This window comes from Methanobrevibacter ruminantium, assembly GCF_016294135.1.
GTDB classification, from domain to species: Archaea; Methanobacteriota; Methanobacteria; order Methanobacteriales; family Methanobacteriaceae; genus Methanobrevibacter; species Methanobrevibacter ruminantium_A.
The window spans coordinates 1-43,956 of the sequence record NZ_JAEDCO010000012.1 but is presented as its reverse complement, the minus strand read 5'-3'; the positions used below and the strand labels follow the sequence as shown (position 1 = coordinate 43,956).

36 protein-coding genes and 1 pseudogene are annotated in these 43,956 nt (G+C 31.6%); 9 read left to right on the top strand and 28 right to left on the bottom strand.

Translation table 11 applies throughout. From position 1 onward, the window contains the following. From VW161_RS04435 to VW161_RS04415, 5 genes are all read right to left on the bottom strand, one after another. Positions 1–4,292: chitobiase/beta-hexosaminidase C-terminal domain-containing protein (locus VW161_RS04435; protein ID WP_325192748.1), on the bottom strand; the 4,292-nt coding region annotated here is incomplete at its 3' end. A 52-nt stretch (positions 4,293–4,344) separates the two neighbouring features. Then, a complete protein-coding gene (locus VW161_RS04430) occupies positions 4,345–4,986 on the bottom strand; it encodes a MotA/TolQ/ExbB proton channel family protein (protein WP_304094681.1) in 642 nt (213 codons plus the stop codon). A 70-nt stretch (positions 4,987–5,056) separates the two neighbouring features. Next, a complete protein-coding gene (locus tag VW161_RS04425; RefSeq protein WP_304094674.1) occupies positions 5,057–5,788 on the bottom strand; it encodes a DUF2162 family putative transporter in 732 nt (243 codons plus the stop codon). Between the two features lie 82 nt (positions 5,789–5,870). After that, entirely contained in the window at positions 5,871–6,203 is a 333-nt protein-coding gene (locus tag VW161_RS04420) for a DUF2149 domain-containing protein (protein WP_296854958.1), read from the bottom strand. A gap of 182 nt (positions 6,204–6,385) precedes the next feature. Further along, positions 6,386–7,510, bottom strand: a complete 1,125-nt coding sequence (locus tag VW161_RS04415; RefSeq protein ID WP_304094673.1) for a CDP-glycerol glycerophosphotransferase family protein — start codon at positions 7,508–7,510, stop codon at positions 6,386–6,388. 198 nt (positions 7,511–7,708) lie between these two features. On the opposite strand from VW161_RS04415, the gene pyrF reads away from it, so the two are divergent. Beyond that, positions 7,709–8,356: an orotidine-5'-phosphate decarboxylase gene (gene pyrF / locus VW161_RS04410; protein ID WP_304094678.1), complete on the top strand. Its 648-nt coding sequence runs from the start codon at positions 7,709–7,711 to the stop codon at positions 8,354–8,356. Between the two features lie 75 nt (positions 8,357–8,431). After that, positions 8,432–8,971 carry a hypothetical protein gene (locus VW161_RS04405; RefSeq protein WP_304094671.1) on the top strand — a complete coding sequence of 180 codons (540 nt, stop codon included), beginning with the start codon at positions 8,432–8,434 and terminating at the stop codon, positions 8,969–8,971. A 6-nt stretch (positions 8,972–8,977) separates the two neighbouring features. Here the strand turns inward: VW161_RS04405 and VW161_RS04400 are convergent, their stop codons facing one another. The 8 genes from VW161_RS04400 to VW161_RS04365 form a co-directional block, all read right to left on the bottom strand. Further along, positions 8,978–9,370, bottom strand: a complete 393-nt coding sequence (locus VW161_RS04400) for a type II toxin-antitoxin system VapC family toxin (RefSeq protein WP_325192747.1) — start codon at positions 9,368–9,370, stop codon at positions 8,978–8,980. Between the two features lie 8 nt (positions 9,371–9,378). Next, a complete protein-coding gene (locus VW161_RS04395; RefSeq protein WP_304103112.1) occupies positions 9,379–9,786 on the bottom strand; it encodes a hypothetical protein in 408 nt (135 codons plus the stop codon). Positions 9,787–10,059: 273 nt separating this feature from the next. After that, complete coding sequence (locus VW161_RS04390) at positions 10,060–10,995, bottom strand: deoxyhypusine synthase (RefSeq protein ID WP_304086890.1); 936 nt, start codon at positions 10,993–10,995, stop codon at positions 10,060–10,062. 118 nt (positions 10,996–11,113) lie between these two features. After that, entirely contained in the window at positions 11,114–12,037 is a 924-nt protein-coding gene (locus VW161_RS04385; protein ID WP_304086887.1) for a CBS domain-containing protein, read from the bottom strand. A gap of 446 nt (positions 12,038–12,483) precedes the next feature. Continuing rightward, the gene (gene hisG / locus VW161_RS04380; protein ID WP_304086885.1) at positions 12,484–13,470 is read right to left on the bottom strand and encodes an ATP phosphoribosyltransferase; all 987 of its coding nucleotides are present in this window, start codon (positions 13,468–13,470) and stop codon (positions 12,484–12,486) included. A 113-nt stretch (positions 13,471–13,583) separates the two neighbouring features. Beyond that, positions 13,584–14,039, bottom strand: a complete 456-nt coding sequence (locus tag VW161_RS04375; protein WP_304103115.1) for a dCTP deaminase — start codon at positions 14,037–14,039, stop codon at positions 13,584–13,586. 81 nt (positions 14,040–14,120) lie between these two features. Then, a complete protein-coding gene (locus VW161_RS04370; RefSeq protein ID WP_304094146.1) occupies positions 14,121–15,131 on the bottom strand; it encodes a CapA family protein in 1,011 nt (336 codons plus the stop codon). 161 nt (positions 15,132–15,292) lie between these two features. Next, positions 15,293–16,111, bottom strand: coding sequence for a hypothetical protein (locus tag VW161_RS04365; RefSeq protein ID WP_304094142.1), 819 nt, complete (start codon positions 16,109–16,111; stop codon positions 15,293–15,295). Positions 16,112–16,368: 257 nt separating this feature from the next. Here VW161_RS04365 and dmpI point away from each other — a divergent pair, with 257 nt between their 5' ends. Then, positions 16,369–16,557, top strand: a complete 189-nt coding sequence (gene dmpI / locus VW161_RS04360; protein ID WP_304086872.1) for a 4-oxalocrotonate tautomerase DmpI — start codon at positions 16,369–16,371, stop codon at positions 16,555–16,557. Between the two features lie 38 nt (positions 16,558–16,595). Here dmpI and VW161_RS04355 read toward each other — a convergent pair whose 3' ends face one another. The 8 genes from VW161_RS04355 to nikR all read right to left on the bottom strand — a co-directional run bounded on the left by VW161_RS04355 (position 16,596) and on the right by nikR (position 25,721). Further along, positions 16,596–17,216: a zinc ribbon domain-containing protein gene (locus tag VW161_RS04355; protein WP_304086870.1), complete on the bottom strand. Its 621-nt coding sequence runs from the start codon at positions 17,214–17,216 to the stop codon at positions 16,596–16,598. A 7-nt stretch (positions 17,217–17,223) separates the two neighbouring features. Beyond that, on the bottom strand, positions 17,224–18,846 hold the full coding sequence (locus tag VW161_RS04350) for a hypothetical protein (protein WP_325192746.1): 1,623 nt from the start codon (positions 18,844–18,846) through the stop codon (positions 17,224–17,226). 76 nt (positions 18,847–18,922) lie between these two features. Then, the gene (locus VW161_RS04345) at positions 18,923–20,569 is read right to left on the bottom strand and encodes a Mur ligase family protein (protein WP_304103124.1); all 1,647 of its coding nucleotides are present in this window, start codon (positions 20,567–20,569) and stop codon (positions 18,923–18,925) included. A 115-nt stretch (positions 20,570–20,684) separates the two neighbouring features. After that, positions 20,685–21,758, bottom strand: coding sequence for a glycosyltransferase family 4 protein (locus VW161_RS04340; protein WP_304103127.1), 1,074 nt, complete (start codon positions 21,756–21,758; stop codon positions 20,685–20,687). A gap of 317 nt (positions 21,759–22,075) precedes the next feature. Beyond that, positions 22,076–23,215 carry an ATP-grasp domain-containing protein gene (locus VW161_RS04335; RefSeq protein ID WP_325192745.1) on the bottom strand — a complete coding sequence of 380 codons (1,140 nt, stop codon included), beginning with the start codon at positions 23,213–23,215 and terminating at the stop codon, positions 22,076–22,078. Positions 23,216–23,347: 132 nt separating this feature from the next. Continuing rightward, positions 23,348–24,043 (bottom strand): hydrogenase 3 maturation endopeptidase HyCI, encoded by a 696-nt coding sequence (locus VW161_RS04330; protein ID WP_304162741.1) that lies wholly within the window; start codon positions 24,041–24,043, stop codon positions 23,348–23,350. Positions 24,044–24,202: 159 nt separating this feature from the next. Next, on the bottom strand, positions 24,203–25,129 hold the full coding sequence (locus VW161_RS04325; protein ID WP_304162737.1) for a methyltransferase domain-containing protein: 927 nt from the start codon (positions 25,127–25,129) through the stop codon (positions 24,203–24,205). Between the two features lie 139 nt (positions 25,130–25,268). Beyond that, positions 25,269–25,721, bottom strand: a complete 453-nt coding sequence (gene nikR, locus VW161_RS04320) for a nickel-responsive transcriptional regulator NikR (RefSeq protein WP_304086852.1) — start codon at positions 25,719–25,721, stop codon at positions 25,269–25,271. A 244-nt stretch (positions 25,722–25,965) separates the two neighbouring features. Here nikR and VW161_RS04315 point away from each other — a divergent pair, with 244 nt between their 5' ends. Then, positions 25,966–26,757, top strand: a complete 792-nt coding sequence (locus VW161_RS04315; RefSeq protein WP_304086850.1) for an alpha/beta fold hydrolase — start codon at positions 25,966–25,968, stop codon at positions 26,755–26,757. 73 nt (positions 26,758–26,830) lie between these two features. Here VW161_RS04315 and VW161_RS04310 read toward each other — a convergent pair whose 3' ends face one another. Together VW161_RS04310 and VW161_RS04305 are read right to left on the bottom strand one after the other, a co-directional pair. Next, on the bottom strand, positions 26,831–27,286 hold the full coding sequence (locus tag VW161_RS04310) for a hypothetical protein (RefSeq protein WP_304086847.1): 456 nt from the start codon (positions 27,284–27,286) through the stop codon (positions 26,831–26,833). Between the two features lie 202 nt (positions 27,287–27,488). Beyond that, on the bottom strand, positions 27,489–27,956 hold the full coding sequence (locus VW161_RS04305) for a HEAT repeat domain-containing protein (protein WP_304086844.1): 468 nt from the start codon (positions 27,954–27,956) through the stop codon (positions 27,489–27,491). A gap of 338 nt (positions 27,957–28,294) precedes the next feature. Here VW161_RS04305 and aksF point away from each other — a divergent pair, with 338 nt between their 5' ends. The 3 genes and pseudogenes from aksF to VW161_RS04290 all read left to right on the top strand — a co-directional run bounded on the left by aksF (position 28,295) and on the right by VW161_RS04290 (position 31,924). After that, positions 28,295–29,299: a homoisocitrate dehydrogenase gene (gene aksF, locus VW161_RS04300; RefSeq protein WP_304094529.1), complete on the top strand. Its 1,005-nt coding sequence runs from the start codon at positions 28,295–28,297 to the stop codon at positions 29,297–29,299. A 55-nt stretch (positions 29,300–29,354) separates the two neighbouring features. Beyond that, entirely contained in the window at positions 29,355–30,851 is a 1,497-nt protein-coding gene (locus tag VW161_RS04295) for a class I adenylate-forming enzyme family protein (RefSeq protein ID WP_304104790.1), read from the top strand. A gap of 381 nt (positions 30,852–31,232) precedes the next feature. After that, positions 31,233–31,924: pseudogene (locus VW161_RS04290) on the top strand (SDR family NAD(P)-dependent oxidoreductase). A gap of 169 nt (positions 31,925–32,093) precedes the next feature. Here VW161_RS04290 and VW161_RS04285 read toward each other — a convergent pair. From VW161_RS04285 to argB, 5 genes are all read right to left on the bottom strand, one after another. Then, a complete protein-coding gene (locus VW161_RS04285; protein ID WP_325192744.1) occupies positions 32,094–36,026 on the bottom strand; it encodes a C1 family peptidase in 3,933 nt (1,310 codons plus the stop codon). Positions 36,027–36,057: 31 nt separating this feature from the next. After that, positions 36,058–38,406 (bottom strand): lectin like domain-containing protein, encoded by a 2,349-nt coding sequence (locus VW161_RS04280; protein WP_325192743.1) that lies wholly within the window; start codon positions 38,404–38,406, stop codon positions 36,058–36,060. Continuing rightward, positions 38,357–40,033, bottom strand: a complete 1,677-nt coding sequence (locus tag VW161_RS04275) for a C1 family peptidase (RefSeq protein ID WP_325192742.1) — start codon at positions 40,031–40,033, stop codon at positions 38,357–38,359. Before VW161_RS04275 ends, VW161_RS04280 begins: the two co-directional genes overlap by 50 nt. Positions 40,034–40,210: 177 nt before the next feature. Beyond that, positions 40,211–40,576 (bottom strand): hypothetical protein, encoded by a 366-nt coding sequence (locus VW161_RS04270; protein WP_304086908.1) that lies wholly within the window; start codon positions 40,574–40,576, stop codon positions 40,211–40,213. Between the two features lie 106 nt (positions 40,577–40,682). Then, positions 40,683–41,561 (bottom strand): acetylglutamate kinase, encoded by an 879-nt coding sequence (argB, locus tag VW161_RS04265; RefSeq protein WP_304086829.1) that lies wholly within the window; start codon positions 41,559–41,561, stop codon positions 40,683–40,685. A gap of 456 nt (positions 41,562–42,017) precedes the next feature. Between argB and VW161_RS04260 the strand changes: the two genes are divergently transcribed. Further along, positions 42,018–42,959 (top strand): cysteine peptidase family C39 domain-containing protein, encoded by a 942-nt coding sequence (locus tag VW161_RS04260; protein WP_304086826.1) that lies wholly within the window; start codon positions 42,018–42,020, stop codon positions 42,957–42,959. Between the two features lie 40 nt (positions 42,960–42,999). Beyond that, complete coding sequence (locus VW161_RS04255; RefSeq protein WP_304086823.1) at positions 43,000–43,383, top strand: hypothetical protein; 384 nt, start codon at positions 43,000–43,002, stop codon at positions 43,381–43,383. The last annotated feature ends 573 nt before the right edge of the window (positions 43,384–43,956 follow it).

The window sequence follows — 43,956 nt, the reverse complement described above, 5'->3', positions numbered from 1 at the left end:
GTACTGCTAATAGAAATATTAGCTAAAGACTGTGGGGGACAACCTATAAAATAAGATACAATTTCATTATCTAAAAACACAGACACATTATTATTTAATTTTAAATCAAAAATATGTGAAGACTTGCCTAATGCTAATTTAGAAACATAAGAATTATTTTCATTAACTAAGTTATCCTCAGAATCATAATAATTACAGGACATATCAAAGATAATATCACAATCAGGTACATATCCCCAAATAGAAACATCCTCTCCTAAATTATTATGAGTCAAATCCGCTAGAAAAGAACAATTCTCAGCAAAAAAGTTTTTAATTTTATACTCATCTGCATAAATACTTAAAACCAAATAAGACTCATAACTAACATTTGAATTATTGGTAAAATACAAATCACAATTATTTTCACCTAAAGATACATTATTATGGCCCCACCAATTATTAGAAGCATTAGCAGAACCATCAATTATAAAAACTCCAAAATTATAATTATTGGAAATTCTATTAAAATTCACACTAAGATTGAATGATGAAACATTAGAATAAATGCCCCAATCATTATCAACAATTACATTACTAATAATACTATTATTAATGCCATCAATAACAATAGCAAACTCATTTAAAGCAAAGGAATTATTAAAAAGCACATTATTTGCCCCTTCTAACCCTATAGCTTTTGAATTATTATAAATTCTATTATTTGCAAAATAATTATTAATTGAATTATTAATACATAAAGCGAAAGAACCATTAACAAAATTATTCTCATAAAATACAGAATTAACAGAAGAGTTTAAAAAAATACCATATCCATAACCCAAATTACAATGAGTCAATGAAGAGATAAATCCATCTTTAACTTTATTAAATTGATTAAAATAATTATCAATAAAAGAGTAATTTTCAATATTATTCAATAGAATAAAAGCACTAGAATTGCCTAAAAAACTATTAGATAAAATAGAATTATTATATGAAAAATAATAACTTTCACCAAAATCAAGAATTGAAATTCCATCACCCATTAAGAAAATATTATCAACAATTATGCAATTAGAAGAGCCATTAAGATTAATGACAACCCCCTCATCAAAGTAATTAAAAACAAACCCTTCAATAAATATATCATTAACCCCATTTAAAGATAATAAGAAATTAGGATAATTAGTAGTCCAATTAACATGATGATAATCACAAGATCTTAAGTTAACACTTTTATTTAAAACCGCTGACTCATTTAAGTTGCAACTAATCTCGATAACATCACCAACAGAGGTATCTGCATCATCAATAGCATCTTGAACAGTACTAAAAACTTTACCCGTGTTTAAATTAACTATCAAATTTCCAAAGAAATAATTAATAGAAATTACATCACTGATATGGCCATATTTATCGCTAGCAAAGAAACTTAAAGTAGTTAAAGTAGATTGGTTAGAAACAAATATGGGATGATTATATATTAAACTTTCAGTAGTGGGCAAACTGCCATCTAAAGTATAATATATTAACATATCATCATCTATACTGGAAAAAGAACTTAAATTAACATAAAATGATTCTTGATAAATGCCTGAACCATAATTTGACCAAACTAAAGGAGAAGAATTGCCAATGACAAAACTATAATTATAGATGGAACTATTAAAATCATATAGAGAACAATAAACTAAAAGGTCCCAGACTCCTTCTGTCAAATTATAACAAATACTATTGTTAAACTTATTCCAACTTGAACCATTATCAAAACTACAAAAAATAATTGCACCTTCAAATGAAGAGAAATTAACTAACAAATTAGAAGTATTATAAAAACCACTATCATAACTTGTAGAAATAGTAATATCCTCTTCATTATCCACAGCAAATAAATTAAAAGATCTATAAGTACTTAAATAATTCCGATCTCCTTTAAAATACAAAATTACCTCATGCAAACCTTCAGATAAACTAAGGGGCAAGTGAACCTCGCCATAATCATTGGTAAAAGAATCGTATCTAATGCCATCTATAATCATAATAATTTCTTTATTAATTAAATTAGTTAAATTACTCTTTAATCTAGCAATAGAATGGTTAACATTTAAATTATAAACACCATCAGATGCATTAAACTCAGAAAAACTTAAATAGCATTGACTAGTTACTACTAATATTTTATTACTTATAATACTACAATGATTTGTAGCACTAAGTATATTAGCAGTGACTTCCGAGTTATTTGCATAAAAAGTATTATTTATTACATTACAATAAGAACAATGAAAAATCTTGAAGCCATATCCCTTTTCAACGTAAACATAATTATTTAAAATTGAGCAATTATTAGCAAATTTTAAATTAAAAACATTGGATCCTGTAAAATTAAAACCGTCTATAATTACATTATCACAAACAATATTTACAATTGATTGGTCATTTATTCCATACCAATTTACAGGCTTATGACTGCAAGCTTTTAAAATAACTTCTTTATTTATATTTACAGGACCAAAAATATCAGTACTTACCCATATAACATCCCCATTAGAAGTACAATTATCATCAATTGCCTCTTGAACATTGTTAAAAATTTTTCCACTATTCAAATTAGCAATTACATCCCCAAAGAAATAATAAACATTAACAATATTACTTCTAGAACCATACTTATCTATAGCAAAGAACCTCAAGTTAGTAAAATTGGAGCTATTAGAAACATAAATAGGATAAGAATAAACACTACTATTTACATTAGGCAAACTGCCATCATAAGTATAATAAATCAAGGGGTATTCATCATTACTATCTTCAGCAAATAACTCCACAGAAAAGGAATCGTTATAAATGCCTGATTCATAACTGGCCCAAACATTAGGTGGAAGATTACCTACTAGAAAATTTTTTTGAACTGTTGAACTATTATAACCATTTAATGAAGTATAAGTCTTTAAAGTCCAATTACCATCCATTACTGTGCAAGAAACATTATTTAGGCTTTCATTCCAACTAATTCCATTATCCCAACTATAAAATATGGTTTCGCCGTGTAAAACTGAAATGGAAACAGTTAAATTGGAATCATTATAAATGCCACTATCATAATTAACAATAGGGCTGGCAACACCTATAGAATAAGTTACAGTGAGACCAGATGATTCATAATATTCATCTCCAAAGAATGAATAAAAGCAATTCCAAACACCTGGGGGATGTGCAATTACACTTATTCTTCCTTCTTCATCTGTTACTCCATGAGGGGCATGATTCAATATAAGATAAACACTTTTATTTTCCAAAATATTGTCTTTATTATCTTTAACTTTTACAAAAATCTTATTATCCTCACCATAGGTAAGATTCAAGCCATAAGCATAAAGACTAGTTGGGATTTTATTGACTATTACTGTTACAGTTTTATTGCAGGAGGCATTTACTTTATCTCCTGCAAACTTGATGAGGCAAGAATAGGAACCGGGATTCAAATTAGGCAAAGATAAAGTTGCCTTGCCGCTAGAATCAGTAGTTCGAGAATAAGTGACGCCATTGATTATAAAGCTCAAGGATTTGCCTTTAATGGCTTTGTTGCTGCTGTTTTGCAAAGTAGCAACTAGATTTATAGAATCGTTATAATAACAAGCCAGATTATTTGCAGTTATTTTAGTATTCCATTTTTTAACATTGATGGTCACTGTTTTATTTGATGCGGCATATGCAGAATTCCCTGCAAACTTGATAAGGCAAGAATAGGAACCTGGATATAAGGTAATTCCATTGGTAATGCCCAAAACTACTTTTCCATTGGAATCGGAAGTACGGTTATAAGTTTTTCCATTTACTTTGAAAGTAACCTTCACTCCTTTGATAGGGGTGTTGGAAGTGGTTTTTATATAAGCGATTAATTTGCTTCCATCATAATAATCCATATTCAAATTAGAAGCAACAATCTTGGTTTTAGTCTTTGTGCCTTTTGTGCTAACAGACCCTCCATCAACAACAGAAGATTTGTTCACAACTGGAACATCACTAACATATCTTCTTGGACTAGAACTATTTGTTAAAACATCTTCTTTATCTGATTTATTATTTGATGAAATATCTGATTTTAAATAAAGTTTATCTACATAATCATCATCAATTTCAACATTTCCATTACAATCAACATTTAAAGAACTGGAAATTGAACCAGCACCCATTTCATCAGGAACATAAACACTATCAGAATTATCAATAGCAAAAACAGAACCTAAACAACAGAAAAACAAAAACAACACAACAAATAAAAATAAAAACCTTCCATATAATTCCATAAAATCATAACCCTCAATAAATAAAAATTAAAAAATAAAGAAAAAAATTCACCTAATGCTTAGACATGAAGTCCAATACTGCATCAGACAATACATCCAAATTAGATAAATACTCCTCATACCATCTGTTTCTAAGCTTTGAAATAAGGTAAGCCACTGCACCTGATCCAATACCTACAACAGTTGTATCGAATGCTACAATCAAGGATTGTGATAATGTGTTTACGTCCCCGGAACCAAGTGCTGCAAGACCTGTTCCAAGTGGAATCAAGGTACCCATCAAACCTAAGGTAGGTCCAATACGGGTGATGATATCAGTCACTTCAAGAGACTTGTCTGTCAAGTTTTCCTCATTTTCAATCAATTTACGAGCAAATGCCTCTCTTGAAGCATCAGTCAAGTTTTCTGTGCTTGCTATCTTTACCAAAAGATTCTTTTGAGCTTGTGGAAGTGGAGAGCCATTGATTTTTGCCTTCAATGAATCAACAGAATCTGAAGCGGACATATCCAAAATCAGATTGGAGACCTCATCTACAGAAACCCTTGTTCTTGAGGTGTATTCGTAAATGAGTCCACCTAATGAAACCACTACAACCACTACAAAAATCAATAGTATGATAACTACCGGTATCAAAAGACTTTGTGAAATCAAGTTAAGTCCAGTGGTTAAGAAGTCACCACCGGGAATTGCCATTGCCATTAAATCACCTATAAATAAATATCAATAAATATAATTTTTTTTAAATAAATAAAACTATTTTAACTTATTTTAACCTATTGTTTCTCTTTTTGAATAATGCTCCAATGCCTAAGCAAATAGCTAATATTACTATAAGACCTATTCCTGCATCAACTGGCATTAAAGTCAGTTGTGTAGATGGATACTCAAGCACCTGGCTTATTGTAGGCACAAAGAATCCAAATACAATGAATACGAATGCAAAGATCACCATCATGCTTCCATAAATGATTGGATAGTGTGTAACACGATAATCTTCAATGAAATCTGAAAACCTATAAGCTATGACGCTTATTAACATCAATAAAACCGCTATGATGATAGCCAAATGAACTGTTGAGATAGTCATTGAGAAATTGGCTGTGTCAAATACAAAGCTTGGAGACAATGCTGCAGATGACATTAGAAGCAATCCATAGGATACTGGTATGAAATCAAAGTACAATAATCCCTTTAAAATATTGTCATATTGCTTTTCTTTTTGCCAATAATAGAAAGTGAATATTCCTAAAATCAAGGCAATGATTGCCATGAATATATAGAAGAAGAAATTATTCACTGTCAATCCTATTAAACTTTCATAAAATGGGCTTAATGCAATTATTATTAAAGCGATTGCTATGGAAATCAGCAATGAAATTATCAAATGTTTCCTTAAGTCATTCTTAAAGAAATTGGATAACAATCCAGTTCCAATTCCCAATAAAAGAACTGCTGCTAAAATAATTGCGCCAAATAGACTAACCAATAGATTCATCCTATCACAATTTTATTAATGTTTCTTAAGTTCAATTTTTTTATAAATTATTATTCAAAAACAATAGAAAATGATAAGAGAATTAGCCCTCTACCATAATCAGATTACCCGTTTTCGAATCCTTGTAAACTTTACCCTGTTCTACATAACCTTCTCCAGAGCTGTTTGAAGTGTCTGGAGTTTCGTTTAACTTTTCACCTTGTGTTACATTAGTGATGTCCTTGATTGACTCCATGGTAGCCTGTCGCTCCTCTGGAGACATGTCACTGAAAATAACACTTTGCAAGTTCCAGCCTATAACAGCAAAAATCAGGAATCCAAGTGCAAGAACAAGCATTGCATCAACAAGGTTTGTTGTTCCAGCCATAGGATCCTCTTCCTGTCGTTTTCGGCGTCTAGATTTCTTTCTAACCATTAGAAAACCTTCTTTAAAGTAATAAAAGAATAATTATGAAAAATTTTTTTAATAAACCTGAATTAAAAATTTTCACTATACTATAATATATAAAAAAAGATTTATAAGTTTATCTAACCAGTTTGAGAAAATATAAAGTAAAATTTAATGAAAAATAGTGTTTTGATTAGAAAAATGCTTTTCTAATCTTCTAAAATGTAGTCTAAAATAAGCTTAGATGAATTTGGCTTAAATTCACCGAATTGGAATTTCAAGAACTCATCCATCTTCTCCAATCTGAAGTCCTCTTCCTTGATTGCTTCTATCAATTCATCGATATTGTAAACTATCCTTCCCGGAACCATTTCCTCATAATCAAAGTAGAATCCACGTTCCTTGTAAAGATAATCCTCTAAGTCATAATCAAATAGTATTGCAGGCTTTTTCAAGATAGTGTAATCCACCATGATTGAAGAATAGTCCGCCACTAAAATGTCAGCCAAAATTAGAAGCTTTTGCTCATCCTTGAATCCAGTGAAGTTGATTATATCATACCTATTGGTCAAATCCTCCAAATCAATGTTGTGCTCCTCATCACAGAATCTCTTATAATTAGGATGAAGACGAATGGCTAAGGCATATTCATCACCTAATTCATTAAGGAACTTTTCTACATCAAAGTAAGCGAAAACAGCATTGTTTTTAGGATCTTCCCTAAATGTAGGTGCATAAAGAACCAGTTTCTTACCCTTAAGCTGTGGATAATCCTTTTCAAATGATTCCCTTAAGTTGGACAAATAATCATCAGACAAGTGTTCCTCATCATAGAAGTCATTTCTAGGAACTCCAAATGGCTTGACCTTTGACTTGTCAACATAGAAGTTGCGGGCATAGATATCCGCTACATTTTCACTGCTTACAGACACCAAATCAATCTTAGGAGCAAACATCTCCATTATTTTCTTATCCTCATCATTTAAAAGATCATAACCGAATTTCTTGAAGAGTCCTGTTCCATGCCATAATTGCACCCATTTCATGCCTTCCACATTCATGAATGCAAGAGGGAAGAAATTATCAACCAAAAATACGTATTTTGAACTTGCAAAGTCGCGGATATTACTAAATGACAAGGAATCCTTAGGAATGAACTTGTATTCATAATTCTTTCCTGCATTGTTCCTATTGTCCAGTTCCTTTGCAATATATTCCAAATTAGCTTCAAATGAGTGGTTCTTGTTTGTTAAAAGCGTTATCTTATTATTCTTTTGTGGAAATTTCCTAAGAATATTGAATATTTTTGCATATATCTTATGTTTTTCATACACTTTAATGACCTCTTTGAAGCTATTATTGATAAAAATAATTGATAAAAAAATTTTTTATATATTTAATTCTATTTAACTAATTTTATATACTTTTAGATATTTTAGAGGAATTTGGTTAAGTTCTAAAATAAATAATATTATAACAAATTAAATACAAACTAATAATAGTATAAAAAATATGAAATGGAATTTGATAACATGGATGTGAAAAACAATATCATACTTGCAATGGACTTAATGGATTTGAATGAAGCGGAAAGGGTATGCGAATCAATCAACGAGTACATTGATACAATAAAGATCGGATATCCATTGACCCTTGCTGAAGGATTGTCAACTATTGGATTCTTTAAGGATAACTTTGATTATAAGGTAATTTGTGATTACAAGGTAGCAGACATTCCAGCTACCAATGAAAAGATATCTAACCAAACCTTTGATGCCGGTGCAGATGCAATCATATGTCATGGATTTGTAGGTTCAGACAGTGTAGATGCATGCAAGACATCTGCAGAAGACCATGGCGGGGAAGTATTCCTCTTAACTGAAATGTCTCACCCCGGAGCAATCAAGTTCCTCCAGCCTAATGCAGATGAAATAGCAAGAATGGGTGTTGAAATGGGAATAACCAACTATGTAGCACCATCCACAAGACCTGAAAGATTATCTGAAATAAGGGATATAGTTGGAAAAGATGCATTCATGATTTCTCCAGGTGTAGGAACCCAAGGTGGAGACCCAAGGGAAACATTGAAATACTCCAATGCATTGATCATTGGAAGATCCATTTACAATGCAGAAGACCCTGAAAAGGCAACTAAAGACATTGTTGATTCAATACAATAAGTAATAAATTATAAATTAAATTAATTTTAATAAATTAATAATTCTATTTCATATTTCAGTTAAAAAGGTGTAAATTTGTTTAATATTAGTTTAGCTTTATCCTATTTCTTTTCTGGCTTCTTTATGAAGCTTTCAGATGATGAATATGATGAAAAGTCAAATAAGGCAATAGCTATTCTGCTTGGAATAGTCTGCGGACTCTTTACAGCTTATGCATGCTCAATCGATTTGGATGCAGCTTGCATCTTCATAGCAATTCTTATCGGAAACATCTTGGCTTTTAAGGTTGATGGAATTCATCATATCGCAACAATGGCTTCATTTATCATAGCATTCCTATTTCTTGGATTGCAATCTTTCACATATCTTTCCATTATCACAATTATAATCTGCATGATTGGAGCCATAATCGATGAGATAGGAAACGATAATGAGAAAATCTATTCAAAAAGCAAGTTTCTAGAGTATTTCTTCGATTATAGGTTTGCATTAAAAGTAGTGATTCTATTGCTTGTTTTAATTGGATTATTGAACATTTGGAGCTTTATCTATTTCCTATGCTTTGAAATAGCCTATGAAATAGCAAGATTATTGTTTGAAAATTATATCGCATAACTTTTTTTATTTCAAATAAATTCTTTTAACTCCTTTTATTTTATCAAAATCAGAATCAAATGAAGTTATTTGATTAATATTATAATTCTGCATAGTATTTAGGATAGTGCAGTCTGAAAAATTAACTGAAAAATTATAATACTCAAAAATATCAAATGAATCAAGGTAATCATCTGAAGTTAAAAAATCAATATTAAAAGAAAGCAATAATTTTTTTATATGATTTAAATCATAATGAGAATTATTTGAAGTTACACTGTTTAAAACCTCATTAAAAACAGTATTATTGATTATTTTATTTTCATCACCCAAATAAGGTTTCAAAAGGTGAGATTTATAATATAATGAATCATTTTTTAAAATTAAGCCTATTAAATAAGTGCTATCTAAAAAAATCATTGAACACCTCACTTATAGCTATCCTTTTTTAATTTAATAGCATTAGTAATATATTTGCTTTCAACTAATCCTGCTAGTTCATTTGAAACCCAATCTCCTTCAAGCAAATCATGATCTAAAATCTCAAAAATTTCTTCAGGAGTCATACCTCCTTCACATTCATATTTTCCATCTTCATTTAAGCCATGAAATATATAAGAATTTAGCAAATAATGTTCGCTAAACCCAGTTTTTTTAGATCTAGTCTCCAATCTCCTTTTAAGATCTTCATCAATATCCAATGTAGCCCTAGGGGAGTCTTCTACTGATTTTTTAGAATTATAATTGTTTTTAGAAGTATCAATATACCTTTTTATTAAAGGAATTCTTTGAACTACAGCAAGAATATTGAAAAGATTAATTCTACTTAAATCCATATTAACACAACATTGAATTGATAAAAAATTTTAAAATTACTGGTTATACTATTTAAAATAATATCTTAAATTAATTATATTTAAATATAATGATTAAATAATTCTTATTTTACAATATAAAGTAAATATTATCATTATTTTAGAAAAATAGTTAAATATAGTAAACTATACTTAAAATAAAAAATTATCATAGGTTTAAAAACTTAAAAAGAGAATGAAAAATGATAATGTAAATAAAAAAAAGAAAAAAAGAGATTAAGTCTTAACCATAACTTAATCGATTCTATTCAATGCATCAGCCACTATCAATGGGAAAATGATAGTCACATCACCAATGACAGTAACTAAATTGGATCCATGCTTTGCCTTGGACCATGATTTTGCCTCTTCTAAAGGAGCACCGCTTAAACTACCGGTTTCAGGCCTGTCCATAGTTATTTGAAGGCCTGCATCTATTCCTCCCTTCAAAAGGTTTGAAGCAAGGGTGTAATGCTTTGGAAGACCTCCACCTAACATAACTGCACCAATCTTTTCAGACTCAAATACAAGGTCTGACAAGTAATGCATGTCTCCAACAGCATCCACTACGAGAGTGTGGTCCTGTGTAAACATCCATAACTGAAGACCGAACATGCTGTCAATGAGCCCTGGAGCAAAGATTGAAACATCATTCAATGCAGCTTGCCTGAGGATTGAATTATCATCATCAATCAAAAGACCAACTTCCTTCAAAAGCCTTTGAATGGAAATTATTCCATTATCCTCATCATTATCCAACTTTTCGCTGATGATTTCAAATATCTTGGTTATCTCGCTTTCAAATAGTTCAAAGTCTTCCCCTTGAGTGTAAACATCAGCAATTCGGCCTATTCCAGCATCATTAAGCTCTTCATCATTGGTTCCAAGGTCCCTATAATGCCTGCCTCCAAAGGCTTCGAGAAGATCGTGAGTGATATTAGCTCCGCTTGTCATCAATACCTTGATTCTTTTTTCCCTGATTAAATCAGCAACGATATTGCGCATTCCCCCAGGAACCAATGGACCACCTAAACTCATGAAGATGTCCATATTCTCATCATTAATCATGTCAACAAGCAAATTAGAAGCTCTAGCAACTCTTCCAGCTCCTAAAACGCCTGATTTGTCAAACTGTTCAATCAGTTCACTAACAGTCATTTCCTTCTTTAATTTCAATTGATCAACTTTCATATAATCCACACTTAAAAACTAAAATAATAAAATAATATTAAAAAATTTAAAGAAATAAAAAATAAAAAATAATAGAAGAAATGAAAAAAAGACAATTTTTCTTCTAATTGATTTAAAATTAAATTTCATCTTCCAAATCGTTATCATTCAACAATGGGAAATTGTTTAGATTTGTAATCTTTTCAATCAAGTCAGTACGGGTAACAACACCGATAGGAGTGTAATCATCATCAACTACAATCAATCTGCTTATTCCAAACTTATACATCTTGTAAACAGCAGAGGCTATCTTTGTATCCTTATCAATGAAGAACAAGCGCTTGGACATTATATCCCTAACGTCTTCATTTTCCTTTCCTTCAGCCAATGCCTTTACAATATCCACCAATGAAACCATACCAATAGCTACACCTTCGGTAATTACTGGCGCTCCATCGATATTGTTTTTAGAAAGCAAGCATGCAGCATCCTTAATTGAATCTCCAGGCTTTAGATAAATCAAATCCAATGTAGCTATCTCATAAACGGAGTTTTTAGGAATGCTTCTTATAGTGCTGATATCCAAGAGGAGGATATTGTCCATATCGTCCCTTCCTACGATTTCACCAATAACACCAAGGTTATTGACAGGAGTAGGACCTACACGGATCACATCTCCTACATGCAAATCCTTAATGCTTCCTAAAACCTTAATGACAGCTTCACATTCACCAGGGTGCGGTACACTTGTAAACTCAATCTTAGCTACTGAAACATCCTCTAACTTTTTGTTTTCCTTATAGACAGGAACTTTAGCATTGCTGTATGAAACTGAAATGTTTAATGTATGGTATGCTTCAATAGTAGGCTTATAGCCACCACGAGGTCCTGGCACTCCCTTTACAAGACTTAAGCTTCTAAGGGATTGCATCTGATTTCTGATGGTACCTGGGTTTCTGTTCATCACTTCAGCAATGTCTTCACCCTTAATGGACTTGCCATCTGAATTTTGATACAAATTAATTAAAGTCTGTAAAATTTCCTTTTGTACAGAAGTCAACATTTTAGACACCTAAATGTAAAAATATAAGCATTTTGCAATTAAAACACTTAACCAATTTAAATTAACAGTCAGATTTTGAAAATATCATTATAAATAAGAACCATAATGATAAATTCAAATAAATTATAATGATTTATCATCATTTAACATTATTATTTACTGATTTATACATTATTATATAAAAAGATATTGTTTTTTTATTAAAAATCATTATAAATAAAATATGTAATTATCATGTTTTTAATGTATAATTCTTAATTTATCATGACTAATTAAATTAAATTAAATAAGAGAAAAAACAGTTATTTAAGAATAAAATGACTAAAAAGAGAAAAATAAGATAAATTAAATAAAAATAAAATAAAATAAAATAAAATAAGATAAAAATAGAATAAAATAAGATAAAAATAAAAAAGAAAAAGGATTTGGAAATCAATCCAAATAAATTAGATTACATATTGCTTTACATCACTTCTTATAATTGAAGAAGCGCCTAATGCCCTTATTCCATCCAACATTTCAGGGAAATGCTCTTTAGGAATCAAGACATTAATCTGTGAAAAGCTTGATCCTTGATTGACAGTTGGCTCTGCACTGCAGAACTTGTTTTCAACCAAATAATTTGAAACCTTTTCAATGGATTCGTTTGCAATATTGAATTTTACATCAAAGTATTTCCTTGCAGTTACAGCACCCAATAACTGTTCATAAATCATTTTAGCCTTTGCCATCTTCTCTTCATCACAGCTTATTCCAGCATACAATCCTGCTGAAGAATGCAAAATGGTTTCAAGCTCCTTAAGACCTGCTTTTCTTAAGCTGCTACCGGTTTGAGTGTTGTCTACAATCAAGTCAGCACCTTTAGCAATGTAAACTTCTGTAGCACCGTCAGAATTGATAACCTGAACCTTCTTATTGTCTCCATCCCTTAATCCTCTCACTTGCACATATGGGCTGGCATCACCATAGATTTCCTGATATGCCTCATTTTCCATAATGTGCTTTCTGGTTAGGTTAGGATACTCTGTAAAGCATAAGATTGGAGTGTCCCTATCCTTGTTAGCCCTAAAGAATTCAGATAAGTCATTATAAGGAGATTCCTTAGGAACAGCTACAATCAAACGGGTTTGGCCATAGTTCAAGTCCCCAATTTTAGTTATATCGTTTTCACTTAAAACAGACTCTTCCAAAACCCAGTCCTCTCCAACGATAGCTATATCCACCATGCCCCTGTTCAATTCTACAGGAGTACTTTGAGGACGAGTCAAAAATGCACTTATCTCTTCATCATTAAGAATATCAATTTCATAAGATTCATTTCCAGGGTCATACCCTCTTACTTCATAACCTGCATCTACAAATAATTGATGGGTATTTCCTCTGTTTACATTATTTAAACTGCCTTTAGGCAATCCAATTGTTATTTCCACCATAATATCAACTAAAATAATTAATAAGAATTTAAATTAACTTTATTTTAAAAAATAAATATAAATCATAAGATTTCAATTATACTCTATTATTAGGAATATATAAATCTATTTAATCATTCCTCTTCCTGATAGGAACCGTTATACTCACCTGAACCTTCAACTGGATAAACAACAGCTTGAGCTATCCTATCCCCAGATTTGATCTTATATTCAAAATCACCATGATTGTAAATCATGAACATCAAGGTTCCATAGAATCCTGGGTCTCCAACTGCTGTCTGAACAGAAACAAAAGACCTGAGCAAGGTAGACCTTGGCAAGTAGAGCATGGTGTATCCCTTAGGAATCTTCACCTTACGCTTTATTGAAGCCAAATAGGCAGTATGAGGTTTTAATGTATAAACAGGACCTTCTAAAGCCTCAATTTCTGGAAGGTTTTTCTCATTGTCAATCAATGAACCTCCAGATTTCTGAATGAATATCTCATCAAGTTCCAAGTCTATTCCAGATGGCTGAACCAAATCCTCAAAGTCTGGAAAGAGTTTTTTAAGTTCGATTTCACCAAGCATTTTATCACATCAAAAAATAAAAATAAAAATAAAAATTTTGTCATATCAAAAATATAAAAAATAAAGATTAATATTAAAATATTAATCTGTAGCATTTAAAGTATTGTTACCTAATTTAAATGTCAATTCACCAGTACCGTCATCATTGACTTTCAACTCATCACAATGTGGATTCAACACATTTACCAATGCCTTACCGGATTCTGCATCCATGAAGTGCGGCAAATAGTTGGATAAGTATGTTGGATAAAGGGTTACAGTACAATTATCCTCATGCAAAGCCAAATTCAAGAAATATGATGTGTGAGTAGCAGGATTTGACTGGTCAAACATGAAATTACCTAAATTGTAGAAAATAGGTTTTCCATTGTACATCTCCACACCTTGGGTTACATGAGTGTGTGAACCGATTACAATATCTGCACCGTCATTGATGAGCTCATGGGATATCTTTTTCTGGTTTTCATTAGGGCTTCTGCTATACTCGTTTCCATAGTGAAGATATGCGATAACAATGCTTGAGCCATTATCATGAGCTTCCTGAACTTGTTTTTGGGCAAGCTCTGAATCATATGCTGAGTATCCTGAACTGTTAGCTGTTGCAGGATCCATTACTCCCCTATATTCCTGAAAGTTATCTGCATCCATATAGTTCAAAATGGTTACCTTTCTATCGCCACAGTCAATGCTTACAGGTGCTGTCGCTTGAGAGACATCATTTCCTGCACCCATAACATAAATGCCCGCATCCTTCAGGTTCTTGATGCTTTCATTCATACCTGCTTCACCATAATCCAATGCATGGTTGTTTGCCTGTGATGCCACAACCTTATCGTTTGCATTTGCTAATAGGTAAGTGTACTTAGGGTTTGCCTTTAATGGAACATCCCCTTTCACTGCATGGGATGAAGTGGTAACAGGGTTTTCAAAGTTTACAAGCAAGACATCTGCATTCTTGGTTACATTCTCTACAAATCTGAATGGGCTTTCGCCAGAGTCTAAAACAGCAGGCATCTTACGGCCAAACATGACATCTCCAGTGACAGCAATTGAAACGTCATCATGACCTAAATCATATTGCCCCTCATCCATCCCCAATAATATTGTTCCACATATAGATAGGGCTAAAAGAATTAGAAAAATTACAATTAAAACTGAAAAAAACCTTTTTTTATTCATCATATCACTGAAAATAATTGTCTTTATTAAATTTTAATTTGTAATTATTCTTAAATAAATATTATTATAGATAATTATTTCAATAAATTCAATACATAATTCTTCTCTAAATTAACCATAGCACATATCTCATCTAAAGTAAAACCATTTTCCAATAAATTATTTATAATTTTAGCTTCACCTCTACTCATAATAGTGTCAACAGTTCTATGATACAAGTCCTTCTTCATTTCAATCAGCTCCATTAGCTTTTGTGCCTCATACTCATCATCAACAAATTTTCTTACATACATCTCTAAAAACATTTTTAAATCATATAGTTCATTTCCATCCATATTTTCTATACAGTTGACTAAAGTGGCTATTTCCCATAACAATTCAACCACTGATTTATCAGACTTCATAAAAATAATTGTTTCTAAATCAGCAATATCTTCATTATTCACTTCATTATTCTTTATTCTTTGTTTTATCCTATTTAAAGTTTTATTTCCATCAATAGACTTTAACGATTTAATATAAATAGTAAACTCGTTAAATAAATTCCATTTTCGCCTAATAACCCTATCCTGTTCTTCTACAGTGCTTATAACGTAAATATGCACATTTTTACCTTCTCGAAGATGAGTCAAAACTGCATATTTCATAAACCTGTCGACATCATCTTCAGTTACAACAGAACTTTGGAATTCAACTATCGCAATGAAGCCCTTTCTATCTACAAATGCAATATCCATATGGTAGGTAGTTTCACCATCATCCACCAGTTCTGAATTTATAAAGTGATCAAATTCGATAAATATGCCACAATTAAAGCATAAGCTCTCAAAATGCTTAATGCTTTGCAATTTAAATGCCTTGTCATAGAATTTATCTGAAATTTGAATCACCAAAAAATAATTTATAGTTGTATTTTTAACTATAAAGTATTTAAATCTTTTTATTTTTAATATAAATGATTTTACAGTCTTTAATAAATTTTTTAAGTTCATATAAATTTTATTAATTAAATATAATCTCTTAAAATAATTATAATTTCAGAACAAGTTTATAACAATATAAAAACCAGAATAAAAATAACCAAGAAAAGAAAAATAATATCTATAATAAAAAGAATAGAATTAATTAACTAAAAAAAGGATGTGAAATAATGCCTGTAGTAACAATCGTTGGAAACCCAAACATAAGTGTAGAAAATAAAAGAGAAATGGTAAAAAAAGTAAGTGAAACTGTAGCGGAAGCATACAATTTGCCAATTGAAGCAATCACTGTTTTAGTGGAAGCTTTACCTCCAGAAAGCATTGGAGTAGCTGGTGAATTGTTAAGTGATAGAAAATAATTAATTTCTATCATCAATTCCTTTTTTTAAAAAAAAAATTAAATTAAATTTTCTAAAAACTCTTTTTCAAAATCCAAATATTCATTCAATAGATTCTTGAACTTTTCATTCTCATCACTCTCAACCAGATCTAATGAAATTACATTTTTCAAACTATCAATGTTTGATTGAATTGGAACTTTATATTGATTCAATACCATACCTGGCAAGTGACCCCTATTTTCACCAATCCATTGAATGAAAATATTTTTTGAATCTACAAATTTTTCATCATGAATCAAATTTTCAAATTTTTCAAGATACTCTTTTTCAAAAATGTCATCAAATGAACTATCTGAACTATGGGATATGTATTGAGTTATACTAATATTGATATTTTCTTCATAAGTTTCATTATATTGATTAGTCAGTTCATAATTTAGATACTTGGCAATACAACAATTAATTTTATCCTTAGTTTGTCTTAACATTTCATTTGATTCAACAAACTCTTCCTGAGAGACTTTTTCAACTTCAATTTTTTCATCTTGAGAAGACTTTTCATCATCTAACTTTACATACTTTCCAACTAAAAATTCAAAATTGCAATTTTTACAAAATTGACTTCCATCTTCTCTTTGTGTTCCACACATTGGACAATACTTAAAATTGGACATCATGTTCTCATCACCAAAATTCAAGATTTTTTTTAATGTATTCTGCTCTTTTCTCATGAGCCTCTTCTTCAGTTGGGAATAAACCTAAATGCTTGCCATCAACTTCAGCACTCCACATGAATAATCCTCCCTCATAATAAACACCTTCATACTTAGAGGATTTTTTCTGACTTAATGTTGAGTCTGACTTTTTGGACTTGGATTTGGAAACTTTAGCTCCACCGCTAACCTTAACCTTCTTTTTAGCTTTTTCTTTTTGGACCTTATTTCCACTTTCAACCTTGACCTTATTTTTTTCAGTGCCTTTTTTAAATTCCTTAGCATAATCCAATTTAGATTTTTTATTGGAATCTTTGCTTTTAGCCATTTCCTTCTTAATGCTTGACTTTGAATCAATTGACTTGAGTGGCTTTGAACTTTTGGTCTTTTTAGCATTCTCTTTTGCTTTAGCCCTTAACTTATCCCTTTCCTCAAGGGTGATTGTCTTATAGCCGCCTTTGACCTTTACATCAACCAAACCGTTTTCCTTCAAGTAATCCTTTCTTGCCTTGATTGCCTCATTTTCACTTGAGTGATATGAGATTATCTGTCCCTTAACGCTTGCAGACCATAACTTCTGTATTTTGCTGAATGAGATTCCTCTTGCTTTGGAATATGCTCCACCTATCTTTCTAGGCATTGGAATTGAATGGATATAAATTTCCCTTGCTTCAAAAGCCTCTTTAGATGATTGGTATAATCCCAATTCCTTATCCCCATGCTCTGCTTTCCACATGAAAAGATTATCGTCATATGTAATTCCCAAGCATTGTGAATAGGGAACATCTGGTTGTCTAATCTTTATTTCCTGATTATTAATTCCATAAACAAGATTTTCATCCTTTTCCTCTTTTGCTTTAGGGATGTACAATTCATTCAATATCTGTATGATTTCATTGTTGGGACTGGATTGCCTAAGTCTTATGAAATCCTTGCCATCATTAATTGCTGATTTTAACCTAATCAGGAAGTCTGCATCCTGTGTTCTTCTGCTAAGCTTATATTTAGGCCTTATAAAGTCCTTATCCCCAGAATAATTTACATAAAACCAGACACATATATTGAAGATGATCTTATGTGCTTCACTTGCAGCCTGAAGCTCACCGCTTATATCATTTGAAGGGCTTTTAGATAAAAGGGGATTGGTTGATGGGTTGACAATTTCATTATCATCATTAAATGAAGAATCATCTTTCACTTCATTGAACCCTGTTTTATAATCCCTTAAACCACCATTCTGAACATAAGGCTTATTTGTTTGTTGTGATGGTCTGAATCCACCAGTTCCATCACTGTTTAATGTATTGTGATAAACATCATTTCTTAATCTTCTAAGCTTTGAAAAGTCATTTTTTATGTTATTCGGCAAGATATTTGCCTTATTTAACTTTTCAATCCTTTTATATTGGCTGTTTTCATCATCCTTGATTCCTTCATAAGCGAAAATTGCCTTAGCGATCTTTTCAGCTATTCTTCCAGCAATCAGAATAGCTTCCACTCCATCTCCTTCAATGAGATTCTTATCCATCCGGGCACAGTCTAAGTATATGTCTCTAAACTGATTTTCCAAGAAACTAAAACAAAATTCACTCATATAAACAACTCTTTAAGAAAAATAATAAATTAAATGATTTGTAAATAAAATTTGTAAAAATATAATTCTACACTATTTAATGTCCTAAAATATCTTTCAATACCTCTGATGCAGGATCCATTCCTTGTGCACCAATCAACAATACAACATCATCATTGTCTGCAGTTTCCATAATGTATCCTAAAGCATCATACAGCTTTTCAAAATGATTGTACTTGATATGCTTCTCATCCAATTTGGCAAAGAATATGTCCTTTTCAAAGTCTTCAACATAATTCAAATGGTCCACCAAATCAACGCTTGAGGATAATGTTAAGTAGATCTTTCTTTTCTTAGCGCTTGGGTCCTTTTCAATCAAGTCATCATTTCTGTGACGCAATTCCTTAATCACTTCTGCCAAAGCCTCTGAATTAAGGCCATTCAATGTTTCACCACGGGAACCTCTGATTGCACAGGCAACATACAAGTCATTCTTATCCAATTGCTCTGCCAAGTCATAGCTTGCCCTGACTGTGTTCTTTATTCCATCCGGATTATGTGCAAAGTCATCAATGACTATAGGCTCATCGTAAAGCCTTGTGAATCTTCTGCTTAAAGGCCTGTAAGTTTTAACTCCATCTACAATATCCTCAATTGGAATCTCCAATGAAATGCATGCAGAAATTGCAGAAAGGATATTTCGGATAAAATGCTCTCCGGTAAATGGAAGCTCTTCAAAGCTTAAAATTGATTCACCATCATACTTTATCTTCTTTTCATCTCTGTCAAAATAGACTTTCTTATCACTATTTGCATCATAATCTTCGATTAGACCTTTTTCCATTGAAGTGAAGTAAGCGTCAACGCCATCATTTAAAAACTGTTTCATGTTCAAGACATTCTCATCATCAAAATTGAGGACAACCCCTCCTTTGCTTGTAGCCTTAACTACACCGGATGTCTCTTCAAAAACGTCCTCTATTGAGTTTACAAGACCAATATGGTCCATTGCAACATTTGTTACAACTCCAACATCCGGATTGATTGCTGAAGACATGATCAATGCATGGTTTTCCATTAAATCTGTTCCCCAACCTTGCACTTCTGAAACTTCTATGACAAGATAATCAAATACTTCCTTGTTTGGAATGTCACATATGAAATTGAATAATCTTGGGTCAACTCCCTGATTTGCCAAAACCTCTTCTGAAATCAATTTTGCAACCATCGGGTCAATCAAGGTGTTGAATTCAGACTTTGCATCGGTATTTGTAAATACATTGTATCCTGCATGGGATAGGATATGATAAATCATATGGGAGCTTGTGGATTTACCGTTTGTTCCACTGATTACCACTCTTTTGCAGTCAGGAACCAAATTGTCAATTGTCCATTTGATTGCAAATGCATTTGCAAATTCAATTCTATCAACTACAATCACTGGAAACTGGAGTTTTTCTGCCATTTCCAAAGCATCTTCCTTAGGAGTCAATGTGATTAGGCAAGCGACATTCTTCTCATTTGCTATTTCAACACCCCTGCCGTTAATCCAATGCCTTATTACAATATCTCCCTCATGAGCTTCATTCAATGTTTCGAATATTCCTGTAAATCCATTTGAAGCCTTATAGCCATTGGATCCATAAATCTTTCCACCAATGGAATCTGCAAGCTGATCGATAGAAAAAGTGTTTAAAGAAGATACTGAATCTGCTAATTCATTTAAAAAATATGTTTTTGACATTTCAATCCCTTAATGTGTTTATAAGAATAAAAATAATAGATAAAAATAATTGTAAATAATTGATACAAATTGATAAATTAATTGAAAATTTAATTTAAATTAGTTAATTGAAATCTTATGAAAAGAGATAAAGTTTTCCTAAAATTCCAATTGCACATACTGCTACAGTAAGTAGCCAATAGCTTAAAACAATCTTGATTTCAGAGATTCCCTTGTAATTCAAGGTATGATGCAATGGCTCTACAGGCAATGTGATTATATGAGCTCTGTGCATTAAGCTTATGATTGTTGATACTATTGGAACAGCCAATGCGAGCAATCCAAAGTAAGGCATGTCAGTTAGGAAAACTGCTGCAGCATAACCTGTACCTAAAATAAATGAACCGGTGTCTCCCATGAATATTGAAGCAGGATACCTATTGAATACCAAGAATCCTAGACAGATTGCAGTCAAGAGTCCAAATGGATAAAGTGCTGTTGGATTTCCAAACATGTATCCGTAAATGCAGCATGCAAATGATGCAATAGTTATTATTCCAGCAGCTAAACCGTCCATACCATCAATGAGATTCACTGCATTGATTGCACCTAATACACCTATGATCAAAACAGGATATGCCAAAAGGCCTAAGTTGAATCCACCGCAAGTTGCTACAGCACCGGTAAATGCCAAGAATAAACCAGGCAATAGCTGTACAATGATTTTTACTCCTTCACTTGGCTCGTATTTGATTGGAATTTCAGCTACAATCTCAAGCTTGCCTTCATCAACCAATGCGCCTACTTGCTCTTTAGCCTTGTCAGTGGTGATTCTTGCCTCTTCACCAACTCCTAAATCAAGAAGGCCTATAGGAACAATAGAATCGCTAATGTTCTTAACTACCTTTTGATATTCCTTTACTCTAAGACCTAATAGGTCATCAAGCAATCCCATTACTCCACCAGTAAGCATGATAAATGAAATGATTAAAATATCTGTGTTTTTATAATATAATGAAAGAATAAGCAAAATAGCAAATAAGAAAGCTATTCCTCCCATTGTAGGGGTTCCTGCCTTATGTCTATGTTCACTTACTATAGGATTGTCAGACAAGTCTGCATCCCTTAATGTTTTCCTTACAAACCAAGTGAATATCACAGTTGCAAAGAAGGTTATTAAAAACATTATAATTACTTTTGTCAAATCCATTTTCATCACACTAATTTATCACACTAAATTCTTAAAAAATATTAAAAAATTCATACATATTAAATATAATATTTTATAGTTAACCTAATATTTATATTTTTATTTACATATAAGAAAATGATATTACAATGATATTATCATTACATAGTGATAATATCAAAAGAACCTCATAAAAAATGTATTTGAATGAAAAGAAGATTTTAAAAGAGAATTTGTGAATTAGATAAATTATTGAAGAAAGAGAAGATTGAAAAAAATTAAAAAAAGATGAAAAAATAATTAAAAAAAGAACAATATTGAAAAATGAATGGTTTTATCTAAAAACTGTAATCATTTCCAGTTAATTCCTTAGCTATTTCAAAGGTTTCTTCACGAGTCTTTCCCCTGATTGTTACCCTTTGGTATCCTTTAGGGCCATGAACAATGAAATTGCCCTTAATGTATTCCTTTACAGGTTCCTGAGGAGTTGGTCCTTCATAATCACCAATTGGAATCTCTAAAGTGCAATAGCTCTTCATTTCCTTTTCAAGCTCTTTTACATCGAATTTACCAATTGCAATGTCTACAAGCAAGTTCAATGGATTTAAGTCCGTACATGCAAAGGAAAGGTATCTTGTACCGCTTGGACGAGTGTTTATCTCAATTGCATAAACCTTGTTTTCCTCTTTTGAATAAATCAAGTCCATATCTATTGTTCCTTCGGATTTAAGGTTTGTTGCAATGTGCTTTGCTATTTTTCTAAACTCTTCATTATCCATATTTTCAAAGTTGCAAGGACCATATCTGAGTCTTTTGATTGGATGAATTCCTTCCAAATTGGTTTCTCCCTTGTAAACCGGTACCAACGGCAAGTATTCCCCATTCCATCCTATAACTTCAATGGAAACTTCAGATCCTTCGATGAACTTTTCAATCAATGCTTGCTCAAAATTCTCAAAGTAATCCAAAACATCCTTAAATTCATTTGTTATGCAAATGTCCTTACCGCCTTGGCCCTCTCCCTGTTTTAGGACAATAGGGAAATCAAAGCCTAACTTTTCTATAAATTCCTCTTCAGTGTCAAAGTCATTTCTATTCAAGACATTTGCAGGAGGAACGTTTAGATTGATTGATTTAAAGAATTCCTTGGTTTTTATCTTATCGGATGCAATTGATACGGCATTTACGTTGGAAGAGATTACTGGAATGTTATGTTTCTCTTCAATTTCCTCCTTCATGACCGCTACACTCATCAATGGAGGGTCAATTCCTAAAAGGGGAACGATTGCGTCAACTTCCTCTTCAATAGCTATTTCCATTGGCTTATCCATTCCTCTTGGAACGATATAATATTTGGTAGGCAAATCCAAATTAGGAGCTTCCTCGTTTGATTCTGTAATTATGCTTTCAACTCCCAATTTATCAACATGATAAGCCACATCATCGTATAATCTTGATCCAATAAACAAAACTTTCATAAAATCACTAGAATTCTTTAATCTATTAATATATTTAAAATCGTATTAAATATAATTTACTAAAAAAAGAAAAGAAATACCTTATTTTCAATGAATTAAGTAAAATAAAAAATAAAAAAAGTTTTTAATGCATTAATATGCTATAATCTTATCGAACAACAGTTTTATAAGCATGTCTGATGACTCTTTAACATTATCAGACAATTCAAATGACAAGTCCATGATTTCAGGTTCAATTCCAATGAAGAGAATCTTATACTCCTTTTCCAACTGCAAATATTTAATCAGATATGCTAATGACATTGAGTGTGTTGAAATGCTTATATCAACTATATTGTCCTTATTTACAATGTTTATCTCACCAGCTTGCCTTTTCATCAAACTTGCATCAACCATTATGATATGAGATGGGTCAAGTTTCTTAATAAGTCCTGTAAAGTTCTCAGGAACAGATCCACCATTAATTAAAAATGTTTTATCCAACATTTCAATCAATGACTCATTTACATCAACATTTAATTCGTTCATGTACGAATCAAGACCCTCATCCAGAGGTGTATTTCCAGTGTTAATGTCATTTGCATTATCAAAAAACCCAAATTCATTATCTTTATTTTCAAGTCCATTCTTATTGATTTTTTGATTATTATCATTTTGATTTGATTTATTCAAGATATAATCTTTTAAAATAGCCAATTGATTAATTATATATGGCCCTAAACCATCATCTCCACGAATATCATTTCCTATACCTAAAATAAGAAGACTATCGCAGTTTTCTAAAAATAAATCAATATCAGAACTTATTTCATCAAAATTATTTAACATTTTATCACAATAGAACACATTTGAAAAACTTGAAAATTTTTACACTTGAAATGCAACTAAAAAAGTATGCATTCAATATATTTCATATCAATTGAACATCATACATTTTAACTAAATTTTATTGAATGAACACCTATTTTACCATTAAAAATTACCTCATCATTGATGAATGATTTCTAAAACATCAGTCCTGATGGTTTCAACACCGCCACCCATCACATATTCCAATTTAATCCTTACTGAATCGCTGCATTTCACTTCAGTCTCTTCCATTGGAATCAGCATTTCAGGATTTAGCATTGGGGTAGGTCCGCAGATAATGCTTTCATTCAATTTGGTAAAGCTTGTTAGTTTAATGCCGTTAATCTTTAATTTATCTTCTTCAATATTAAAATTTTCTTTAAAATTGAATTTCTCATACTTTTCCTGACTTAATCTTTCCTCAAAGCCAATTTCATCCACCAACTCTTCTTTACCATATATCTTTAGTTCTATTTCTGCAGAGAAATTGCAATCGATTTCATCCATAAAGTCAAATTCACTATAAACAACAGATTCACCTAAAGAAACATAAATTGGACTGTATTCATCATCTTCATACTGAATGAAGTGATTGTTCATGTATACCGCTTCAGCTGAATTGATCATTCCATTAGGTATGATCTCTCCGCCATCATTAAGGAATTTCCTTGCACGATTCAATACAGGAACTTCCTCCTCATCTATCAATGCAGTATCCAACATCTCACATATAATCAGGTCTGCCTTTTCATTTAATTTACTGAAATCAAAGCTTAATATATCATCATTGAATACTTGAATGTTATCGAATTCTTTAAGGTTCTCTTTAGCTAATTGATAGGTTGAATTATTTAATTCAATAGCTATAATCTTATCCATATATCTTCTTGCAAAATAGCTTAAAACTCCAGAACCGCATCCCAAATCAAAAGCCACTTTACAATTTGAGCCATTGGAATCCCCACCATTTCTTATTGCATAATCATCAATAGCTTCCTTGAAAGCGCTAAGCCTTTCATAATCTCTTAAAAGCTTAAAATGATAGGAATTTACTTTGAATTTCATAATAACACTCAATCAATAAAGATTTTAAAAAAAAATAGATTAAATTGACATTTTGAATATAAAATATATTAAAATATTTAAATAAAGACCCATTAGACAACTAATGAACCTCTAATAAAAATTAAGAAAAAGTTAATGATTAGTGAACGTGGTCATGATCAAGGTCATGGCTGTGTTCATGGTCTAAGGACTCACCGTTAGCTGTAGAGGTAAGTTTTACATGCTCTACACCTTTAAGTCTCATCATTCTTTCGGTAAGGTCTCTGATTTGTGTAACATCACCATTTACAACAATGACTTCCATACAGTATTTGTGAGTCATGTGGATGTGCATGCTTGCGTTAATTTCCTTTCTGAAATCATGCTGGATGTTTGCAAGGCTTTCCATAACACCGGTGAAATGATGATCGTAGATAATGGTGATTACACCTACCCTTTGACCCTCCATTTCATTCATCCATTGATATCTTAAAATATAATCGCTTAAAGCATCACGAATACCTTTTGAACGTGATTGATAACCCCTGTCTTTTAAAACTTCATCAAATTCAGCCAAAAGCTTTTTTGGCAAAGACATACTTATTCTCATCATAATTAAACACCTAAAACTACAATACAAATATTTAATAATAATTACCATTTATTAAAAATATAGTAAAAAACACACCATTATTATTAACTATTACTATTTTATTACTTTCTATAATATAAATATTACTAAAAATAATACAAATTTCCAATAAAATATTAAATTTAGTTAAGTAATTAAAATTGATTTGAATACTTAATGCATTCAATAAAAAATATTATATTAAACTTAAAATAAATGATTGATTATGACTAAAAAGACCATTAATGACCTTAATATTAATTATGAACTTGAAGGGGAAGGAAAAACCATTGTTTTTGTTCATGGATTATCTGATAGCTTAGCTTATTGGAAAGTGCTAAGCGAAAACCTAAAGAATGATTATCAAACATTGATTTATGACTTAAGAGGCCATGGAGAATCCTCTGATGATGATAAAAACACTACAATAAACTTGTATCAAGAAGATTTATACCAATTGCTAAAGGCATTAAATATAGAAAATGCTGTTTTTGTAGGGCTTTCATTAGGTGGAAATATCATATTGGACTTGGCTGTAAATCATCCTGAAATGGTCAATGGGCTTGTTGTCATGTCAAGCTTTCCGGAACATGACGAAAACTTGAAAAAGATTTTTAATGACTTTGACAATGCAATAGATCAAGGATTCGTTGAATTCTTCGATACAATCTTGCCTTACACATTAACTGATGATATGCTTGAAGAGCATAAGGAACTCCTGGAAAACGTTAAGTTCGAAGCTGCAAAAACTGCAAATCTTGAAGGAATCAAAAAGGGAATCAATGCAGGATATGGATTTAACCTTACAGATAGGTTAAATGAAATAAATGTTCCTACACTCGTTATTGCCGGAGAAGAGGACAATTTAACCACTTTGGATATTCAAAGAAAAATAAGCGACAACATAAGGGATTGCGAATTGATTGTCCTTGAAAAAACAAAACACAATATATTGATTGGCAGAAACATTGAAAAATTACTGAATATCATTAATGATTTTATGTTAAAAATAGGATAAAAAATAAAAAGAATAAAAAGAATAAAAAAACTAAAAAAACTAAAAAAGTGAAAAAAAGCAAGGGATTCAATTATTATAAAATCTTATAATAATCTCCATTTTTCCTATAAACAGCTTTAATAAGCCCCTTATTTTCTAGAGACAATAGAATATGATACATTCTAAAGTCAGTCAGTTTCAAATCACCATACAAAAGATTTCCTTCAATTTCATATCTTGAAACAAAGCCATTTTCATCTGCTAAAGACTTGATAATTTCAAAGGATGCCTTTTCCTTTTGGTTCAATTCAGCATTTATCACATCCTCTTTTGAATCTACAGTGTTTATTGTTGCATCAACTTCCTTCAATTGAACTGTAGAGCCGTTATAGAACACCAATCCTTTAGACTTCAAGCTTTTCAAAAGATCATTAAGGTCATGCTCATAAATGCCCATATCATCTTTGATGATGGAAACATCTATTTTTTCCTCTTGATATGATTTAATCTGATTTAAAACTTCTTCTTCAGCTTTTGTAATTGTAATCATAAGTAAAACCCTATTTTTAAAAAATATTCTTTTTCTTGATTTAATTATATTATGTTAAACATTATAAATAAACTTATAGACAGCAGTTGAAAAGTAAAATCTTAAAAAAATAGAGTGAAATATAATTTAAAAGTGAGATATAATAAAAAAGAGTTAAAAATAGTAAGAAAAAGTAAAAAAAGATAAAAAATGAATAAATCAATTATTCATCTTTTAATCTGTGAATTGCATCTTTTGCACCGTATTGTACAAAAGAGCTTTCATCATTTAATAATTCTTCGAGTTTTGGAAGAGCTTCCTTAGCGTCAAGTGCACCTAAGATCCAGCAAGCTGCACCTCTGACTCTCCATTTAGGATTATCCAATTCTGCAAGGACAGGTTCGATAGCTTCATCACCCATAGTGGTTAAAGCTGTGGAAGCTTCTCTTCTTACCAATTTGTTTCTGTCGCCTAAAGTCTTTACAAGTGCAGGAATAGCTCTTTTATCACCAATAGCTGCTAAGATTTGAGCTGCACCGATTTTAATGTCTTTGTTTCTTTCATCTAAAGCGGCAATAAGCGGTTCAACTGCTTCTTCACCTTTAAGTTCAAGCATGCCTATTGCTTCTTCTCTTACAAAATCATCAGAATCCTTTAAATCCAATATAAGATCATCAATAGATTTTTCCATATTATTACCATCCTAAAATAATTATAAAAATTTAATTTAATTCACCAAATACAAACAAATGAATTGCCTTAATTTTATTATAGAGTTAAATGTACTTAATTATTATTATAATTTACAAGTATATAAATATTTCGACTTTATACGAACAATATCAAAATATACAAATGAACATTAAATCTATAAAGACAACAATGTACAAAAATATACATTAAGGGTTAAAATTGAAAAAGATTATAATATAAAAAACATAAAATAATATATAAATATTTATAAAATTATTAAAAATTTATGATTAAAAATTAATAAATTAATTCAAAAAATTTAAGGATTATGCAATCATGATAAAAATAGCAAGAATAGATGGAGACGGCATAGGAAAGGAAGTTACAGAAGCAGGAGTGGCTGTTTTAGAATCTTTGGATTTGAACTTCGATTTCATTGAAGCGGAAGCCGGAAGGGAATGCTATGACAAGAATGGAACAACAATCCCTGAAGAAACAATCAAAATAGCAAGAAATGCAAAAGCAACCCTTTTTGGTGCAATCACTTCAACACCAGGTCAAAAAAGTCCAATCATTACACTTAGACAAGAGCTTGACACTTATGCAAATTTAAGGCCTATCAAATCATTCAAGGGCATAAACTGCCTTTTTGATGACTTGGATTTTCTCATTGTACGAGAAAACACTGAAGGATTATACTCAGGCAATGAAACAATTGATGAAAGTGAAGAGAAGGCAATAGCTCAAAGGATAATCACCAGAAAGGCAAGCGAAAGAATATCAAAACTTGCTTTTGAGCAAGCAATACATCTAAAGAAGGAGTCTGTAACCTGTGTTCATAAGGCAAATGTATTGAAAAAGACTGATGGTGTCTTTAAGGAGTCATTCTTTAAAGTGGCTAAAGACTACCCAAACATAAAAGCCAATGATTATTACGTTGATGCAACTGCAATGTATCTCTTGACAAAGCCACAGGAATTCGATGTGATCGTTACAAGCAATCTCTTTGGAGACATATTATCAGATGCTTCCGCAGGTCTTGTCGGAGGATTGGGACTTGCTCCTTCGGGAAATGTTGGAGACAAGCATGGATTGTTTGAACCGGTTCATGGATCTGCACCAGACATTGCAGGAGACAACATTTCAAACCCAATAGCCATGATACTCTCTGTTTCAATGATGCTTGAATACTTGAATGAGGATTACTGGGCAGAAAAGGTCAGAACCGCCTGTGAAAATGTCTTGGAAAAGGGAAAAGTGAAAACACCGGATTTAGGTGGAACAGACAAGACCATGGATATTGCAAATGAAGTTATTAGAGAAATCAAGGATTTAATTTAAAAAAGATTTATGATAATCAATTATGGATAAAGGAGAATGAATAAAGAGGCAAAACATGTTAAATATAACCACATTTATTGATGCTAATGCACGCAGATTGGATAAGGAAGTCTATTACTGTCCAAGCAGAAACTTAAGATACAATTCAACTGAAGTATTGGAGATTGTATCTGGAATAGGGCAAAGCTTAATGTCTAAGGGCATTGAAAAGGGAGATAGAGTTTTAATTTATTTGAATAACTCTCCAGAGTACCTATTTTCACTCCTTGCAATATGGAGAATCGGTGCAATAGCCATTCCAACAAATAGGATACTAACTGCATCTGAACTGAACTATATGATTACAGATTCTGATGCAAAATTGATAATCACTGATGATGATGCAAATGAAACCGTAAAGGACTTGAACATAGAATCCTACATAATAGAGGATTGTGAAAGCTTTAAGGGAAGCGATGTTCTACCTGCTTGCGAAACCGAATGGGATGACTTATGCCAATTGCAATACACTTCAGGCACAACCGGAAAGCCAAAGGGATCAATGCTAACCCATGGAAACTGGTTTACAGCTATCCACAATGCATGTGATGTTTTGACATACAAGGAAAACGACACATTCCTCTGCATTTATCCAATGGCTCACGTAGGAATAATGTGGGCAATTGCAGCACTTAGAGCTGGAGCATTGACAATTACAATGGACTTCTTTGAAATAAACGAATACCTCCAATTGTGTAAAGATGAAGAGGTAAGTGTATTATCTGGAATGCCTCCTGTAATCCATACATTGACAAACCTTGAAGAGGAAAAAAGGGAAAACCTCGCTACTGTTAGGGAAATCATCAGTGGAGGTGGACCATTGCACAGAAAGATATGGAAAAAGTTCATGGGACAATACAATATTCCAATCATTAACGCATATGGCCTTTCCGAATCAATCGTAATCGGTACCGGAACTGTAATCAGACCTGAAGACTATGCTACAGCAGACAGATATGAAAGCGTTGGGCATCCCGTATGCTTCTCTGAGCTTAAAATCGTTGATGAAGAAGATCCAAGCATTTCCTTAGGCCACTATGAACATGGGGAAATTGCTCTTAGAGGCCCTGCAATAGCTAAAGGGTATTGGGGAATGAAAAAGGAAACCAAGGAATCATTCCTTGAGGATGGTTGGTTCCTAACTGGAGATATAGGTTACATCGATGAGGATGAACGTTTGTTCATTACAGACAGGAAAAAAGACATGATTGTAATGAGCGGATGGAAAATCTACCCAACTGAAGTTGAGGAAACATTGATCAAATATCCGAAAGTGGATGAGATTGCAATTTTCAGCATTGATGACATCCATAGGGGAGAGCTTCCTGTAGCTGCAGTTGTATGGAAAGAGGAAGAGGATCCAGATGGATTGGTCGAATACTCTAAGGAATATTTAGCAAGATACAAGGTCCCAAGAAAGATATTCACCATGGATGAGCTTCCAAGGGTAAACGGCTGGAAACTCCTTAGAAGAGAGTTAAGAGAAATGTATTCAACTAAACCAGAAGAATGATTTCTCATTTTTTCTTTTTTTAATCTAAAAACAACATTTTATATTTTTCTTTTTTTCTAAAAAATTTCATTTTTACATCTTTTTTTAACACTTAATCTTCTAATATTTCTCATTTTGTAAAATATTTTATATTTTTTCTATATGATTAGATAATAATAAAATAATAAATTGAACAAAATAATAAAAAATATTAATATTACTAGGTTAAATATTATATAATTGTGAAAAAAACTAAACAATTTCTAGAAATATTTAAAAATATTTAAATACTTTATTCAATATACTATTAAACATAAAATCATATGATTTTATGATTAAAGAAGGCGAAAAAATGGGTAAACTAGACGGAAAGTAGCAATCGTAACTGGATCAACCTCCGGTATGGGCCGTTCTACAGCTAAATTATATGCTGAAGAAGGTGCAAAAGTTGTTGTAACTGGAAGAAACGAAGAAAGAGCACAAGCTGTAGTAGATGACATTGTAGCAGCTGGTGGAGAAGCATTTGCAGTAATTGCAGATATGGCTAATGTTGACGACATTAAAAAGATCTTTGACGCACCATGGAAAAATATGGTACTGTAGACATTTTATTCAACAATGCAGGGCTTTTAAGTGTAACTCCTCTCTTAGACATTACCAAAGAAGAATGGGACAAATTATTTGCAGTTGACGTATACGCTCCATTATACTTAACCCAATTAGTAGCTCCTGTAATGAAAGAAAAAGGAAAATGTGTTGTAATCAACACTTGTTCAGTAGCATCCTACGCTGCACACTTCGGATTTGTAGGTTACATCTCATCCAAACACGCTATTGCAGGTCTTACCAAATCCATGGCATTCGAACTTGGTCCTGAAATAAGATGTAACGGTATTGCTCCTGGTGCTATCCACACCGCTATGGTAGATAGTATTGGTGGAGTAGAAGCATTACAAATGATGGTTGACGGAGCACCTATGAAAAGAGTAGGTCAAGGAGAAGATATTGCTGCATTAGCATTATTCCTTGCTTCTGACGAATCTGAATTCGTAGACGGTCAAATCATCAGATGTGACGGCGGATTTGAGTGTTAAGTTTTTTAAAGTAGTGGATTTTTATCCTCTACTACTATTTTTATTTTTAAATTTCAATTCTAATTTCTGCTATTTTTTAAAAAAAAAGTTCATAATATTTCTATTTTTAATTTCAATCCTATTTCAGCTATTTAAAAAAAATAAGTAATATGAAAAAAACTATTTTTAACTATTTAATTCTAATAGTATTCTTAATAGTTAATTTTCCATATGTAGAATAAATAGTGTATTTACCTCTTTTCAAGTTTTTAAGGCTTAATGTAGCTATTCCTTTAGAATTGGTCTTTCTTTTGTATATTTTAGACTTGAACTTGAATTTAATGTACTTGTATTTCAAGATCTTTCCTTTGGAATTGACCAATTTAGCAGTAAACTTGATAGTTTTAGCTTTCTTCTTAGTAATATTCTTTGTAATTACAGTGGATTTTACAGTAACATTATTCTTTACAACAAATCCTTTATAACTAGCGGAAATAGCGTATTTTTTAGGTTTTAGGCTTATTTTCAAGTAAGCATATCCATTACTGTTAGTTCTTCTGCTGTAGGTTTTGCCGTTAATTGTGAACTTTACAGTGACATTCTTTGCAATTCTGCCATAGTCATCATAAACCCTAACCTTATAGCTGGAGCCTGCTCCATAATACATTACCAAATTCTTATTTTCAGTAATTCTCTTGAGAACTTTGATAGTTTGGTTTTTCTCCTCTAATGTGACAGGATTCTTAATTGTAACCTTGTAAGTTCCAGGTTTAAGTGTGTTGTTTATGATGATTCTTCCATTGCTATCTGTATTTAAATTGTAAGTTTTGCCTGCAAAGACAATTGTTACAGTCTGATTAGCTAAAGGATTGGAATTCTTATCCAATAGGCTTACGATATATTTTGATCCGTAAGTGTAATTGCTGGAAGGAAGATTAATGCTTGATTTTACATTGATGAGAGATGAATTGGATGAGCTTAGATAAACTTTCTCTCCAGCATATCTTATTTCAAAAGCAAAAACTCCAGTATTCAAATTAATGTAGACAGAAGCTTCACCGTTTTCATCAGTTACAAGAGTATCAGTGATATTGTTTAAAGTATAGATAATCTCTCTTCCACTTATAGGATTTCCATCCGAATCAGTCAATCTAACCTTATACTCATAAGCGCTATTATAAACAGTTTCTAAATCTGAGCAAATGATATTTGTGCCTTTAGGCTCAATTGTAAAGCTATCAACCACTTCATTACATTCATAAATGGAATCGTCAAGAAGAATTCTGATATTGTTTAAGCCAAGAGTCCTATTTGTTAAATTAATAGATGCACTACCATTAATTGATGATACATTATAACTTTCATTATCCAAAATTATGTATACTGTATCATTGATTGGTTTTGTAAGATTAATGTTCACTATTGCAGTATCTAAATCAATTGAAATTTCTGCAGTCATATTAAGATTTAGTTTAATGTTTATATTTGAACTATCAGATGAGGAAGCATAACCACAAGCTGAAAAATCTGCAGATACTTGATAAATTCCTTTATTAAATTCACGAGTGAGTTTTGCTACTCCATTTGAAACATTTACTGATACAAACTCGCCAGATATATTGAATATCACTTTTCCACAGTTGACCGGATTTCCATACTGATTTAATACATAAGAGATTATATTTACAGTTTTAGATTCATAATCTTCTAAAGCATTTAAAGAATTTTCTATATCATAAACAAAATTTAAGGAAGTGGTAGTGTTAATCACATCAAAAACAGTGAAGGCCTTAATGCAAGCCACTTGTGAACTATAATTATGTTTTTCATAACCATTCCATTCTAAATCATAGAGATCTTCCCAATTTACACCATCATAACTGACGAATGAAATAGCTTCTTTATAGAATTCATTGTTTAAGCTTACCTTTTCAGAAATTGGGAATCCTGCATCTCCAGTTACATTTATCTTAAAGACAACTTCAAAAATGTCCCCCACATTAAGCGGAACATGTTCGAAAAGGTCAATTGTCCAATAGCCAGGATTGGAAAATCCAGATTTAGTGGATTTTAAAGCATCATTTACATAAACTGACAATTCCCAATTGCTTGGCTTTTCAAAATAAGTGGAAACTGCAGATAGATATTCATTATCAGTAGCTGTGAAAATATTTTTATACCATACAGTATCTGTTGTATTAAAGAAATAATCGGTTTTAGCAATGTCGTATTGGTAATTCTTATCATATTTTATACTGTCATTCAAGACAATTGCAAAACATGCATCAGTCAAACCAATTTTTGGACAACATACATCATAATATGAAACATAGAAATAACCGTGATTCTTTCCCCAGTCCCCCCAACTGTTTTTCACTATCCAAGCACCCTTATCAGGAGCACCAGGTATTTCTATATTATCGTCCCATCCAACAATGCTTACTGCATGGTCACAAGTTCTATTAGTACCATTATAATAAAGATAATAACCAATTTCAGGACTATTTACATAAAGGGGATTACGATTTTCATCTTTCATTCTTACTGAAGTGAAAACAGCCCCGTAATCCATAATAGCTTGCTTAATCATATCATTATCTGTATAATCATCCCTTTTTAGGTATACTACATTTTGAACATGCATAAAACTATTTAAAACCGGAGATAAAATACTCCTTGGAGAATATATATCATCAACTTCATAAATTGGACCAAGCCAACTAATAAGATAACCTACACCTGTATCATCATATCCTCCAGAGTTTGTTGCCATATTCCAACCATAAGGGGAATATAATGCTGCTAAGTTTTTCATGTTCTCTTCTGAAAAGTCCATTAAATCAGTTAAATTTTCTCCACTGTTCAATAATTCTAATATATCCTCATATTCGCTATAATTATAAATCAAACCAGATCTATTCATATCATAAATTGCTTTAAGTACTGCAGATTCCAAGCTAGCCATAGTAGCAAATGCCCAACAATTTCCACCAGAACCCTGGTTTTTAACTGTACCGACTAAACCGTAATCTGCCAAATTATAATAGCTTGGAAGAGTGTCTATATCATCATCATTCAAAACAGCCCTATAGAAAGTATAATTATCTGCAATAATGATGAAATCAGATTTTTCATATGTGTCATTGTATTCTCTTGCAGAGTTGTTTTGATAAAAATTGTTAAATATTGTATAATTCTGATTATAGAAAGTGTAAACTGCACCTGCAGAGTTATTTGCAATTTTATTGGTGAAGTTGTTGCTTTCAATCAAGAATCCATTTTTGCTGAATATGAATACTGCTCCACCATCATTCGCATTGTTCTTATCAAAAGCAGATGAAGTGAGGCTTAAATTACCATAAAGCTGATAAATGGCTCCACCATAATATCTTCCAGTGTTATTTATAAAATTACAATTGCTAATGCTTACATTGCCTCCATTGGAGAAAATAGCTCCACCATAGAGAGCATAATTATTATAGAAGCTGCAATTGTTTAAAATAACCGCATTATCATTTCCAAAGCAATAGATTGCTCCACCACATGAGGTTCCAGAGTTATCCAGCTCTAAAGCAGTGGTGTTGTAGAAATTAACATTTGAAGCATTTAAAAGGCTACCCATACCCATAAACTGGATATTGACAAAACTAATGTTTTCAATATTAAAATTCTCATAGAAATCAAACCTATGATAACCATCAATTCCGTTGATGATTGTATTGGATGAATCCTGCCCATAAATGGAAACATTAAACATATTAGTTGAATAAGGAGTGTAATCGTAAATACCGCTAGCAAAGTGTAAAATGGAGTTTTCCATTATCCTATCATCTGAGAATGTCTTATATGGATTATCAATGGAACCGTTTCCATTATCATCTAGAGCATTGGAATTAAAGTATATATCCATTTTCGGCTCTTCCTCAGGGATATCCTCGCCTTCACCAGCAATCAGATCACTATCTGCACTATCACTAATCAAAACATCATCAATTGAATCATCAATCATAATAGTGTCATCTATTGAAGCCACATTGTCTGCAGCAAAGCTGGCAGGAATGATGACCAATAATGATAGGATTATTGATAAGATAATGATTCCATTAAATTTTTTCTTTAACAATTTTTCACCCAATTTAATATTAAATTTTTATCTATATAATTTTAATTGTATTTTTAACAGTCAATTTTCCATAAGTTGAATAAATGTAATATTTGCCTTTTTTCAAGTTTTTAAGACTTACAGTAGCTATTCCTTTAGAATTTGTCTTTCTTTTATATTTGATAGCCCCTAATTTGAATGTAATGATCTTATTCCTTAGGATTTTACCTTTGGAATTAACCAATTTGGCAGTGAATTTAATTGTTTTAGCTTTATTTCTGGAAATGTTTTTTGTAATGAGAGGAATGACCTTTATTCTATTCTTAACTGTAAATCCTTTATAAGTTGCTGAAACAGTATAGGTTTTAGGTTTCAAACTAATCTTAAGGCTTGCAATTCCTTTGCTGTTAGTCTTTTTATAATATGTCTTGCCATTTAGTGTGAATTTAACTGGAACTTTTTTGGCAATTCTTCCATAATTGTCCAAGACCCTAACCTTATAGTGTTTGCCTGCACCATAATACATGGTCATATTCTTGTTTTGATCAATTCTTGCCAAAACCTTAATCTTTTGGGTCTTAACTTCAGAAGTCTTCGGATTCTTGACCTTTACAGTATATGACCCTGGCTTTAGATGATTGCTAATCTTCACTATTCCATTAGCATCTGTCTTTAACTTATAGCTTTTTCCTCCAAATACAATTGTCACATATGTGTTCTTTAAAGGATTTAGCTTTTTATCCCAGAATTTCACGCTATATTTGGAGTTATAAGTGAAATTGGAATACTTTGGAAGCGCAACAGTTGTCTTGATATTTACTTTAGCGGAATTGGAGGATTTCATATAGAGCTTCTCTCCCTTAAAGGTCACAACCATCTTATAATTGCCCGCTTTTATATTGGTTAATGTTATCTCACCGTTCTTATCGGTTGTGCCAGTATAAGTCTTATCCAAGACATACTCAATCTTTCTTCCAGCAAGAGGATTTCCGTTTTCATCAATGAGCTTGATTTTATACTTATAGGCATTGCCGTATATTGTTTCAAGATTGCTTAGAATGATTTGTGTATCATATGTGTCAACATTGAAAGTGTATGAGTCATTATTGCAATCATAGATTGCAGGATAAAGCTGAATTGTAAGATTGTTGAAGCCCACTTTCAAATCTGTTAAGTTGATTGAAGCCTTTCCATTGATTGTTTTGGTTGTGAAGTTCTTATATCCAAATAAGAAGAAAATGGTTTCGTTAACTGTGTCATTAAGGCTTATGTTTACAAATGCACTATCGAAATAATATGAAATGTTTGTATGCATTTCAAGATCATATTTTGTAATGTTCACAGATGAGTTAAGGGTATTGAGAGAATTATAAGCACATGATACGAATTCAGCATATATGTTATTGAATCCTCTTTTGAATATGTGGCTAAGTTTTGCAACACCATTGTAAACATCTGCATATACAATATCTTCAGTCAAATCCTCATTAGTGAAAATAAATTTAACTTTACCGCAGTTTACAGGTCTTCCATATTGATTTGTAACATTAACAGTGAAATTTACAGGACTGAAGCTCTTTCCATCAATATTAAGATAATCCATACTCCATGTACTTGTAGCAGATATATTATTCAATATTGTAAATGCCTTTATGCAAGCCACTTGTGACTTGTAAGTGTGATCTGGATAATCATTCCATTTTAAATCATATAAGTCTAACCAGTTTTTACCGTTATAACTGATGAATGAAATGTTTTTCCTATAAAACTGATTGTTTAGGCTTTGTGATTCTGAAATAGGAACTCCTACATCTCCTTTAACCATTATCTTAAAGACAACCTCAAATATGTCTCCAACATTAAGATGGATAGGTTCTCTTAAGTCTATAGTCCAATATCCCGGATTGGAAAATGCAGATTGAACCAATTTCAATGTATTGTTCACATAAATGGATAAGGTGTAATTGGTTTCCTTTTCAAAGTAAGTTGAAACTGCAGTCAAATACTCCTCATCAGTTGCAGTGAAGATATTCTTGTACCATATTGTACTTGTGGTATTGTAGAAGAAATCTGTTTTAGCAATGTCATACTGATAGTTCTTATCAAACTTGATAGTATCATTTAGAATGAATGTGAATGCATCTCCCCATTTTCCTAATTCAATTGAAGACTTATCGTAATAAGATAAGTAGAAGTAACCATCATTACCCCAAGACTCTCCCCAACTGTTTTTAGCTATCCATGCACCTTTTCCAGGAGCACCAGGAATCTTTATATTATCATCCCATCCAACTATAGAAACCGCATGGTTACGGACTGAAACATTATTGTAAATATAATATCCTATAGTGCTATGGCATTGAGATTGATTTTGTATAAACTGGGGTGAAAACCGCTCCATAATCCATTATAGCTCTTTTAATCATATTATTGTCAGTATAGCTATCCCTTTTTAGATACAATACATTCTGAACATGCATTATGCTTGATAAGGCAGGAGATAAAACGCTTTCATAATTATATTTGTCAACAGAATCATTGACTGGACCTAACCAGCTTAAAAGGTATCCTAAAGCCATATCAGGATATCCGCCCTCATTGGTTGGTGCATTCCAACCGTAAATTGAATAAAGCTCAGCAATGTTTTTCATGTTTTCTTCTGACAAGTCAATATCATCAGGGGATGCTCCAGTGGCTTTTAGAATACATGATTCCAAGGTTGCAATTGCAGCGAAAGCCCAACAATTACCTCCTCCCGCTTGCCTTTTAATGGAAGTTACATAACCTTTGGATACAGAACTGTAACTGCTTGGCAAACTTCCATTGCTTAAATTATAAGCATACATTGCATAGTCATTATCTTGAATTATGAAATCAAAATTTGAAGTGTTATAAAGATTAGAGTAAAGAGAATCAGATGCAGTGTTGTTTTCATAGAAATTGTCTAAACTGCTTTTGTTGTTGAAAAGATAGTATACTGCTCCAGCATATCCCATTGCAGAATTGTTAATGAATGTATTGTTGGTTATTGAAAGGGTTTTAGTGCCAACTACAGATATTCCTACTCCATTATTAGCATTATTTGATAGGAAAGTGGATTTGGAAACAGTCAGATTTCCATACATCTGATAGATCACACCACCATCATTGCTTGCATTGTTGTTGATTCCAGTTAAATTAGTTACTTTAACACTGGAATTCAATAAGGTTAAAGCCCCACCAACACTTGCATTGTTATCAATGAATTCACAATTGGTGATTTCCAGATTATTGCCATATGCATAAATGGTACCGCCAATACTTGCAGAATTATTAAAGAATCTGCAATTTGTTATTTTTACTGTACTGGAACTTGAATAGATAGCTCCACCATATCTTGCTAAATTATTATGGAAATTGCAATTATTCAAATAAACTGAATAGGAAATGCCTTTGGAATAAATAGCTCCACCATAAGCATCGTTATTTGCACCTAATTGCCCATCTCCGTTAGTGAATATTACATTTGAAGCGTTTATTTTACCGTAATTATAGATTTCAGCACCATTTAAAGTGAGATTTATTAGAGTGAAAGTTCCATATGCATTAAATGCCTTCTTCATTATATTCCTAATGATTGTCTGACTGGCATCTTGTCCGATTATCTTTACATTCTTGACATCCTGAGGCAAAGCTACACTATAAACTCCATTAGCTAAATGAATTACAGAATTATCTTTTATTCTGGAACCGTTTAGATATTTGTATGGATTTCCTTTAGTTCCATTTCCATCCTTTGAGGCATTGCTGTCAAAATAATAATCTGCAGAAAGAATGTCATTATTTGATGCACTGCTATCTAAGATTTCATCCTCAACATCAACTGATTCTAATGAAATCTCATCATCAAAAGAATCCAATGAATTGCAGTATATGACAGACTCATCCATTGAAAAAGCATCAGCATCTGCTGCAAATGATATTGGAATGACAATTAAACAAAGGAAAATCATCAAACAAACAAGAAGTTTATAATGAGTTTTATGCATTTTTATTCTCCAAAGATTTATTATATTAATAGTATATTTTTTATTATATAAATAATAAATAGGATAAAAAATGAAAAAATATGATAAAAAAATGAACAAAAATACACTAAAAGAATAAAGAAAGAAGAGAAAAATAGAAATAAAAAAGTAATAAAAAATAAAAAAGAATTTTAAGGATTAACCTATCCTTGTTTCATTGATAGGTCCATTTGAAGACCAGTAAGCCTCATATATTCCAGGATCATACTGACCGCCAGATGTGGAAAATACGGAACGGTAAATAGGGTCTCCATACTCATCATACAATCCGGTTTCATAATCCTTTTGCCAATCATCGTAATGCTTAGCTGGTTTTGAATCAGAATCCATGTATGCCTTTTTTATCTCAGAACTGTTGTCTTCGCTTACATCAGACAAGTTCAAATCACCATTATCAGACATGTCTTTTGAATTGTTGGAGTTCATGATGTAAAATGCTCCAAGAAAAATGCCTAAAACGACTATTACTGTTAAACATATAATTAAAACTTTATTGCTATCCATCAAATCACCCCTTAAAGATGAAATTCAGTCCAATCATGAATAAAATTAAATGAAATGAAAAAAATAAAAAAAGTAAAAAAAATTAAGAAAAAGCAAATGGAATCATTTACTTGTAAATCATAGTTCCAATACCTTCTTTTGTAAAGATTTCAAGAAGCAAGGTATGTTTGATTCTTCCATCCAAGATATGTGCTGATTTGACTCCATTGTTTAGTGCATCAATACAGGTTTCAATCTTAGGAATCATACCTCCAGAGATGATTCCCTCTTCAATAAGAGCAGGAATCTCATCCACATGGATTCTTTGAATCAATGTTGAAGGATCTTCTGGATCTCTCAATACACCTGGAACATCCGTTAAAATGATTAGCTTTTCTGCATCCATTTCACCAGCTATTGCACCAGCTACAGTGTCTGCATTAAGGTTCAATGTAGTGCCGTCTTCTGCAATTCCAATAGGGGAAACAACTGGAATGAAATCGTTTTCAGTGTACATTTCAAGAATTTCAGGATTGATTCTTTTGATTTCACCAACCAAACCTAAATCAATCTCTTCAATCTCACCGGTTTCCTCATCCTTTATCTTATGAATCTTTTTGCATGCTTCAATAAGCTTATTGTCCTTACCAGACAATCCAGCACCTTTACCGTCATGCAAGCAGATTTGAGATACGATATCTGTATTGATGTTACCTACAAGAACCATTTTTACAATGCTCATGGTTTCCTCATCAGTTACCCTTAATCCCTTGATGAATTTAGGTTCCTTTCCTAATTTCTTCATGGATCGGGTAATTTCAGGGCCTCCTCCATGAACAACTATAGGTTGCATTCCAACATATTTCAATAATACAGTATCTCGTGCTGTAGAAGCCATTGCCTCATCATCCACCATAGCATGGCCTCCGTACTTAATCATGACCTTTTTATTGTAAAATTGTTTAATGTAAGGTAGCGCCTCTACCAAAATGTTTACTCTTTCCATTTCAATCACATAAATAAATCAATAAAATATAGTTTTTGAATTTTCTTTAAAATTTGTAAAAAAATTATCTTAAATGAAATATCAATTGATAAGTTTGTTTATAATACTATATAAAAATATCAGTGAATAATGAAATCAGAATCATTTGAAGAATTACAAAATCATTATAAAATTGATATTAGTTCGTAAATTTCAATTTAAAGTATATATTATAATTGAAATTAAAAAATAATCTATAAAAATGCTTAAATTTAAATATATCCTATTTTAAATTAAAAATTAACTTAGTTTTAAAAGGAAATCAGTTTATATCAAAAATAAACTATTTATAACAAATAGTTTAAAAAATAAAAGATTTATAATAAGTTTACTATAATTGAACAATTTTAATCTTTAAATCATGATTTGCTTTTAATCCATTTTCGAAAGCTAAGTTAAAAAAATAGGAGAAAAATAATGTTGAAAATAAATAGAAGCATTTTAATCATATGCATTGTATCATTGTTTTTAATAATCGGCCAAATCTCTGCAAGCGATACCGATTCAATGAAAATTAAGGATACAATCCACAATGATTTAAGTTTAGATCAATTGAATGATTCAGATATGGATAATCTTGAATCTGATGAAATGGAAGAAACAGCACAAACGGAAACAGAAACTATCGATGAAATAGTTGAAGAAAAGCAAAAGGACACAACAGGAGTTGTTATGGCCAATGACAATTACAGTTGTGGACCTGCATCTCTTGCCACTGCATTAAACCGAAATGGGCTTAATCTCAGCTTAAATGAAGTGTCCAAACATACAAATACAAGTTTGAATGGAACAAGCATGCAATCCTTGATTGATGCTGCAAAATACTATGGCTTCAGCGCTTATGGAGTTGAAGTTGATACCAAGGGCCTTAATGAAAACAACATAGTTCATTTGAATATCAATGGATGTGAGCATTGGACAGTAATAAGCAAGGTAACAGACACTCATATATTTTTAGCTGATTCAACTGAAGGAAACATTAATTTCACCCTTGATGAATTCAATTCATACTTTTCCAAAAAAGCAATCATCCTCGCCAATAATAGTCTAAATGACTTGAAGAATGACTTGATTTCAAACCAGATCACCATCTTAAACAAGGACCAATGCTTGAAAATCTCTGGAAAAGGTTTGAAGAAGAAGGTTGTTGGTTATAGAATAGTTTGGAAATACGGTTGGAGACAAAAATACGGTTGGATTTTAAGGCCTAAAGTGGTTGGAGGCCATGTATCATTTACCCAATGGGTATATGTTAAGGGATATCATGCTGTTTGGGGAAAATACAAAGTAAAAGAGCCTATTTACAAGTATTATTTTGTATCTGATGATGCGATGACAAGCGCTAAAATCAAAAAGTAAATTTATGGAGAAAATATAAAAAATATTAAGGAGCTTAAGCATGGATAAGAAAATTACAATAGTCATGATTGCAATAATCGTTGCAGTGGTTGCCATTGGGGCCTTTTTAGCACTTTCCAATACTTTCATTCCAGAAAGTTCAGAGTATACAGACCTCTTTGATTATTCAATTGAGCCGACAACAAGCTGGAATGCAGACAAGAATGAGTATTCATTCAGCCAAAGCATAAAGTCTGTTAATGGGAAGGACTATAAGAATATTGAAATCAAGGTAAATTTCTATAAGGGAAATGATCTTTTAGACAGTTATGGCTCTAAAATAGACTCTACAAAAGATGGCAAATTCGAGCTTAAATTCACAAAAGAACTATCCGAAGAGCCAGATGCATTTTATTATGATGTAGTGAGTGTAACTGAAGTCTAAGTCTAATTTAATCAATTAGTATTTTTTTAAAATAAATGGAATAAACTAATTTTGATTTATTCTATTTATTACTATTTTTTCTTTTTTTATAGAACATATATTAAGATATGTAGATAGAGATATACATCAAATTAAAAATAATACTTACATATCATTTAATTAACAATAGCTTATTTTAAAATGATAGAAAACAATGTTATCAACAAAATAATTAATCGAGTATTTAATTAAATTGAATGAAATTTTTTAGCAAAATTTTCATAAAAAATATAAAGTACATGAAATAGTAAAAAAATGGTCTTTAAAAAATAGTTAAAAATAATACAAAAAGAATTAAAAAATAAAAAATTTAATTTTAAAAAAAATAAAAATAGAAGAAATAAATTCTTCTAAATAAAAAATCTATTTTTTACGTCCGAATGAGACAGTTGAAACTAAGCTTAATAAAGCAACAACTACTAAAGCAATTGAGTTACCAGCTGCAGGAGTTACAGGAACAGCTTTTTCTGCTACAGGAGTGGAAGGTTCTTCTTCAGGCTCATCCACAGGTTCATCTACTGGTTCCTCAGGTTC

Bases quoted from the DNA above. Each gene is read 5' to 3' on its own strand.
- VW161_RS04430 (WP_304094681.1), bottom strand. From the start codon at position 4,986: ATGGCAATTCCCGGTGGTGACTTCTTAACCACTGGACTTAACTTGATT.
- VW161_RS04425 (WP_304094674.1), bottom strand. From the start codon at position 5,788: ATGAATCTATTGGTTAGTCTATTTGGCGCAATTATTTTAGCAGCAGTT.
- VW161_RS04420 (WP_296854958.1), bottom strand. From the start codon at position 6,203: ATGGTTAGAAAGAAATCTAGACGCCGAAAACGACAGGAAGAGGATCCT.
- pyrF (WP_304094678.1), top strand. From the start codon at position 7,709: ATGGATGTGAAAAACAATATCATACTTGCAATGGACTTAATGGATTTG.
- VW161_RS04400 (WP_325192747.1), bottom strand. From the start codon at position 9,370: ATGATTTTTTTAGATAGCACTTATTTAATAGGCTTAATTTTAAAAAAT.
- VW161_RS04395 (WP_304103112.1), bottom strand. From the start codon at position 9,786: ATGGATTTAAGTAGAATTAATCTTTTCAATATTCTTGCTGTAGTTCAA.
- VW161_RS04390 (WP_304086890.1), bottom strand. From the start codon at position 10,995: ATGAAAGTTGATCAATTGAAATTAAAGAAGGAAATGACTGTTAGTGAA.
- VW161_RS04385 (WP_304086887.1), bottom strand. From the start codon at position 12,037: ATGTTGACTTCTGTACAAAAGGAAATTTTACAGACTTTAATTAATTTG.
- hisG (WP_304086885.1), bottom strand. From the start codon at position 13,470: ATGGTGGAAATAACAATTGGATTGCCTAAAGGCAGTTTAAATAATGTA.
- VW161_RS04375 (WP_304103115.1), bottom strand. From the start codon at position 14,039: ATGCTTGGTGAAATCGAACTTAAAAAACTCTTTCCAGACTTTGAGGAT.
- VW161_RS04370 (WP_304094146.1), bottom strand. From the start codon at position 15,131: ATGGATGAGGGGCAATATGATTTAGGTCATGATGACGTTTCAATTGCT.
- dmpI (WP_304086872.1), top strand. From the start codon at position 16,369: ATGCCTGTAGTAACAATCGTTGGAAACCCAAACATAAGTGTAGAAAAT.
- VW161_RS04355 (WP_304086870.1), bottom strand. From the start codon at position 17,216: ATGATGTCCAATTTTAAGTATTGTCCAATGTGTGGAACACAAAGAGAA.
- VW161_RS04350 (WP_325192746.1), bottom strand. From the start codon at position 18,846: ATGAGTGAATTTTGTTTTAGTTTCTTGGAAAATCAGTTTAGAGACATA.
- VW161_RS04345 (WP_304103124.1), bottom strand. From the start codon at position 20,569: ATGTCAAAAACATATTTTTTAAATGAATTAGCAGATTCAGTATCTTCT.
- VW161_RS04340 (WP_304103127.1), bottom strand. From the start codon at position 21,758: ATGGATTTGACAAAAGTAATTATAATGTTTTTAATAACCTTCTTTGCA.
- VW161_RS04335 (WP_325192745.1), bottom strand. From the start codon at position 23,215: ATGAAAGTTTTGTTTATTGGATCAAGATTATACGATGATGTGGCTTAT.
- VW161_RS04330 (WP_304162741.1), bottom strand. From the start codon at position 24,043: ATGTTAAATAATTTTGATGAAATAAGTTCTGATATTGATTTATTTTTA.
- VW161_RS04325 (WP_304162737.1), bottom strand. From the start codon at position 25,129: ATGAAATTCAAAGTAAATTCCTATCATTTTAAGCTTTTAAGAGATTAT.
- nikR (WP_304086852.1), bottom strand. From the start codon at position 25,721: ATGATGAGAATAAGTATGTCTTTGCCAAAAAAGCTTTTGGCTGAATTT.
- VW161_RS04315 (WP_304086850.1), top strand. From the start codon at position 25,966: ATGACTAAAAAGACCATTAATGACCTTAATATTAATTATGAACTTGAA.
- VW161_RS04310 (WP_304086847.1), bottom strand. From the start codon at position 27,286: ATGATTACAATTACAAAAGCTGAAGAAGAAGTTTTAAATCAGATTAAA.
- VW161_RS04305 (WP_304086844.1), bottom strand. From the start codon at position 27,956: ATGGAAAAATCTATTGATGATCTTATATTGGATTTAAAGGATTCTGAT.
- aksF (WP_304094529.1), top strand. From the start codon at position 28,295: ATGATAAAAATAGCAAGAATAGATGGAGACGGCATAGGAAAGGAAGTT.
- VW161_RS04295 (WP_304104790.1), top strand. From the start codon at position 29,355: ATGTTAAATATAACCACATTTATTGATGCTAATGCACGCAGATTGGAT.
- VW161_RS04280 (WP_325192743.1), bottom strand. From the start codon at position 38,406: ATGGAGCGGTTTTCACCCCAGTTTATACAAAATCAATCTCAATGCCAT.
- VW161_RS04275 (WP_325192742.1), bottom strand. From the start codon at position 40,033: ATGCATAAAACTCATTATAAACTTCTTGTTTGTTTGATGATTTTCCTT.
- VW161_RS04270 (WP_304086908.1), bottom strand. From the start codon at position 40,576: ATGGATAGCAATAAAGTTTTAATTATATGTTTAACAGTAATAGTCGTT.
- argB (WP_304086829.1), bottom strand. From the start codon at position 41,561: ATGGAAAGAGTAAACATTTTGGTAGAGGCGCTACCTTACATTAAACAA.
- VW161_RS04260 (WP_304086826.1), top strand. From the start codon at position 42,018: ATGTTGAAAATAAATAGAAGCATTTTAATCATATGCATTGTATCATTG.
- VW161_RS04255 (WP_304086823.1), top strand. From the start codon at position 43,000: ATGGATAAGAAAATTACAATAGTCATGATTGCAATAATCGTTGCAGTG.